Source organism: Akkermansia sp. KLE1798, from assembly GCF_001580195.1.
GTDB lineage: Bacteria > Verrucomicrobiota > Verrucomicrobiia > Verrucomicrobiales > Akkermansiaceae > Akkermansia > Akkermansia biwaensis.
In genome coordinates, this window is sequence record NZ_KQ971062.1 from 57,672 (window position 1) to 104,200 (window position 46,529).

The following is a 46,529-nucleotide window of genomic DNA, read 5'->3' on the forward strand; positions in this document are numbered from 1 at the left end:
CCGGCCTACAAAACCACCGTGGAACAGCTCAAGAAGCGCTACCAGGAGCTCCGGAAGGCCTACAAAGTCCCGGAAAACTGTCCCGGAGGAAAGGGTACGCCCATTCCCAAATTTGACGCCACCTGGTAACGGGGCGGTCCGTCAATCCTCCCTTTCCAAGCGCCGGAATTTTCCGGCGCTTTTTTAGTGCAAATACGTTATATTCTTGATTCATCATCGCCATTTTTCCTAGCATGGAAGAATGCCGTTCACTCTCCTGAATCCGGTTTTACGGATTTGCCTGTTCTTCCTGCTTTTTCCCGCCGTGGGGAATGCCGCTCTTTCCGCCCTTCCAAAAGAAAATCTCTCCCCCTCCTCCCCGGAAATCTGTCGGCGCACGGCCAGCCAAATGTCCAACATGGTGCTCCAATGCATTCGTCAAAAGAATCTGGATCAAGCCGTAAAGCAGTTACGTCAAAAAATGGAAGAGCTACCTCCCGCCACCAGGGAAACGGAGGAAGGAGCCCAATTACTGGGCCATTTGCAAAACCTGCTGGATTCCATCACTCAACCCAGGGGCGGTTTTTTATATTCCTTTCTTTATACACCCGTTTCAGGAAGCGTCGAATTCCCGTTTTTTTCCCGGAACGCCGACCAGGCAACCCTGCGGCTGGAACAGTTGAATTTGGTTCGGGCTATCCGTCAAAAAATACGGGGATGGGAGGAAACGCCTCCCACACAGGAGGAACTTCAGGCATTTTTTGACGTATTCGACGATTCGGGAAAATTTCTGCGCGCTATCGGTCTTCGTCCCCCCATCGCGGAAGACAGTCAGCCAGACGTTTCCTTTCTGCCCTTTTTGGAAACCCAAGGAGAGCCGTTGATGCGGAAACTCAATAAATCAGCGGATCACAGCGACCTTGCCACCACACTTTCCATACCCGTTGCCCATCCGGGGTCCTACATCATCAGGGCTTCCGTTCATCCTTCCAGCGAATCCCGCCTTCTGGTTCATCTCCACCGCATACGCATTCAAAGCATTATTCTGAAAACAGGAATTCTGTGGTATATTTCCGACAGCCGAACAGGGAATCCCATTCCCTCAGCCAATATCCATCTGGCCATTTGCAAACAGGGAACTTCCCCGCTTTTACTGGCAAAGACAACCAATGCAAAAGGCTATTGCTTCCAACAGCCCCTTCTGCCCGATCAAAACATGATCATGGGGTGGGTTGACGCCAAAGGGGAAGAAACATTCCCGATTCTGCCATTCCATGCCCAGTTTTCCGACTACAACCACGATCCTTTCTATTTTCTCTCCGAAGAAGTGAATCCCGAAGAAACTTTCCCTAAAAGCCATTGGTCAAAAACATTCTGCATCACCAGTCAACCAACCTACTTCCCCGAACAGACCGTACATGTCAAAGGCATCCATTGGAGAGCCGGAAATCAGGAATCCAGCGCGTCCACCACATCCGGCTTTTCCCTGCGCGTCCGCATTGTAGCCGGAACGCAGGAAAAACGCACTCTTCTGGAAAAAACCGTCACAACAGATGAAGCAGGGGAGTTCGATCTGGAATTTCGCCTCCCCCTCACTGTTCCGGCCGGGGCCTGCCATATCCTGGTATCCCCGGAGCCTCCTCCCAGAAAAACTCCTCCGGAATGGTTTGAGAATGAGGACGACAGGTTTTCATGGGAAATCGCCGCGAAATTCCAGATAGTGGAACCGCATCCTGTACCGCCTCCCATGGTGACCGTCCAGACGGACCCGGCAGAAATATTGTCTCCCCTTCATGGTCAGGTAAACGTTTCTTCCTTGAATTCCCGGATAAAAGTCGCCGTCCGGGAATTCACCATCTCCCAGGAATGGAAATGGAAACCGCTTCCCGCCATTTTGGAAAATCTGTTCAGCAACCCTTATGAATACGTCTCAAGTCCATTGATCAATGTTCCTGTCTTTCAGGATACCCTGCTGCCGGATGCAGAGGGACGTGCGGAGTTTACTTTCCACCCGAACCCGGACGCAGAGGGAAGACCTGACGGAGACCTTTGCTATCAAATAACCGCCTCCATGGAAACGGAGGGAAACTCCCTTCCGACTTCAACAACCAAATTCATTGTCAAGTCCTCCCGGCCTTTCCGCATTTTCTTCACGGGAGAACGGCTGTTTGCCGAATCCGGGCGTGTTTTCAAAGGAACTATCCTTGCCGCGGATGCTTACGGGAATAGAGTGCCCGGAGCGCAGGGGCGTTTGAGAATCATTCATCAGAAAATGCGTATGAAGGGGAGCTATCCTGTTCCCACAGACAAGAAAATGATTGAGGATTTCCCCGTTGCAACGGATGAACGGGGACAGGCGGGTTTCTCGTTCATTCCACCCCGCCCAGGCCAATATATCCTGCAGGCCGTACTGAAAGACAAAGAGGGGCGCATGGTTGAGAAAAATACTTATTTGTTATGCTCCGGACCTGGAAAACAGGAGCTTTTGGATTGTGAAGATATCAGGTTGACTCCCGACAAGGCATCCTACCGTCCGGGAGACACGGCACGCCTGCTGATTACAACACGGAAACCGGATACCCGGGTATGCCTTGTGCTAAGAGGAGGATGGAAAACAGAAAGCTATGAGATATTGCATGTGAAAGGACAGCAAAAAGTAGTCAAGGTTCCCATCACAACGCAGGACATGCCCAATCTGGGAATTCAGGCTTTCACTCTGGAAGGGGAATTTTCCGCCGAACATGCGGTTGAGCTATCGGTGCCCTACACCGGAAAAGAACTGGATGTGGCACTTTCCATGGAGTTCCCCGACAAGGCAAACAGCCAAAACGCTACAGCCCTTGTGACCGTACGCGACAAATACGGAATTCCCGTCAAAAACAGCCGGGTGACCCTGAGTGCCTATGACGATTCCCTGCATCTCCATTCCCCTCTTCACAATTGCATGTTCACGCAGTTCATCTGGCGGGAACCGAATATCATTTTAAAAGCATGCAGCAATGATTTTTTACTGCCATCCATGAACGACCATAAACATGCGGACCACAGTCTGTCAGATCCGGATCAACATCCTTACCTGATCAAACACGAATATCATTTTCTCACTCCGGATACACCCGCTATCCCGGGTCCCTACTTCGGGTATTCATGGGGCTCGGGCCATAACCTGGAGCAGTTCGACGCATATGCGGCGTCGTTTTCAAAAACCTTCCAGGCATGGCAGTATGCCGTTTCCAGCAAAACTTTTCTTCAAGCCACGCTGCCATTCCACGGCGCAGTCCGATCTCCCGGCTGTATCAAATGGTGCAGCACCCTTTATACGGATGAAAGGGGAACAGTACGGGTTCCCATCACATTCGATCCTCATTCAAATGCCTGGCGCATTTGTGCATGGGCACGCACGCAGGACTTGAAAACCGGACAGGCTTCCATCAAGGTCCAGCCGGGCAGACACTAAATGCAACGCATCATTTTTATGATAACAAGTTCCGCCAGAATAATACCGCAAACGGTCCATCCATTCCAATAAACACCCGGCATATGGAAACTTCTCGAGATATTTTTATCCCCCGGAAACACGGGAACGGAAAAAACAGCGGCAGAAAGAAGTTTCCCCTCTTGCGGCATTCTTGAAAATAAAACTGCCGCAGCCGCCAACAAGGGGCTGCGGCCATGAAAGGAGAAATACGGACAACCGTTTTCTCCATCCTGTTTTAATATCGGTAGAAGTCCGGCTTGTAGGGGCCTTCCACGGGAACGCCGATGTAGTCCGCCTGTTCCGGGCTGAGGACGGTGAGCTTGCAGCCGATCTTGCCCAGGTGCAGGCGGGCGACTTCCTCGTCCAGCACTTTGGGCAGCACTTCCACGCCCACGGAACGGGTTTCACGGGTGTTCCACAGTTCAAGCTGGGCCAGGACCTGGTTGGCGAAGCTGTTGGACATCACAAAGCTGGGATGGCCCGTGGCGCAGCCCAGGTTCACCAGGCGTCCTTCCGCCAGCAGGTACAGGCTGTTGCCGGACGGGAAGGTGTAGCGGTCCACCTGCGGCTTGATGTTCAGATGCCCGATGCCGGGGTAGGTCTGGAGCTTGTGCACCTGGATTTCATTGTCGAAGTGGCCTATGTTGCACACAATGGCTTGGTCCTTCATTTTCTCCATGTGTTCAATGCGGATGATGTTGCAGTTGCCCGTGGTGGTCACGTAAATGTCCGCCCAGCCCAGCGTGTCCTCCACCGTCAGCACGCGGTAGCCTTCCATGGCGGCCTGAAGGGCGCAGATGGGATCGACTTCCGTCACTACCACCTGGGCGCCCATGCCGCGCAGGGATTGCGCGCAGCCCTTCCCCACGTCTCCGTAGCCGCAGACCACGGCCACCTTGCCCGCAATCATTACGTCCGTGGCGCGCTTGATGCCGTCCACCAGGGATTCGCGGCAGCCGTACAGGTTGTCGAATTTGGATTTGGTTACGGAGTCGTTCACGTTGATGGCGGGAATCAGAAGCCTGCCGGCGGCCTGCATCTGGTACAGACGGTGCACGCCCGTGGTCGTTTCCTCGGAAACGCCCTTGAGCTCCGGCAGCCAGCGGTGGAAGATGCCCGGCGTTTCCGCGGAGATTTTTTTCAGCAGGTCCTTGATGACCTGTTCTTCCTCGGATTCGGACGGGGTGTTCACCCAGTCACAGCCGTTTTCCATTTCATAGCCGCGGTGGATGAGCAGCGTAGCGTCCCCGCCGTCGTCCACAATCAACTGCGGTCCCAGGCCTTCGGGGAAGTTCATGGCCTTCCAGGTACAGTCCCAGTATTCCTTGAGGGTCTCCCCTTTCCAGGCAAAAACGGGCGTGCCGGATTCGGCAATGGCGGCGGCGGCATGGTCCTGGGTGGAGAAGATGTTGCAGCTTGCCCACCGGACGGAAGCGCCCAGGGCCGTGAGCGTTTCAATGAGTACGGCGGTCTGCACGGTCATGTGCAGGGAGCCCATGATGCGCACTCCGTCCAGAGGCCGGGAAGCGGCGTATTTTTCACGCACGGCCATCAGGCCGGGCATTTCATGTTCGGCGATGTCCAGTTCCTTGCGGCCGAAGCCGGCAAGGCTGATGTCGCGCACTTTGTAGTGTTCCGTTTCTGAAAACATGTGGTCAGTTTGGTGATGGATTAATGGAGGAGGTTTCTCAGGGATGCGAGGCGCGCTTCGTCCAGCGTCTCCCAGGGAAGGTCCGGCTTGGTGAAGTGCCCGTAATGGGTCGTCTGACGGTAGATGGGCCGCAGCAGGTCCAGCTGGGTGACCATGTCCGCGGGTTTGAAAGAGAAAATGCCTTCCAGCGCGTCTTCAATAGCGTTTTCCGCCACTTTTCCGGTGCCGAAGGTGTCCACGCGGATGGATACCGGCGTGGGGTAGCCGATGGCGTAGGCCACCTGAAGCTCGCATTTGTCCGCCAGTCCGGCGGCCACGATGTGCTTGGCCACCCAGCGGCACATGTACGCGGCGGACCGGTCCACCTTGGACGGGTCCTTGCCGGAGAAGGCACCGCCGCCGTGACGCCCCATTCCCCCGTACGTGTCAACAATGATCTTGCGCCCCGTCAGCCCGGAATCCCCATGGGGGCCGCCTACCACGAATTTGCCAGTGGGGTTGATGAAGTATTCCGTTTTTTCATCCAGCAGTTCTTCAGGCAGGACGCTTTTGACCAGCTTTTTGCAGTAGTCGGAGATCGTTTCATGGCTTACGTCCTCCGTATGCTGGGTGGAAATGACCACGTTTTCAATATGGGCCGGACGCCCGTCCTTGTCATAAGCCACGGCCACCTGGGACTTGCAGTCCGGGCGCAGCCAGTCCACATGGCCCCGCTTGCGGCGTTTGGCCAGTTCAATAAGAATTCTGTGGGCGAACACGATCGGGGCCGGAAGAAGTTCCGGAGTTTCGTTTGTGGCGAAGCCGAACATGATGCCCTGGTCCCCCGCGCCCTGTTCCGCATGGCCCTTGCCCTCCGCCTCGCGAGCGTCCACGCCCTGTGCAATGTCCGGGGACTGTTCCGTGAGAAGGTTCGTGAAAAAGACAGTGTCCGCATGGAACACGTCGTCATCCTGCCCGTTGCAGTAGCCGATCTCCCGGATGGCCTGGCGGGCGATTTTTTCCGGATTGATGACCGCCTTGGTCGTCAGTTCCCCGGCAATGATGACCATGTTGCTTTTCACCAGGGTTTCGCACGCGACGCGGCTAGTTTTGTCTTGAGCCAGGCAGGCGTCTAAAATAGAGTCGGAAATGTAGTCGGCCACTTTGTCCGGGTGGCCTTCTCCTACGGATTCCGAGGTGAAGATGTGAGGGTTGTTTTTACTCATATCGATAAATCGTGATGCGTTGATATATTATTCTGCCATGAAGTCAATCCTAAAAACGCTAAAACTCCTGACAGACCCCACCCGTCTGCGCATCATCAACGTTCTGGATGAAGAATCCCTGAGCGTTGCGGAACTTCAGGAAATTCTCGGCATGGGGCAGAGCCGCATCTCCACCCAGCTGGCCCAGTTGCGGCAGGAAGGGCTGGTGGAAGACACGCGCTCCGGAAAGAACGTCTTTTACACGCTTTCCCTGGCCGACGACCTGCACAACGTAGCGCTGAAGGCCTGTGAGGAACTGCCGGAGGCGGAGGCGGACAAAAAGGCCCTCCAGGTCATTCTGGACAAACGCAGAAACCGCACGCAGGCCTATTTTGACGAAGTGGTGTGCCGTCTGGGGAAGAATTACGCCCCCGGCCGCTCATGGAAGGCGCTGGCCGGGGCGCTGCTCCGCATCCTGAATTACGACGTTGTCGCCGACCTAGGGGCGGGAGAGGGGTTCGTTTCCCAGCTTATTTCCCCCAGCGCCAAAAGGGTCATTGCAGTGGACAATTCCCCCAGCATGGTGGAACTGGGGCAGGAACTGGCCCGCAAGCACGGCCTGGACAATCTGGAATACCGCCTGGGAGACATTGAATCCCCCCCCATTGAGCACGGCACGGTGGACCTGGCCCTGCTCAGCCAGGCCCTGCACCATGCGCACAAGCCCGCCAAAGCGCTGGAAGCCGCCTGGAACATCCTTAAACCGGGCGGATGCCTGGTCGTTCTTGACCTGCTCCAGCACGGCCAGGAGGAGGCGCGGGAACTGTATGCGGACCGCTGGCTGGGCTTCACCCCGGCCGCTCTCGAGAGCATGCTGAAAGAAGCGGGATTCGGGAACATTCACACGGACATCGTGGACAGGGAGCCGGAACCGCCCCATTTCCAGACCCTGATGGCCGCCGCGTGGAAGAGGGAAAACGGAAACCGTCCGTAACCCGCCTTTTTCAGATAAAAAGACTCCGAATCAACGCTTATATTTTGATGAACATAAAAACTACCTTGATTATTTCCGGCTGTCTCCTTGCCGCGGCACTGAGCATCTATGGGATGGTTTCCTCCCGCGAACCTTCGCCGGAGGAATTGTACCGGCAATACATGGAGTTACCTCCATCCCAGCGGCTTGGCCAGAGAGACAAGCTTCTGCAAAAAGCGGCGCAGGGAGGGCATGGGCCGGCCATGCTCCAAATGACGAAGGATATCTTCATGGACAAAGAGAGCCTCTTCTCTAAAGATTACGAGTTCTGGCTGAAAAAAGCGGCCGACACGGGAGGAAACCCGGCAGTTCAAATGGACGTGTATCATCATGTTGATCTTCCGGAGGAGGAACTTTTCAGCTATTTGACTAAAGCCGCCGGGCAGTCTTACGGACCCGCTCTTTGGGAATTGGGCTGTATTTACTCATCATTCAACAATTACAACATTGTACCAGACGAGCAAAGAGCCCTTGCCCTCTTCCGGCAGGCGGCGGAGGCCAATGATTCCAATGCCCTTTATCTCCTCTATCTTCTGGACCGGTTGAACATCTTTCCCTTAACGGAAGCGGAGAAGAAAACGGACTTTTACCAACGCTACCGGAGGGCACTCGGCAGGCATGACAAGCCGCTTCCCTCCTTTACAGACATTCATGAACTGGATCCAATTGAATATGAATTTGTGTTCAGGTTCCTTCTGAAATCCATGATTGCCAATGAAAAAGTAAAATCGGCTTTAAAAAATATTGATGAGGAGGCGTTTCAGAATGTTTCCGAAGATCTTTCCTGAAGCTCCACAGGTTGACTAATGCCGGAGATGCTCAGTTCTCCGGCACGAGTTCGTCAGCAGAGCGTTCTTCCGGAAACGGACGCTTTCCGGACTGCAGGGATTCCCTCAATTCCTGGACGATGGCCGTTGTCCGCTCCACGGACAGGTCTTCCTTGCCTTCAATTTCCTCATCCACCAGGGCTTTCATTTCCTCGAGAAGGAGGTTTGGTTCCAGACGGTAGTTGAGCAATACGCGGAACAACTCTCTGCCGGCCTCCTGCACGGGAACGGCCGGGAAGTCCTTGACGCTTTTCAGGCTCTTTTCCTCAAAGGAGTTCAGAAGCCCTGCATAACGGCGGAAAGCGCGCTGGAATTCCTCCGGGCATGCAGATACGTCCACGGAGGAAAGATAACGCCGGAAGGCTATTTCCGCGGCCAGGTGGACGGATGGGTCTTCCGCGGATTCCGCCAGCCAGGCCTCCTTCTGCTTCAAGCACACGAGCAGGAGCACCTTTCTCATGGCTTCCCTCTGCCTGCCCGCGGGGCCGTTTTTCAATCTGACCAGATCCAGGTCCAGTTCCGAAGCGCCCGGGCTGGCCACATCCTGGGCCGGGCATACCTCCAACGCCGCCGCCATCACAACGAAGGACAGCCATTTCCCCATACATTCCCGGAGGTACGCCATTGCGGTCAGCAATTACACGAAAAACTCCGTAAAAGCAATCCAAATCCAGCCTGTACCGGGCATGCCTCATGCCGTGAGCGGAGATTGACGGGAAAAGCGGGATATGCGAAAGATCACCCTATGCTTTTCGCAGTAGTGATTTTCCTTTCCCTGGTGGTGCTTGGCGTCATTGCAGCGCTGCGCTTCACCAAGGGCGTCATTCCGCTGCGAACTTATGAATCCCGCGAATTGCCGGGATTTCCCGGTCCCGCGGGGCTGATCCGCCGTTTGGACGGCGCGGAAAAACGGCGGAGGAAACTGGCGGAAGCCCGCACACCCGGCGTGGATGAAAACGGACTGATCAGCCTGCCGCCCGCCTGGGAAGGCAAGGTGACCGCAGGACGGATGGCCTGTGTGGCCCATACCTGGGCGCTAAGCATTCTGGTCAAGGAAAACGCGGAAGCGGCAAAAGCCCGCAAAACGGCCATCGCACGCGCCACGATGATTCCCTTTTTCACCGGTCTAGTTCTGCTGGGCATGATAGCGGCGGGCCTTCTGAAATTCCAGATTGCCCTGGCCATAGGCCTGGCATGCTGGGCTTTCTTTACCTTCTCCGCCATTCCTACCCAGTTCCGGGAATGGAAAGCCGCGGAAATGGCCAAATCCGGGCTTAAGGAAGCCGGACTCTGGCCCCAGCTTCCCTCGGACGCCATGGCCATTGAACAGTGCCTGAAAGCACTGACCTGGTGCCATGTAGCCGGTTTCCGGCGCATCCTGCCCAGGTAGGCGGCAGGGGACGGCGGCATGCTGCATTTCGCCGGATAATCCGGCTTTTGGGAGAAAAAAATCTTGAATCGGCAGGGCGTGTAACCCACTCTTTCACCGTCGTCAAATTTTACTTCTTCTCCCTCTTTCCGCATGAATGAATCAGTCAACCCCATCGTTAAATATTTTTCCGAGTTCAAGATACTAAAAACCGTCTCCAAAGATTTCTGGCTCACGAACGTCGTCCAGTTTTTTGACGGCATGGCCTACTTCTCCATGATCACGGTGTTCGTTCTTTATCTGACGGATTATTGCAGTTTCAACGATGCCGACGCGGCCCTGTGGGTGGGGTTGTATACCCTGTTTATCTCCGCCTTCGTGTTTGCAGTGGGTTCCATCTGCGACATCATCGGCATCCGGCGCGCCTACCTGATCGGCTTCATCATCCTCATCACCGGACGCCTCATCATGGGGCTGGGCCCGGATATCTGCCCCACGGTGGATAGCGGACGCCTGGCCGTCATGACGGGCATCCTGATCATGTCGTTCGGCACGGCGTTCATGTCTCCCGTCATTCAGACTTCCATCCGGCGCTTTTCCCCGCTGAAGGCGCGCTCCACGGGTTTCAACATCTATTACCTGCTGATGAATATTTCCGCCGTCGTCGCGAACGTGTTCCTGATCGAATTTTTCCGGGAACACTTCGGGGCCGTGGACAGCGGTTTCTGGATCATCAATTTCGGTACGCTGATGGTGCTGCTGGGCTGCATCACCACCCGGTTCATTGATGAAAACAATTTCGCTGAGCCGAGCGAAAAGGAAGCGAACCTCAAAGCTCCGCAACGCCGCCCCCTCCAGCTTTTCAGGGAGGTCTGGAAGGAATCCGCCTTCCGCAAGCTGATCCTGTTCCTTGTCCTCACCATGGGCGTGCGCATCGTCTTCACGCTGCAATTCCTCGTCATGCCCAAGTATTATGTGCGCACGCTTTACGATGATTTCGCCATCGGCACCATCAATGCCATCAACCCGGCCATCATCGTTTCCGGGCTCATCCTTCTCATTCCCCTGCTGGGGCGCTTCTCCACCGTCAGCCTGATGATCGTGGGCATGTCCATCTCCGCATTTTCCCTTGTTTTCATGGCCATTCCCATCGAATGGTACTATGTGGTCCCCGGAATTGAAACACGCTCCCAGGCGTATCTGGTGGCCATCGTGGCCCAGATTCTGGTCTTTGCATTCGGCGAATTGCTGTTCTCCCCCCGTTTTTCCGAATATGTGGCACGCGTAGCTCCCAAGGACAAGGTGGCCTCCTACATGTCCCTGGCCGCCCTGCCCATGTTCATCGCCAAGCCCATCAACGGGATCATCGGCGGCCTGCTCGTAGCCTACCTCTGCTACGACGGCATCTGCGCCAAGATGGACACCGGGCACATCGGTTTCTGGTCCTCTCCGGAATTCATGTGGACCATTTACCTCGCACTGGCCGTCATCAGTCCCATTGCCATCATCATGACCCGCAAGACCATTACTTCCGACCATCCGGAAGAGGATGCGGACTCACCGCCCATTGAAGCCATTGAAACGGAAACAGACCCGGCCGTGACGGCGGAAGAACTTACGGAAGCCAACTCCTGACAAAACGAGACGATGAACCAACACACGCGCGACATCATTCTGGACTCCCTCGTCCTGGTAGCCTTCAGTTCCATCCTCGGCGGCCTCAGCCTGCTGATCTCCAAATCTTTCTCAGGGGAGGACAATCCGGCTCTGGACCTCATCACCGTCATGAAAAAGGCGGAGTCCAAGGAAGTGAATGCGTCCACGGAAAAGGAGGAACGGGAAGCCCGGGAAAAGGGCATGCAGGAATTTGAACAGAATCTGGAAAAAGGGGAAGAACTGGCTAAAAAACAAGGGAAAGCCTTTGTCAACATGACGGACCAGCACGGCAGAACCCCCGTCATGTGGGTGTGCTACGCCAATTACAATAATATTGAAACCACGCTCAAGCTGGAAGCCAAGCGGGCTCCCTATCTGGGAAGACTGTTGCAGGATCCCCGCCTGCAGATCGACCAGAAGGACAAGGACGGCTGGACCGCCCTGCACTGGGCCTCCTGGAGCGGGCTGGACCGCCTGTCCGAGATGTTGATTGGGAAAGAGGCGGACATCAATAACAAGGAGGATAACGGTTTCACGCCCCTGATGCTGGCGGCCATGCGCGGCAATATCCAGGTAGTCGCCCTCCTGCTGGACAAAGGAGCGGACATGAACGCCGTCAACAAATTCGGAAAAACCGCCCTTCAACTCGCGGAAGAGGGGGCCGCAGCCTACCAGGCCAGCTTTGACCTGACCAAAACGAAAGTCGACAAGACTCCGCTTGATATCTTTACGGAGGCCTATGAAAAGGTCGTCTCCGCCACATACCCCGAACACGTTCCCGAATTCATGGAAGCCATGAAAACCGCCGTCGGCCGCCAGGCTTTTACGGAAACCGACTACGCACTCCAAGTCATCACGCGCAGCCTGATTTCCAGGGAACTGCTCTCGGAGAAAACTGCCGACAAGTTCAAGAAGGAAATCATGGAAGCGGTCTCCGAGCACTCCCAGAAAATCGACGTGCGCGGCGTGGCTTTTGAGTACACCGTGGACCTGCTCCGCAAGGCGGCGGCGAAATAACCGATCTAGAAAATAAATTTCCTGCCCCACACCCGGCCGGCTTCACGGGGAAGCTTTTCCCCGGCTTTCAAAAAACACCCGGCCCACTCCCCTATATCATCCTCCACTCCCCGGGCGATGACAGCGATGCCTTCCCGAAAGTACAATTCCCACGCCATTTCAGGCCCAGGCAATGAAGTCAGGATGGGACAGAATGTATGGAAATGAGGCGGATGGGGAAGGAAAGTTGCTGCCAGAGTTTGTTTTAGTGAAAAAGTTCGCTTCCTGTTTTCCCCTAAAGAGACGGCATAACCGCTATTAACAGGGCTGGGAAAAATGAAAAGTCCGCTGCCGGAGAATTCCGGTCAAATGATGAGCTCCGTCTTAAAAACAGATATTTACGGCTCTTTTGAATGCTCCATGAGGGATTCAATCATCGCATATACTTTTTCTGCCTGTGGAATGTTTAGCAATCCGTTCATTTTGCCCGTTTCATCCGTCTCATAGGCATTGACCTCTCCTTTGCCGAATAATTTATCCAGACAGGCACTAACACGGGTTCTGCGTGAAATATAGACGCTTCCCAGTAATTCATGGTGCATCTGCAAGGAGATATACGGCTCATCTTTCCAGAGAAACTGTCGTAATTCGTTTTCCTCCGCCAGAAAAACACGTTTGGAAGTGATAAAATAATCAGTCCGGGAAAGCCTTTTTTTCCACCGGGCCGGAGAGAAGACCAACAAGCACCCCACCGGGAAAAAGACAAGAAGCATCAGGAGGAGCGCCCAGAAAATAAAAGAGAATCCAGACTGGGAAACGACCCTGAAAAGCATGGATGCCACCCATGCAGATGCGAGAATAAACGGCACGCCTATCATCAATTCCATACGGGTCTGCCTATTAAAAGCATAGGGAATGGGCGCCGTCATCATCAGAAGTTCCTCTCCGGCCCCCATCTCTTTCATTACCCTTCCGTAATGGACGTCAAACAGGATGGAATGACTTTCGTGTTCTTCGTTCCGTACATTCAGCGGCGCAGTGCACGAAGAAGCGCTTGAATCATCCTTCTCCTCAGTCACTTTCTCCTTACCCAGACCCGGTTCAAACCATTCCATCATGAAATGGCTGATGGAATACGGCTGAATGGGAAAGATAAAAACCAGAATAAAGAAGACGATGCATGATAAGTAGGAAGGCAAGAAAAGAGACGCATCCAGGCTCACCCCTCCCCACCGTTGCAAGGCATGCTGCGACAGGAGATTGACTAGCCACAGCGTGCCATAAATAACATGCGGCAGAATAAGAATAATGACGCTTGTCATTCTGACGAGCCTGTTCAACCCCCCTACATATTTTCCACGGTTTTGCTCCGGAACATTTTTATTCTTTATCTGCTGAAAAAGGGATAGAAAGACGCCCGGCCACGTGCACAACCAATACCAAACTTCATTAATGATGAAAAATACAAGAAGCTGAAAAAGCAGAGCCGAACTCCAGTTTTGCGAAAGGGTGTTTGCCTGTACAAACACACAGGCAAACACAGCGAACGATACAATATAAATAATGGCTGTACGAATCACTTTTTTATTCATAAATGATTTACATTAAATTACCGACGGAATATTTCATTAAGCAAAGGAGCCTCTTCCCTTTATTCATTGCATTTCTTCATCAATCCACCAGTTTTTTTGTCCATTCCAGGAAATCATCCATCCCGTCGGAAAATACTTTTAACACCACCACTTCTTTCGGTCCCGTATAAGAATAATTGCGTCCTGTAAACGGAACTGACTCCCCCTGGTCTTCACTGAGAAATATCTCCGTCAAATCATTCAACCCGACTCTCATATCCCATAAAAAACCTGTATTCATAGAAAATCCAGGAGATATATTGAGAAGAACCGCCAGTTCCTCCCTGGACAACTTGTGGTAATAAAGGCAGAAACTCTTCACCCGTTTTTCATAGAAATTCCTGAGTTGCTTCAATGATATTTTCTTTTCTTCGTAAGCGGAAACGAATCTTTTGAGCTCCTGCTGCAGTTGTGCAACCTCATTCCTTATTTTTATAGCCTTTTTAAAAGGGCCTTCTTGCCTATCCGTCATTTCAGTTTGTTTTCCCGTATTTTTTACCTCATCCGCTGTGCAAATGCTCCATGCCAGCAAAGGACACAGGCTGATGATGATTACTTTTGTTTTCATACTGTTTATTTTCTTGATTGATAAATTTCCAATAATCTCTTGTATGCTTCTTCCAGTAACGGTATCGCGGCTTTCGTCGCAGCGCTTTCCCCCCACTTCACTCCATCATTCGTTCCATATTTCTGTTCCAATTCCTCCAGAACTTTAGGAGGTAATGTTGTTAATCTAAAACCAGGAGCCCACTTCTCATTCAATGCATCCATGGCTGTATTCCTTTTCTCCTGGGTGTCATAAACTTTTTTCAATTCAGGCACTACTTTTTCTACCGTTTCGGGTAATTCCTTATTGATTGTTTCCTTAACACTTTCAAATTTTTTGTCCCTATTCACAGAGTAGTTGATATTTTCAGATTATGTCTTTAGCCTTTGTTGTTTTTTATACAATGCGTTGTTCAAGATCAATTTATTTTTCGGAATTTCTTCCATTTCAATAAGATGCCATTTCCTACGGCACGATCACACTTCCACCACGGCAGGAAGAAAAAGTATCAGCCTTCCCTCCCCCTGAACCCCGGTTCCAGCATCAGTCACTTTAATCTTGACGAGTTTAAGATGCCTTTTTACGATCCGCCCCATACCATGGTTGGAGCATTGCGCAACGGCATCATGCTGCTCACCCTTCTGCTGGTCATCATAGGCGGGATGGGCATGGTTTCCGTATGCCCGTGCCATGAGGAGATTTTCCTGTTCTCCTGCTCCTGCCATGAAAAGGCCGCCGACTGCGGCTGTGGCGGCCACGATTCCCATTCCACGGATTCCATTCCCGCCGCAGACCATCGGTGCGAACACGGTCAACTGGAGATTGACGGTCCAGTTGTTCCGGCCGTTTCTTCTCCGGTTTCCCTTCCCTGCATCGTCTGGCAAGTATTGCCGGATTTCCATCAACTGGTCCACGTTCTTCTTTTGACAAGCCAGACGGCGGAGCCCCCGGCTCCGGTTCCTCCCGACCCGCTGGCGGACGACGACACGGGACATGCGGGCTTTCAACGCCCCCTTCTGATTTAGAGAGGATTTTTCAAGGAACGCCTTTTGGCGGCGTTTCCGTTTTTCGCCTGTTTTTTGAATCCGGGCATTTCCTTTTTTCCGCGGAATCGTCTTCCGCATTGTCCAACCCAAATTGGACTCCCTTGTTTACCCATCTCTTTCACTACATGAAATCCATACCACTTTATTCCGGGCTGGGCCTGCTGGCTCTCCTGGCATCATGCAGCGTTTACAAGAACGCCCCCATTGACCTGAACGCGGAGGAAGCCGCGTGGAGACAGGAGTCCGGGAGCATCGGCCGCAATACTGCCGTCACCCAGGTCCAGGCGCGCCAGATAGGCCTGATCCTGAATCCGGACCTGAACAAGGCGCGCCTGAAGCTGGCTTCCAGCAAGGAGGCAGCCAAACAAGCGGGCTGGTGGAATGATCCCTCCTTTTCCTGGGACATTGAACAAGTCCTGCAGGAGAATACGCTCAACATGTCCGGCAGCCTGGGCTTCACGATTCCCGTCACCGGCCTTCCCGCCCTGGAGAAGAAGGTGGCGGAACAGTACAAGGAAGCGGATTTCTGGCTGCTGCGGCAGGCGGAACTGGATTTTCTCCGTTCCCTGGACCAGGCCTGGAGCAAGCTGGCCGTTACGCAACGCCGCAAGTCCGTGATTCAGGACCGTCTGGCCGTGCTGAAGAAGGAGAACGGCATGATCGAAAAGCTGATCGGCGCGGGAGAAGTTGAGTTTTCCTCACGCCAGGTGGCCTCCCAGCGCATGAACGACGCCATCCGTGAATTCCAGAATGTCACGGAGGCGGAACTGGAGCAGCAGATGGAACTGGTCAAGATGATGGGCATGCACCCTTCCAGCGTTCCAAGGCTCCGCTTCCTCACCGGACAGGGCTTCAGCCTTCCCGCCGCCGTAGCCGCCCCGTCCCCCACCGCGCTGATGGAGTCTCCCAAGGTAAAAGCCCAAATGGCCACTTATGCCACTACGGAAACCCTGCTAAAGACCGAAATCCGCAGGCAGTATCCGGAACTGGAACTGGGGCCGTCCTTCACCCGCGACGACGGGGAGAAGGAAGTAGGAGGGGAAATAGGTTTCAACATTCCCCTCTGGAACCGCAACCGCAAGGCCATTGCGGAGGCGCGCGGCGCCCGGAATACGGCCCGTCTGGAAACCGTCCAGCTTTGGAAAACGGAGTTGTTCAACGCCCGCCAGCTTGAGGCCACCCAGCAGATGGTGATCCGCCACTGCCGGACCGAGCTTCAGCGCATGGAGTCCTTTTCTTCTTCCGTCCAGACCATGGAGAAGCTGCACGGCATTGGGGAAACCTCTCTGCTGGAACTGGCGGAAAACCGCCACCAGCTTTACGAAAGCCGCCTGGCATTCCTGGATAGTCTGGACAAGCTGCTGGGTATTCAGGCACAGCTGCGCTACATCACCCACGCCAATCTTCAATCAAAATAGTTCATTCACCTCCATCAACCATTTTTACAAACATGAAACGTCTTTATTTTTCCATCATTCTGGGGATTGCCCCCGTTTTCGGCCTCAGCCCCGTTCTCGGCGCCCAGGAGGCTTCCGCAGAACACAACCACGCCGACGGCACTCCCTGCACGGCAGACCACGGCCATGACGAACACCAGCACAAGGAGGGGGAAACCTGCACGGACGACCACGGCCACAAGGAGCATATTCATCCGGACGGCTCCGTCTGCACCAGCGACCACGGCCATGAAGGCCACCAGCATGCGGAAGGGGAGGCCTGCACAGACGACCATGGCCACAAGGAGCATATTCATCCGGACGGCGCCGTCTGCACCGGCGACCACGACCATGAAGGCCACCAGCATGCGGAAGGGGAGGCTTGCACAGACGACCATGATCACGATCACGGCAAGCTCTCAGCAGGAGGTGCCGGCGTCCTGGCGGACATGATTCCCCTGCACGTAGATGAAAAAGCCCGCCATTCCCTGGACATGCGCTTTGAGAAGGTGACCGCCGTGCCCCACGGGGCGGAAAAGACCCTGCACGGCCAGATGGTCATTCCTCCGCACGCCGTGAATACCTACGCCCTTCCCGCGGCGGGCCGGGTCACGTTCCACGTGAAATCCGCCCAGCAGGTGCGCAAGGGCCAGCTCCTGTATACGCTGGCCTCTCCGGATATTGTGGAGATGGAGGGAGCAGCCGCCCAGGCCAAAGCGGAACTGAACCGCTGCATTGCAGACCTGGCCGCCCTCAAGGAACGCCGGGACACGCTGGAAAAGATAGGGACCAAGAACAGCGAGCTGAACACCACCATCCGGTTCAAGGAGACGGAGGAAGAGAGCCTGAAAGCCGCCCTGAAGGCCAGTGAAAACAAATTGAAACTGGCAACCGCTTCCGGAGAGCTGAAAGACAATCTGCTTTACGTGCACGCCGCCGCGGACGGCTCCGTGCAGTCCGTGGACATGACCCAGGGGGCCTGGGGGGAACAGGGCGCGCCCGCGCTCGTGATGACCAACAAGGGGGAGCTGGAATTCGCCACCACTATTTACGGGGCGGACCCCGTTCATTACGCCAAGGCCCAGCTTGCGCTGACCCGGGGAAAGAATACGGAGCTGCTGGACGGTTCTCTGAGGGTGGCGGATCAGGTGGACCCCGCCACACAGTCACGCGCCCTGTATTTTACGCCGGACCGCCTGCCGGAAGGCACGCATGCCGGACAGCTTGCACGGCTGGACCTGTATTCCCGCGATTCCGCCACGGACGGTTTCATTCCCGTACCGAACAGCGCCGTGGTGAAAGTGGGAGTGAATGACGTGGTGTTTATCAAGACGGGAGAGGACGCCTTTGTCATGAAGAAGGTGCAGATACTGCCCGCCCGCCAGGGAAAGACGCCCGTGAAGGGCCTGATTCCCGGCCAGACCATCGTCACGAAGGGAGGGTATGAGCTGAAGTATATTCTGCCCGCGGAAGGTTCAGGCAGCAAGAAAGCAGCCGGGCATTTCCATGCGGACGGACAGTTCCACGAAGGAGAGCACTGAATAATGGCCAAAGACGAAAGATTAAAGAGAGAATGAATCGGTGCCTGGTTTTCGAAATATTTTCCCCGATCCTTAATCATCAGCATTCAATCACCAAGAGTTTATGAATTTTCTCATCTCATTCTGCCTGAATAACAGAATTACCGTGATTCTGCTGACGCTCGCCCTGGCGGTGATCAGCATTTTCGTGGTGAAGAATATTCCGGTGGACGTGTTCCCGGAGTTGAAGGTGCCGCGCGTCACCATCCAGACGGAAGCCCCCGGCCTGACGGCGGAGGAAGTGGAGCAGTATATCACCATTCCCATTGAGTCCGCCATGAACGGCACGGCCGGAGTGAAGGGGGTGCGCTCTTCATCCGGCAGCGGCCTTTCCTTCGTGTGGGTGGATTTCGACTGGGACAAGGATATTTACCAGGCGCGCCAGATCGTGGCGGAACGTCTGGCCGCGGTTCGGGACACCCTGCCGGAGAATACATCCCCGGAACTGGCCCCCATCGTTTCCGTGACGGGGGAGATTATGCTGATTGCCCTGACGGGGGACAAGGATACTTCCACGCTGGATATGCGGCAGCTTGCGGAGTACAAGCTGCGCACGCGTCTGCTGGCTATTCCCGGCGTGGGCCAGGTGACGGTGCTGGGCGGCCGCCTGCCGGAATACCAGGTGGTTTACGATCCCAACAGGCTGAAGCTGGCCGGAGTTGATCTTTCCAACCTGAAAACGGCTATTGAAGAGTCCCAGTCTTCCGTGCCCGCCGGGTATCTGGAAGACGTGGCCGGGCAGGAGCTTCCCATTCAGCAGGATACCCGCACGGCCAATATCGAACAGCTCAACCGCGCCCTGGTTCCGGGGCATCCTTCCGGCATTCTACGACTTCAGGACGTGGCAGAGGTGAAGATCGACGGAGCTCCGCGGCGCGGCGACGCCGGTTTCATGGGAGAGGATGCCGTGGTGCTTTCCGTGCAGAAGGTGCCCGGAGCCAATACGCTGGCACTGACGCAAGCCGTGGATGCGGCCATGAAGGAGTTCAGCCAGAGCCAGCTTCCCAAGGGAATGAAGCTGCACACCAGCGCGTACCGCCAGGCGGATTTCATCGAGATGTCCCTGGAGAACGGCACGGAAACGCTGCTCATAGCGGGCGCCGTCGTCATGATCGTGATTTTCCTGACTCTGCTGAACCTGCGGACGGCGATTATTACGCTGATTTCCATGCCCCTGTCCGTCCTGTTCGGGATGATGATGTTTCCGGTTTTCGGGCTGGCGATCAATATCATGACGCTGGGCGGCCTGGCCGTGGCCGTGGGGGATGTGGTGGATAACGCCATCATTTTCGTGGAAATAGCGTGGCGGCATTTGAACCGGAACGCCGCCCTGCCGGAAGAACAGCGAAAGAGCAAGTATGAAGTGCTGATGGAGGCCAAGGGAGAGATCGTGGGGTCCATTTCCTTCTCCTCCGTGATCATCCTGCTGGTGTTTACCCCGGTTCTTTTCCTGTCCGGGCTGGAAGGCCAGTTTTTCCGCCCCCTGGGCATTTCCTACATGCTGGCCCTGCTTTCCTCCCTCATCGTAGCCGTCACCATCACGCCGGTACTGTGCTACATGTGGTTCAAGAAGAGCAAGAACGCCGCTACGCTGGAGAGCGGGGATTCCTTCAGCTCCCGCCTCATCAAGCGCATTTACACGCCCGTACTGGAGTTCTGCCTGCGTTTTTCCAAGACGGTCTGCGCCATCATGGCGGCCGTCACCCTGCTGGCCCTGTGGCTGGGCTCCACTTTCGGCACGAGCTTCCTGCCTCCGTTTAACGAAGATTGCTATACGGTGTTCGTCAGCACGGTGCCGGGAACGTCCCTGGACGAAACGGAGCGCATTTCCCGCAAGGTGATGAAGGATATAGAACACATCCCCGGCGTGCTGAGCGTTACCCAGCGCACGGGGCGTGCTGAGAACGACGAGCACGCGGAACCTGTCAGCGCCTCCGAGCTGCTTGTCCGGGTGGACCTGAACAAGGACCAGAAGGAATTGCGCGCCTCCATCAAGAAGTGCATTGACGATATTCCCGGCACCAGTTCCATGATCGGCTACCCGCTGGCCCACCGCATCAGTTCCGCCTTGTCCGGTTCCAATTCCGAAATCGCGATCAATATTTACGGAACGGAACTGCCCCAGCTACGGCTGGCGGCACAGAAGGCCAAGGAGATTCTGGCTTCCCTGCCGGAAGTGGCCGACGCACGCGCCAACCGGGAGATTATGGTGGATACCATTCGCGTGCAGTACGACCAGGAGGCCCTGGCCTCCCACGGCCTGACCATGGCCAATGCCGCGGAACAGGTTTCCACCGCCATGAACGGCCAGAAGCTGGGAGAGGTGATCAAGAATCAGGATCACTGGAATATCGTTCTCCGCATCGACCCCAAGCTGAAGACGTCCATGGAGGATGTCAAGAGTCTGGAACTTATTTCCCCGGACAAAAAGACCGTGCGCCTGGACGACGTGGCCCAAGTGTACCGGGAGGAGGTTTCCAACCTGATTCTGAGAGACAATACGATGCGGAAAGCCATGATTTCCTGCAATCCCTCCCCCAATTCCAACCTGGGAGACCTGGCGAAGGCATGCCGGGAGAAGCTGGACCCGGTCATGAACGCCATGGGCTGCACCGTTGATTATGACGGCACCATCAAGGCAAGGGAGTCGGCCTCCGAACGGCTTTACGTGCTGGGGGCCATCGTGATGGTGCTGATCGTGCTGCTCCTGTCCTCCGCCCTGGGAAGCGTGCGCCGCGCCATGCTGACGCTGGTGAATATTCCGCTGTGCCTGGTGGGCGGCATCGTGGCCGTTTTTCTGGCGTCTCCGGGTACCCTGTCCTCCCTGTTCGGCGCCACATATATTCCGCCCATTCTGTCCGTGGCTTCCATCGTCGGGTTCGTGACCGTCATCGGCTTTGCCATCCGCAGCGGCCTGATTCTGCTCAACAGGTACCGGGCTCTGGAACACAGGGGAATGGCCCCTGTGGAAGCCATCCGGGAAGGATCGCGTGAACGCGTGGTTCCCATTATCATGACGTCCCTGACCACGGTTCTGGGCCTGCTGCCGCTGATCTGGGCCATTGACAAGCCCGGCGGCGAATTGCTCGGCCCCCTGGCCATCGTGCAGTTTGGCGGCCTGGTTTCAGCCACCATCCTGAACCTGCTCATTATTCCGGCTACGGCCAAATTGTTTTCCCGCTGGATTTCGGCCCGAAGGAAAGAGCTGGAATCCAAGTCCTGACCAGACGGGATTCCAGACGGCGGAACCGGGGAATAGACGAGGACCCGGCTCCGCCCTTTACAATAACAGACGTAACAAGTCCTTGCATTTCCAGATCATAAGGAGCACACATGGTTTTATTATTCCCTCCATATGACCAAACGGAGATCCACCAGAGAGCATTTGCTCAATACGGGAGCCATGATCGCCAGCGAATCCGGATTACGCGGCCTTACCGTACGCGGCCTGTCCCTGCGTGCAGGAACCAATCCGGGAAGTTTCGTCTATCATTTCGGAAACCGCGACGCCTTTTTGAATGAATTGCTGGAACGCTGGTATGAGCCCCTGTTTACCGGCGTCAGGACGCATGCCAATATTCATTTGCCCTCCTTAAAAAAACTGGAGATTATTCTGGAGGATATTATGGATTTCCTCCTTCTCCACGGAGAGTTTATCGCCCAGCTGGTGCTGGACGCCCTGGCAGGGGAAAAGGAGGCCATCCGCTTTATTTCCGGGCTGCATACGCGGCATCCTTTCGTGCTGCTGGAGACCATTCAGGCGGCCCAGGAGGAAGGGTCCATCGTGAGCGGGAATCCCATGAACGTTCTTATTTATCTGGTTTGCTGCGGCGGCGCGCCTTTCATTCTTTCCGGCCAACTCCAGGTACACGATTCCCAGGCAGCCCGTCCCGTTCTGGAGTTACTGGGGTCCATTCTCAGTGATCCGGACAGCGCCAGACAGCGCATGCACTGGGCCCTGAACGGCATCCGCCAGGGAGAACGCACTTGAGCATCCACGCCAAACCTCTTCCTTCACGCCAGTAAGGCGGCATAAGAGGCAAGGCGCCTCTCGGAATGCCGCCATGATGGGCCGGCTCTGCTTTCCGGTCTCTGTTTTTCGATTTCCCTGAAAAATACGCGGCCCGTAAACAAGTACGTTTACGGGCCGCTTTCAATCATTCCGCAAAAAAGAGAGAGTTACCTCGGCCGGTGAGGCCGATGGTGGGGACGAGGGGGAGGGGGCGGCGGATGGTGATGATTCCAGTCATTGCGGTACCTGTCCTTGTCACGGTCGTGCTGGACGGCCGCACCAATGGCCGCCCCGGCAGCCAGGGCGCCCACGCCAATGGCGGCAGCGCCTCCGGGGGTTACTGCCGTATTCCCGTAGCTGTCCGTCGTGCATGACGGCAACAGGGAAAGGGACAGTCCCGCCAGCGGAAGAAGCCAGAAAGATTTCATGTACTTGTTCATGGTTCGGAAAATGGTTTAATGAATCATGGGCCATCAGGTCCACACCCGTAAAGCGCGGACAAGGTTCCCTTTTTGTCTAAATATGTCACGCACCCGTCAACAACGGACCGTCAGCCGGACATCAAAACGCAAAAAACCGCATGCACGGCATTACTGCGGCATGCGGTCCGGTGAAGCTGTATTCTTAAAGGGAAGGTTTTATTTTTTATCCCCAACCGGCTCAATCCTTACGGGACTCTGGACATCAAAAAGAGCCTTGCGGCGCACATAGCCATTCCGCTGCAAATCGAGAACAAACGCACTGGACGGGAATTTCTCGGCCAGTTCACGGTAGAAGGTTCCGGCCGCAACGCTGTCCTTTCCAGCCCTAGCGATATCGCCCAGACACATGGTGGCAAAAGCGGAAAACGTGGGATCACCGGAATCAACCACGGAACGGAACAGGCTTGCCGCCTGGTCCGCCTTGCCGCCGTTCATCAAACGGCAGGCCAGCGTAACGGATGCCTGGGCTTTCCATTCTTCCGTGGGAGCGGAATCAATGAACTCCTTCATTTTGGAGATGCCTTCCTCTTCCTTTCCGGCATTCCACAGGGCGACGGCCTGCAGATAGGAAGCCGTGACGGCGGCTCGCGAGTCATCAAAGTCAGCCATGACCTGCTGAAGGCCCTGTTCATTCAGGGAAATCTCTCCGGTGGCCGGAGATTCAGGCATGGCGGCCACCAGGGCGGCTCCGGCCTTTTTCTCCATGGATTCCTGCATGCCGTTGTAAATGATCCAGCCGGCGGCGCCAAGAATGCACAGCAACACGATCAAGGCAATCTTGCCGTAATGCTCATCCAGAAATTGCTCATGTTTGGCCGGTCCGACGGAAATTTCCGCAAAAGCGCTTCCATCCCCCATGGGCATATTGTCCATGGCCCGCTTAATATCCTTGATATCCATAGTACGTTGAAGAGGGTTCTACAGTGTTGCGCCGACCAAATCAATCAGCTTTTTACTTATCTTCGCCATGTTCCAGGAGCTGGAGGGAATCTCTCAGCCCCAGATTCCGGTAAATCTGGCGAGTGGCGCGGCTCTGGTTGAGCGTGTAAAAATGGATGCCGTCCACGCCGGCGTCCAGCAGTTCCGCGCATTGGCTGGAAGCATACTGGATGCCCACTTCCTGTATGGCTTCCGCATTGCCCCCGGCACGCTTCAGGGCCTTGAGCAGCCGGGCGGGGAAGCAGGTTCCTCCGGATAGTTCCGCCATGCGGTTCATGCCGGACAGGCTGGTGACGGGCATGATGCCAGCCAGAACAGGCACCTTGATTCCGGCCAGCAGACAACGTTCCCGGTAATCCAGGAAACAGTGGTTGTCAAAAAACAGCTGGGTGCAGATATAGTCCGCCCCGGCATCCACCTTGGCTTTAAGAAAGTCCATTTCCCGCAGACGGTTGGGGGTGGAGGGGTGGCCTTCAGGGAAACCCGCCACGCCAATGGCAAAACCGTCCGGGTCCGGATGGCGACCGGATTCATTGTATTCACGAATACATGCTACCAGATCCACCGCATATCTGAAGGCATCCGCCGAACGGTCATAATGTTCCACGCCGCGGGGGGGATCGCCGCGCAGCGCCAGCACCGCGCGCACTCCCGCCTGGGCGTACCGGTCCAAAATGTTCCATATTTCCTCCCGGCTGTGCCCTACGCAAGTGAGGTGGGGCACCGTGGGAATGCGGGATTCATTCTGGATGCGCAAAACGACTTCACGCGTCAGTTCCCTGGTGGAGCCGCCCGCGCCATACGTCACGCTGACAAAACTGGGCCGGTAGGGCTCCAGTTCACGAATGGTCTGGTACAAGGCGGCTGCCGCCTGTTCGTTTTTGGGCGGAAAGAATTCAAAGGACAGGGTGGGACCGGCGTCCGACTGCAATCTTTCTTTCAAGTGCACGTCTTTTCTTTTTTGCTTGGATGCATCCGGCGGGGCGGATCAGGGTTCCATGGGAACAACAAAAGGCTCGGGCGCCGAGGAGGCGGGCGCAGCAACGGGAGCGCCGTCGGCAGGGTTCGCATTGTTTTCGTCCAGCTCAGGCAGACCGGCATGCCAACTTGCAGGGGGAATAATCACCTCATCCCCTGGCTTGAGAGGTTCCTTATCGTTGCTGTCAAAGAGTTTGTTGCGTTTCACATAGGACTGGTAGGTCTTGCCGTCCGGATCAACGCCATCCACGATCAGAGCGGCGAAGATGCCCCCGCGGCGGCGGATGCCCAGTTCCTGGCCCACCGTCAATTCCGGCTTGCCGATCGCCTGGAACAACACGAGGTTGGCTTCACGGATGTATTCCGTCACCCTGCCCACCTGCTCGGCGTCCCTGATGTCGTTGAGCCACTGAAGCTGGGGATCCCCTTTTTCCAAATTCCGCCGTACCAGAAGGGCACGTTCTTGTTCCGCTACATCCTGGCGGCGGCGCAGGTCTTCATTTTCCTTTTTCATCCGTTCCAGTTCCGCCGTTGCATGGGCCAGTTCCTCAACCATCACGGGGTCCGCCACCACCGCCGGCTGCATGGACGCCGGAGCGGCCTGCGTGGGCATGGGCAGATAAGGAGACGGAGCATTCGCGGCAGGCGCCGAAGAAGAGACGGCAAGCTGCTGCTGTTGCTGGAGGACGTCCATTCTTCCGGAAAGATTCACGTATATCAGTCCCAGCACAGCCAGGGCCACTACCAGAAGCACCAGAATAACGATACGGAAATTGCTCATAGGTCAGGAGGGAGGAGTTAAATTAATAGGAATAGTTAAGATAGAACTGGAATTGGCCGCCGCGGTCAATAGCATTGTTTTTCTGAACCGGAATTGCGTAGTCCACGGCCAGCGGACCGATGGGCAGGTTCAGGCGAAGGCCGATGCCGTAGTCGGAAACGATTTTGGAGGTGCCGAAGTCAAAGGCGTCTCCATTTACAAAACCGATGTCGTAGAAGACGGCGATGCGGACTTCTTCAATGACCGGAATGGAGTATTCAAACTGGCAGAAGAAGGAGGAACGGCCGCCCATGGTTTCGTCACCGCTGAGGGCGGGGTCGTAAGGAGCCACGTCGCGGAAGCGGAAGCCGCGCATGTTGTACGGGCCGCCCAGGTAGAGGCGTTCGAAGATAGGTACGTCATGGTCTCCGTAGGAGTCCACGGTGGCGACACCGGCATTGATGCTGAAAATGGTGTCTCCACGCAGGTTCCAGTAATAGGCGCCGTTGATGCCGAAGTTGTAGGTATGCACATCGCCGCCCAGACCGGAATAACCGGCCAGCACCTCAAATTTGCCGCCCTTGCGCGGGAATATCTGGGCGTCGCGGGTGTCAATGGTGTAGGAGAGTTCCACATGGCTGCGCAGGTAGTCCCCGTCCTGGAGCCAGAAGAAGATGGGGGCGTTCCCCTTGGCGTCAATCCGGTACTGTTCCAGGCGGTATTCCAGCTTCACGTAGTCCAGCTCTCCGATCGGTTTGCGCAGGGAAACGGCGAATCCGTAGTTTTGCTGGTCGTAGTAGTCGGAGTAGTAGGAGGAGTTGCTGTAGAAGATTTCCGTGCCGAAGGCGAGCTTGCGGTGCAGGAACCAGGGGTCCACCCAGGAGATGCTGGCATCCTGCGTTTCAAAACCGACGCGCGTGTTGATGGCGAAGCGCTGGCCGCCGCCCACGAATGAAGACCAGTCGTACATGTCGAAGTTGGACTGGGTAATCCCCGCAAACAGGTACACGCTTTCAATGGAGGAGAACGCCACGCCGATGTTCAGGGAACCGGTGCGTTTTTCCGCCACTTCAATATTGACGTCCCGGTAGCCGGGGCGGGTGGAGCCCACCTGGGCTACGTCCACCAGGTCAAAGTAGTTCAAATTCTGGAGGCGCTTCTGAGCGGTATCCAGGTCCACGGAGTTCATCGGGTCATTGGACTGGAGGGGAAGTTCCTGGCGAATGACGTAGTCCTTCGTGCGGTTGTTGCCAATGACGCGGATGTTGCCCACGCGGTAGGGGTTGCCTTCCGACACATGGTAAACGATGTTGATCTGCCCGTAGCCGGTCTTGGGGTCAATGCCCACTTCCTGGATATCCGGACGAACCGTGGCATCCGCATAACCGCGGGAACCGTAATAGCGGCGGATCATGGTCACGTCGTCGGCCACCTTCTGGGCGGAGTAGGTATCTCCGTTGTACATGCTCAGGCCGGGCACGAGTTCCTGGGAAGTGAATACCCTGGTGGGTCCGAACGCCACCTGGTTGACCTTGTAGCGGCGGCCTTCGGAGATCGTGATCTTCATGGTGAGCTTCTGCTCGTTGCCCTTGCCGGAATCAAAGTATTCCACCTTTTCCAGCTTGACGCGCAGATAACCCTTGTTGCGGTAATAAGTCACCAATTCAGCCAGGTCGTCCTCCAGTTGTTCGCGGTCAATGCGGCCGGATTTGGTGATCCAGGTCAGCCAGCCCTTTTCCTTGGTCTTCATCACCTGGCGCAGGTCCTTGGAACTGACATGCTCGTTGCCGACGAAATCAATGTTGATGATGTTGGCTTTTTTGCCTTCATTGATGTTGAAGATCACGTCCACAAAGCCGGGCCGTTCCGTTTTCTGGTAAAAATAGGAGACCTGCACGTCCGGATACCGGGATTCCTGATAGTAGGTGCGCAGTTTGGTGATGGCGCTGCTGAGTGCCTTGTCACTGAGGGCTTCCCCGCCCTTTAACCCGCATTCTTCGGAAAGGTCCCGGCTGTCGAAGGCGGTATTGCCCTGAAAACCGACGCCGCCCAACAGATTCTGGGCCGCCATTTCAAATACCACGCTGACACCGTCTCCGGAGGGATCCACGGCAACCGTCGTATTGCCCCCTACCAGACCGCTTTCCAGCAGGCGCTCCAGGTCCTTGTTCACCACATCCGGGGAGTATTTGGTGCCCGGCTGCGTAGCCAGCAGGTTTTTCAGGCGGTCTTCCGAGACGGTTTTGCCGCTGCTTCTGTAACGCACGGAAACACTTTTGACGGGCTTGCCTTCATACGCCTGGTCGCCGGGCAGAATACCTGTTTCCGGCCCCAGTTCGCGGGCCACCTGCTCCGGGGTCATCACGGAGCCGTAACCGCCCCTGTTGAGAGTAGTTTTGTCCTGGGACAAGGCGGACGAGCACGCCAGAAGAAGAGGAGAAACAATCAGGAAAACGGGACGAATCATGAGAGCGGAACTTAATACTTGGGATATAAAGGACTTTTCCCCGTACATAGTCAAGACGACATTCCGCGTAGAACGCAGTTGCCGCGCATTTTACTTGTTGCGCTTTCATACGCCGAAATGGCAATTGTGTCATTCCTGTGCAATAGCTTGCACTTAAGATAGCCTCTCATTACATTTACCGCCGCCCGTGTCCTGACGCCGCCCTGATGCCGGAAGCCGGGATAAACCACTTTCATTCTAACACTGACCGTATTATTTATGGAAATCAACGTTGATATTCAACCGGACTGCACAGCCACGCTGAAAGCTTCCATTCCCGCAGAAACCACGGCCGCGCGCCGCGCCTCCATTGTGGATTCCTACGCCGGCAAGGCCAAGCTGCCCGGCTTCCGCCCCGGCAAGACTCCCAAGTCCATTATTGAAAAGCGCTTCAAGAAGGAGATTGAGGAAGAGCTGCTCGACACCCTGTTTGAAACGGCCTGCTCCACGGCTCTGGAACAGAACCCCAAGCTGAAAGTTCTCAATTTCGGCAAGCCGGAACAGTCCATCGACGAACAGGGCAATTACACCGCCACCAGCACGATGACCGTGGTGCCCGAATTTGAATTGCCGGAGTACAAGGGAATTGAAGTGAAGGTTCCCTCCTCCGAAGTAACGGAAGCGGACGTGGAGGAATCCCTCAATTCCCTGGCCGAACAGATTGCGGAATTTGTTCCCGTGGACCGTGCCGCCAAGATGGACGACGTAGCGATTATCGATTTCAAGACCACTCTGGAAGACAAGCCCGTAGCGGAAGCCGTCGGCAAGCCGGTGGGCTTCCTGGAAGGCCGCGAAAACCAGTGGATGAAGGTGGAAGACGACCAGTTCCTGCCCGGCTTCGCCTCCGCCCTGGAAGGGTTGAAGGCCGGTGACAGCAAGGATATCACCGTGACCATTCCGGATACTTTCCCGATTGCTGAATTGCGCGGCAAGGATCTTGTTTTCCACACCACCGTGAAGGAAGTGCGCGAGAAGGAGCTCCCGGCCATTGACGACGAATTCGCCGCCAAGGTGCTGCCCGGCAAGACGCTGGAAGAACTCAAGGCCGCCGTGAAGGAAAACATTGCCCAGCGCAAGACCCTCCAGATCGACGAAGCCAAAGCCGACCAGATCACGGAAAAGCTGGCCGACATGCTTGATTTCAACCTGCCGGAAGCCGTCGTGGAACGGGAAGTGTACGGCATCCTCCAGCAGAAGCTCCAGCAGGCCATGTACAGCGGCAATCCCCCCGCCGACATGGACAAGTTTGTGGAAGACGCCCGCGAGGAAGCCAGAAACGAAGCCCGGCGCAACCTGAAGGTCTTCTTCATGCTCCAGGAAGTGGCGCAGGTGGAAAAGATCTCCGTCACGGAAATGGAACTCTACAATGAAGTGGCACGTCAGGCCCGCCAGCAGAAAAAGGCGCTCAAGGCTTATATCCGGGAAATCCAGCGGGAAGGCCGCGTGCACGGCATCAGAATGAGCCTGCTGACAGCCAAGGTTCTGGACTTCCTGACGAAAGAAGCCAAAGTAACCGTAGACGAGCAATAACCCTCCTCTGCACAAGAAACCTTACCAGGGGGAGTTGGAGCGAATGCCCGACTCCCCCGTTTTGTATCCGCCAGAAGGGGAATTACAGTGAATATAAAACATCGAACCTGCAACAATCATATGTTTCAACCCCACTCTTCCAACCCGGAAACCGTGAAGTCCTATTACGTTCCCATGGTGGTGGAACAGGACGGCCGCGGAGAACGCGCCTTTGACATTTATTCCCGCCTTCTCAAGGACCGCGTCATTTTCATCGGCTCCGCCATTGACGACGACGTGGCGAATTCCGTGATCGCCCAGCTTCTGTTCCTCCAGATGGCCGATCCCAAGAAGGATATCCACGTGTATATCAATTCCCCGGGCGGCTCCGTCACCGCGGGCCTAGCCATTTACGACACGATGCAGTTCGTTTCCTGCGACGTGAATACGTATTGCCTGGGCATCGCCGCTTCCATGGGTTCCGTCCTGCTGGCGGCCGGCACGCCCGGCAAACGCTTCTGCCTGCCGAATTCCCATGTGATGATCCACCAGGTTTCCGGCGGCGCCCAGGGAACCGCTTCTGACGTGGAACGCACCATCGGATTCATGTTCAACTTGAAAAAACGCCTCAACGGCATCCTGGCCAAGCACACCGGCAAGACGGAAAAGCAAATTGAGAAAGACGCCGACCGCGATAATTACATGACCGCGGAAGAAGCCGCAGCCTATGGGCTAGTGGACAAGGTACTGACCCATCACGAGGACGGACAGGAAAACAAGAAGAAAGGCAAGGCCTGAATCCTGCCGGCTGCCCCTACTCTCTCAATATCAGATTATGTCCGGTACCAACCCTAATATTCCAGCCTGTTCCTGCTGCGGCAAGCCGGGGAACAAGGTGGACAAGCTCATTCAAATCGCGGAAGATTTCTACATCTGCAACAATTGCGTTGAGATTTGCGTCAACATGATTGTGAAGGACAACGGCCTTCCGCTCGCCACCCGTTTCATCCGCGGCATCCTGAACATGGAGCCTTCCGCCTACGCCATGTGCCAGGCGGAAGCCCGGAAGGCCGCAGCAACGGAAATGCTGCGCGAGGCAGGCGCCCCGGCAACCTCCTATGAAGGCCCCCTGCCCACCCCGGAGGAAATGTGCGCCACGCTCAACCAGTACGTCATCGGCCAGGATCATGCCAAGAAGGTGCTTTCCGTAGCCGTGTACAACCACTACATGCGCCTGCGCCAGAATTCCATAACGCTGGAGGACAAGTCCCTGGACGATGTGGAAATCGAGAAGTCCAACATCCTGCTCGCCGGCCCCACCGGTTCCGGCAAGACGCTGCTGGCAAAGACTCTGGCGAAGATGCTGAACGTCCCTTTCTGCATTGTGGACGCCACCACGCTGACGGAAGCCGGCTATGTGGGCGAAGACGTGGAAAATATCATCCTGCGCCTGCTCCAGGCAGCCAATTTTGACGTAGCCAAGGCGGAACAGGGCATTATTTACGTGGACGAAATCGACAAGATCGGCCGCAAGACCCAGAACGTTTCCGTCACACGGGACGTTTCCGGGGAAGGCGTGCAGCAGGCCCTGCTGAAGATTATTGAAGGGACCATCTGCAACGTGCCCCCCACCGGTGGGCGCAAGCACCCCCAGCAGGAGTATATCCGCGTCAACACGGAAAAAATCCTCTTCATCGTGGGAGGGGCTTTCGTCGGCCTGGAGGATATCATCCGCAAGCGTCTCGGCGCCAGCCAGATGGGATTCGGAGCCATCACGGAACAGCGCGGCAGCAAGGAATACTCGGAAGAGGAGATTCTCGCCCAGGCCATGCCGGAAGACCTTTTCTCCTTCGGCATGATTCCGGAACTGGTGGGCCGCCTGCCCATTTTCTGCCCGCTTTCCAAGCTGGACGAAGACCAGCTGGTCCGCCTGCTGACGGAACCGAAAAACGCCCTGGTCAAGCAGTATTCCAAGCTGCTCGCCATGTACGGAGCCAAACTGGACGTACATCCGGACGCCTTGAAAGCCATGGCTGCTGAGGCGATGGAGCGCGGCACCGGAGCCCGGGCCCTGCGCGCCATCTTCGAGAACCTCATGCTGGACATCATGTACAAGGTTCCCAGCATGAAAAACGCGGATTCCGTAACCATTACCAGGAAAACAGTCACTGACAAGGAACCGGCCCAGATACGGCAGGCGTCCTGATCCCGCTTCCCACACCCCAGCCATGCCGGATACTCTCACCGTCCTGGGAATAGAATCCTCCTGCGATGAAACGGCGGTCGCCGTGCTGCGTTCTTCCGGGGAGGAAGAAGCGCCGGATATCCTCTCCTCCGTCATTTCCTCCCAAATCGCCATTCACCGCCAGCATGGCGGAGTGGTTCCGGAACTGGCCTCCCGCAACCATTCCGCGGACCTTCCCGGCGTCATCCGCTCCGCGTGCCGGGAAGCCGGCGTCACCCCGGCGGACATTGACGTATTCGGAGCCACCGCGGGCCCCGGCCTGGTTGCCGCCCTGCTGGTAGGCAACAGCACGGCCAAGGCCCTGGCGCTGGCAACAGGCAAGCCTTTCGTCTCCGTCAATCATCTGGAAGGACATCTTCTCTCCCCCTTTGTCAAACGGCCGGAAGGCCCCGTACCGCATTTGGGGATGGTCGTTTCCGGCGGCCACACCCTTTTTGTGGACGTCCGGGGCGTGGGGGACTACCGCCTGCTCGGCCGTTCCCTGGACGATGCCGCCGGAGAAGCGTTCGACAAGGTAGGCAAAATGCTCGGACTGCCCTATCCCGGCGGCCCGGAAATAGACCGCATGGCCGCCCGGGGAAATCCGGACGCCTTTTCCTTCCCGCGCGCGCTGATGAAGGAAGCCACGGCCAACGTTTCCTTTTCCGGCCTGAAAACGGCCGTTCTCTACACGCTGCCCAAGCTGACGGAAAGCGGCAATCCCCACGACCTGGCGGAACAAACTCTCTGCGACCTTTGCGCCTCTTTCCAGAGGGCGGTTACGGATGTGCTGATCCGCAAGGCCCTGTATTCCCTGCGCCTTTCCGGCCACCGCACCCTTTCCGTTTCCGGAGGCGTCTCCTGCAACAGGGAGCTGCGCACGCGCCTGCAGGAAATCTGCGCACGCGAAGGCGTGGAACTTATGCTTCCGGATTTCGACCTGACGACGGACAATGCCGCCATGATTGCCTATGTAGCCTGCCTCAAGGCGCGCCGGGGACTCTTCCATTCTCTGGATGAAGACGTTGACCCCAACCTGAAACTGACGGAAGACTTGAACAGATCCAAGTATTCAACGCATTCCTGATCAGCATATTGGAAACTCATGCCATATTATTGTGGCATACAGGCGAAAAAATGTTCACGTTTTCATTGACATCCGGCATTTAAAAGCGTAATCTAGCGACCGCTTTTCGTCAGGCAACACGGGAGGATGCTATCTATCCGCTAGAACCGCAGGTTTGGGCGGAGTTACAACTCTCTTAGAGCGGCGAAAGGCGGAAGAAGTCTATGCTTCTGTAGCTCAGGGGTAGAGCGCATCCTTGGTAAGGATGAGGTCGCGGGTTCAATTCCCGCCAGAAGCTCCATCTTCAAGCTAGACCCATAGCAGCCCAAACCTAAACATATCATTATGGCTAAAGAGCAATTCCAGCGCAACAAGCCCCACGTGAACGTGGGCACCATCGGTCACGTTGACCACGGCAAAACCTCCCTTACCGCCGCCATTACTTCAGTGCTCGCTAAGAAGGGTTTCGCCGAAGCACGCGGCTATGACCAGATCGACGCCGCTCCCGAAGAACGCGAACGCGGCATCACCATCTCCACGGCACACGTTGAATACGAAACGGACAAGCGTCACTACGCTCACGTTGACTGCCCCGGACACGCCGACTATGTGAAAAACATGATCACCGGCGCTGCCCAGATGGACGGCGCCATCCTCGTGGTTGCCGCTTCCGACGGCCCGATGCCGCAGACCCGTGAACACATCCTTCTTGCCCGTCAGGTAGGCGTTCCCGCCATCGTCGTTTACATGAACAAGTGCGACCTGGTGGACGACCCCGAACTGATCGAACTCGTGGAAATGGAAGTCCGCGAACTTCTGAACGAATACGAATTCCCGGGCGACGACACCCCCATCATCAAGGGTTCCGCCGTTAAGGCTCTGGAAGGCGACGCCGCTGCCGAACAGTCCATCATGGACCTCATGGAAGCCGTTGACGCTTACATTCCCCAGCCGGAACGCCCCGTTGACCAGCCCTTCCTGATGCCCGTGGAAGACGTGTTCTCCATCTCCGGCCGCGGTACCGTGGCCACCGGCCGTATCGAACGCGGCATCGTGAAGAAGATGGAAGAAGTGGAAATCATCGGCATTCGCGACACCCAGAAGACTTCCGTTACGGACATCGAAATGTTCCGCAAGTTGCTTGACGAAGGCCAGGCCGGCGACAACGTGGGTCTGCTGCTCCGCGGCGTGAAGAAGGAAGACATCGAACGCGGCCAGGTGATCATCAAGCCCGGCACCGTGAAGCCCCATAAGAACTTCAAGGCTGAAGTTTACGTCCTGACCAAGGAAGAAGGCGGCCGTCACACTCCGTTCTTCAACAACTATCGCCCGCAGTTCTACTTCCGCACGACGGACGTGACCGGTTGCTGCACCCTTCCCGAAGGCGTGGAAATGGTGATGCCTGGTGACAACGTCAACCTGGAAGTTCAGCTCATCACCCCGATCGCCATGGAAAAAGCCATGCGCTTCGCTATCCGCGAAGGCGGCCGCACCGTAGGTGCCGGTCGTATCAGCGAAATCCTTGACTAAGTCCCTTCTGGACTAGTAGAGGAATCTACACATCCGGTTTGAATGAGGGGGCCTCCCCGCGGGGTCCCCTCATTCTCCCACGAAAGAAGAAAACCAACAGGTCAGTAGTTCAATCGGTAGAGCGTCGGTCTCCAAAACCGAAAGTTGGGGGTTCGAGTCCCTCCTGACCTGCCACTTCTTTCCAAATACATCACCCCACCTTGAAGCATGTTTCGCAAGATTTCTCAATTCATCGCCGAAGTTAAGGGCGAGCTTAAGAAGACCACCTGGCCCTGGGAAAGCGATCCCAAGGTGAAAGGGTTCAAAAAATTCCGCGAACTCTGGGGTTCCACTCTTGTCGTTCTGATTGCCATGGTTTTCCTTGGCGCGTTTGTCGCATCGTTCGACATCTTCCTCCACAGCGTGGTCAACTACCTCATCAAGTTGGCAGTCTAGTTTTATCCCCCACTTTCTTTTTCCGATCATGCCCAGTACCCCAGAGCCTCACGAACAATGGTACGTGCTTCATGTCCTCTCCGGACAGGAAAACAGCGTTCGTGACCGCATCATCCGCAAGGCCAAGGACGCCGAACTTTCCGACTTCATCTACCGGGTGGAAGTCCCCACCGAACTTATCTCCGAAGTCCGCAACGGCAAAAAGACGGAACGCCACAGCAAGCTGTTCCCCGGGTACGTTTACGCCAACATGTATCTGCTGGAAGCCGACGGCTCCCTGAACAAGGACCTCTGGTACTTCATTCAGCAGATTGACGGCGTCATCAGCATTGCCGGTTCCCGCAACGCCCCCCTCCCCATGCGCAAGCGCGAAGTGGAGGACCTGCTGCCCCTGCTGGACGCGGAAGCCGTCGCAGCCCGTCCCAAGGTGGAATTCGCCGTCGGTGACCCGGTGCGCGTCTGCGAAGGCCCGTTCCAGAGTCAGGAAGGCACCATCGAGGAAATCGATCCGGAAAAAGGTAAACTGCGTGTCAGCGTTTCCATCTTCGGCCGCGCCACTCCGGTGGACTTGGAATACTGGCAGGTTGAAAAGGCCTGAAACTTTTCCCGCACCATTCCCGCCGTTCATTTTCTCCGCTAACAAAGCAAAACCATGGCAAAAGAAATAACCAAAATCATCAAGCTCCAGATCAACGCCGGAGCCGCTAACCCCTCCCCGCCCGTGGGTCCGGCACTTGGTCAGGCCGGTGTAAACATCATGGCATTCTGCAAGGAGTTCAACGCCGCCACGCAAAAGCAGGCCGGCGACCTCCTGCCGACCGTCATCACGGTTTACAAGGACAAGTCATTCTCTTTCATCACCAAGCAGCCCCCGGGCAGCGTGCTTCTCAAGAAAGCCGCCGGCATTGCCTCCGGATCCGGCGAACCGAACAAGAAAAAGGTTGCCACCCTTTCCAAGGCCAAGCTGATGGAAGTTGTCAACACCAAACTCCCTGACCTCAACACGAAAGATCCCGAAAGCGCCGCCCGCATCCTTGCCGGACAGGCACGCCAGATGGGCATCGAAGTTGAAGGTATGTAACACTCACCGCAGGAGGATTAACCAATCCGAACGCACTGCCAAATACACACATGTCTACCAAACGCAGCAAGCGATATCAAGAAGCAGCCAAGCTTGTTACTCCTAACAAGAACTACAGCATCTCCGAAGCCGTGGAAACCATGAAGTCCTTCCCGGCACCGAAGTTTGACCCGACTGTCACAGTTTCCTTCCACCTGACCGTGGACCCCCGCAAATCCGACCAGATGGTCCGCGGAAGCGTTTCCCTGCCCAACGGCACGGGCAAGAACGTCCGCGTCCTCGTCTTCGCCCAGGGCGACGCCGCCAAGGCCGCCCAGGAAGCCGGAGCCGAATACGTGGGTTTTGAAGACCTCATCAAGAAGGTCCAGGACGGTTTCGTTGACTTTGACACGGCCATTGCCACCCCCGACGCCATGACGGAGGTCCGCAAGGTTGCCCGTGTACTGGGTCCGCGCGGCTTGATGCCCAACCCGAAAACCGGTACGGTTACGGACGACACGGCCAAAGCCGTGAAGGAAGTGAAGGCAGGCCGCGTCGACTACAAGGTTGACAAGAATGCCAACATCTCCGCCGCTGTAGGCAAGCTGTCCTTCTCCAACGAAAGCATCTGCGAAAACATCGCCGCTCTGGTTGATTCCGTCATCAAGGCACGCCCGGCTTCCGCCAAGGGCGCCTATGTGGAATCCGTCACCGTTTCATGCGCCATGTGCCCCGGTCTCCCGGTTGACACCGCTTCCATCGCCAAACTGTAACCCGAACCGATTTAGCACATCATGAATCCTGACAAGCGTATCATCATTGACGACCTGACCGCCCGCGTCAACGCCTCTCCGTTCCTGATCGTTGTGGACTACACCGCGATCACCGTACCCGAGTTCACCAATCTGCGTTCCGCACTGGCCGCCTCCGGCGCCCAGTGCCACGTGGCCAAGAACAATTTCATGCGCACGGCCCTGACGGATGCCGGCCTGCCGGACATTGGCGAACACCTCGTCGGCCAGACCGCCTTCATCACCGGAGCATCCGACGTGGCTGGCGCCGCCAAAGCCATCAATACCTTCAACAAGGCTTCCAAGAAGGCCGAATACAAGGTAGCCATTCTGGACGGGGCTGTCCTCACTGCCGACCAGATCCGCGCCATCGGCGACCTGCCTCCCCGCGACCAGCTGCTGGCCAAGCTCCTTGGCACCATCAATGCCGCCGGTTCCGCTCTTGCCCGAGTCATTCAGGCATATGTGGACAAGGAAAACGGCGGCAGCGAAGAACCCGCTGCTTAATACTAACCCCTTGACCGGACGGCCCGGTTGCACTTTAGCCAAAATGCGTGAAAACCGGGCCCGACCTCTCCTAGAGGTTCCTTGTCGGAACTCCGGCCGGAGAACTGAAATGCCAAGTGGCTCTTGGCGCGACTAGAACCAAAAAAGAAAACAATACAATGGCTGATATTAATAAAATCGCTGAAGAACTCGGCACCCTGACCATTCTGGAAGCCGCCGACCTCGTCAAGCTCCTGGAAGAAAAGTGGGGCGTTTCCGCCGCTGCTCCCGTAGCCGCCGCCGGCGCTGCCGCCGCTCCTGCCGAAGCTGAAGAAGAAAAGACCGAATTCGACGTTGTGCTGACGGACGCCGGCGCCAACAAGATCGCCGTGATCAAGGCCGTCCGCGAAGTGAAGGCCGGCCTCGGCCTGGTGGACGCCAAGAAACTGGTTGAAGGCACTCCCGCCACCATCCTGGAAGGCGTTTCCAAGGACGAAGCCAACGCCGCCAAGGCCAAGCTGGAAGAAGCCGGCGCCAAGATCGACGTCAAGTAAGCTTTTTACTTCCCGCGCAACAGGAGAAATCCCGTTTTTTCTCCTGTTGCGCTTCCTCGTCTTCACATCCCGCGTGACCGACTAGAGGCTTTTTGCACATCAAATCGCTTCCAGTCGGTTCCGTCTCCCCAAGGAAGGAACCGTTCTGCCCCGCATCCGGGCAGCAAGGATGCACATTCATAACATCTCCGCCACAGCAGCCCATGTCAAAGCGACTCTACTTCGGGAATATCAAGGAAGTCATCGAACCTCCCAACCTTATTGAGATTCAACTGCAATCATACTTCGATTTTCTACAACAGGACACGCCGGCCGCGGCCAGGAAAAACATCGGCTTGCAGGGTGTTCTGAAGGAAATCTTTCCTATCAAGAGCTATGACGAAAACATTGAGCTCGATTTTCTTTCTTATGAAATAGAACAGCCCAAGATGAGCGACTACGAGGCTATCCGCGCCGGGGAAACCTACAGCGCCGCCCTCCAGGTCACCTTCAAGCTCAAATCCGACAACGAATCCAAGGAAGAAACTGTTTACATGGGTGAAATGCCCATGATGACCAACCGCGGCACCTTTGTGATCAATGGCGCCGAGCGCGTCATTGTGTCCCAGCTTCACCGTTCTCCGGGCATCTGCTTTGAAAGCGCCCAGCACCTGAACGGCAAGCTCCTGCATTCCTTCCGCATCATTCCGGACCGCGGTTCCTGGCTGGAAGTCCAGTTTGACACCAACGATCTGCTCTACGTCTATCTTGACCGCCGCCGCCGCCGCCGCAAGTTCCTTGCGACTACGTTCATGCGCTATCTGGGCTTCAAAACCGACCGCGACATCGTCAGCCAGTTCTACGATATCCGCACTCTTCCCCTGAGCGAGGACATGACGGAAGAAGACCTGCACAACCTCGTCGCCGTCGATACGATCAAGGACAAGGACCTGGTTCTTGCCAAAGCCTTCGAACAGCTCAACATGGGCGTCGTGCGCCAGTTGCTCCAGTTCGGCATCAAGGAAATCGACGTCATCAACCAGAACGAGGACGACGTGCTGATCAAGACCCTGAAGAAGGATCCCGCCCACGACGAGGAATCCGCCCTCAAGGAAATTTACAAGCGCCTGCGTCCCGGTGACCCCGCTACGGCCGCACAGGCCCGCACGCTTCTGAAGAGACTCTTCGACGATCCCAAGAAGTACGACCTCACCCGCGTGGGCCGTTACAAGATCAATCAGAAACTGGGTCTGGACACCAGCCTGGACCAGCGCCTGATGACTGCGGAAGATTTCCTGGCCGCTCTCAAGTACCTCCTGCGCCTCAAGAAGGGTGAAGGGATGGTGGACGACATCGACCACCTGGGCAGCCGCCGCGTGCGTGCCGTGGGCGAACTCATGGCCAACCAGTGCCGCGTGGGCCTCGCCCGCACGGAACGCCTGGTGAAGGAACGCATGACCCTCATCGACCAGAACATTGAAGGCGTCACGCCCAGCAAACTGATCAACCCGAAGGCGCTCAGCGCCGTCGTGCGCGACTTCTTCGGCCGTTCCCAGCTGTCCCAGTTCATGGACCAGATCAACCCCCTCGCGGAACTGACGCACAAGCGCCGCCTTTCCGCCCTGGGGCCCGGAGGCCTGAACCGCGACCGCGCCGGCTTTGAAGTGCGAGACGTGCATCCTTCCCACTATGGCCGCATCTGCCCGATCGAAACGCCGGAAGGCCCCAACATCGGTCTGATCAACTCCATGTGCACCTACGCCCGCATCAATGAATTCGGTTTCATTGAAACGCCCTACCGCAAGGTGGAAAACGGACGGGTCACCAATACCATCGAATACGTCACCGCCGACCAGGAGGAAGGCTACCTCATCGCCCAGGCCAACAACCCGCTGGACGAACAGGGCAACTTCACCACTTCCCGCGTGACCGCCCGTGAAAAGGGCGAGTTCATCGAAGTGGACCCGGCCGACGTGCATTACATGGACGTGTCTCCCAAGCAGCTCGTCTCCATCGCCGCAGGCCTCATTCCCTTCCTGGAACACGACGACGCCAACCGCGCCCTGATGGGCTCCAACATGCAGCGCCAGGGCGTGCCTCTGATGGTGGCGGAATCCCCGTACGTGGGCACCGGCATCGAAGGCAAGTGCGCCCGGGACTCCCGTTCCGTCGTGCTGGCGGAAGCGGACGGCATCGTTGCCTCCGCCTCTGCGGAAGTCATCATTACCACGAAGGACGGCGAATTGCCCGTACGCCCGGAAGTGTACCTGTCCGATCCGGACAGCGTCCGCACCGACCGCGACAATGGCATTTACGTCTATCCCCTGCGCAAGTTCATGCGTTCCAACGCCGGCACCTGCATCAACCAGAGGCCGATCGTGCGCCGCGGGGACAAGATCAAGGCCGGCGACGTGCTGGCGGACGGCCCGAACACGGACCAGGGCGAACTGGCTCTCGGCCGCAACGTACTGGTGGCATATATGCCGTGGAACGGGTACAACTTCGAAGACGCCATCGTCATCTCCGAAAAGACGGTCAAAGAAGACACCTTCACCTCCATCCACATTTCCGAGTTTGAAGTGCAGGCCCGCGACACCAAGCTGGGCCCGGAAGAAATTACCCGCGACATTCCGAACGCCGGTGACGAAGCCCTGAAGAACCTGGACCATGACGGCGTCATCCGCATCGGTGCGGAAGTGAAGCCCGGCGACATTCTCGTCGGCAAGATCACTCCCAAGTCTGAAACGGAACTGGCTCCGGAAGAACGCCTGCTGCGTGCCATCTTCGGTGAAAAGGCGGCGGAAGTGAAGGATACTTCCCTCCGCGTTCCCTCCGGCTGCACCGGCATCGTGATGGATGTACGCATTTCTTCCACGGGTTCCGGCCATCACCGCGGCGACCTCGTGGTGGACAGCGCGGAGAAGAAGAAGCAGTTCAAGAAGATCAACGACGAGCACAAGAAGAAGAAAGAACAGCTTATTGACCAGCTGACCAAGAAGCTTTCCGACATTCTTCTGGGTGAAAAGATCCCGCTTGACGTCGTCAACGAACAGACCGGCGAAATCATCATTCCGGCCAACCGCAAGATCACCAAGACCCTGCTGCGCAAGCTGGCGCTGGTTCACGACCACATCGAAATCGAGCCCAGCCCGATCCGCAACAAAATTCTGGAAATCATCACCTCCTTCGAAGGCCGCTTCACCGAGCTGGACGACGAACGCGAACACAGACTGGACCAGATGGAATCCGGGGACGAATCCGAACCCGGCGGCCTGAAGGAAGTCAAGGTGTACATCGCCGCCAAGCGCAAGCTCGGCGTGGGTGACAAGATGGCCGGCCGCCACGGCAACAAGGGCGTGGTAGCCAAGATCGTTCCCGAACAGGACATGCCCTTCCTCGCGGACGGCACTCCGGTGGACATCGTGCTGAACCCCCTGGGCGTACCTTCCCGAATGAACGTGGGACAGGTGCTTGAAGCCCACCTCGGCATCGCGGCCCGGGCCCTCGGCTTCAAGGTGGCCACTCCGGTGTTCGACGGCATCAGTGAAGACACCATCTGGAACTACATGTCCGAAGCCAAGAAAGTGGACGGCTTCACCTGGATCGGCGACGGCAAGGACGGCACCGTGGGAGGCAAGAGCATCCTGTACGACGGCCTTACCGGCGAACCCTTCCACAACCCCGTTGTGGTAGGCCAGACCTACATGCTCAAGCTGAACCACCTGGTGGCGGACAAGATCCACGCCCGCGCCGTGGGTCCGTACAGCCTGGTCACGCAGCAGCCTCTGGGCGGCAAGGCCCAGTACGGCGGCCAGCGTTTCGGGGAAATGGAAGTGTGGGCGCTGGAAGCCTATGGCGCCGCCTACACCCTCCAGGAACTCCTCACCGTGAAGTCCGACGACGTGCAGGGCCGCACCCGCATTTACGAATCCATCGTGAAGGGGGACAACACCCTGGAAGCCGGCACTCCGGAATCCTTCAACGTTCTGATGAAGGAAATGCAGTCCCTGGGCCTGAACGTACGCCCCGGCAGCAAGGATGAACAACCTTCCCTGCAGCTCGGCGGTACGGACCTCGCCCCGGTGGACGGCATGACGGAAGGCTTTGACAGCGACGACATGGCCGGACTGGCGGATGTCGATTTCTCCGACCTTAAATTCTAATATCCATCGCATTCCCCTTCCGCCCCGCACGGTGCGGGAGGGGGCATCAACCCTTCTTAAGATTTTTAACATATGTCTGATACCCCTACCATTCGGGAAATGCACGGTCTGAGCGACAAGCCCAAGACCTTTGACCAGGTAGCCATCACCGTAGCTGATCCGGATACCATCCGCAGCTGGTCCCATGGCGAAGTAGTCAACCCGGAAACCATCAATTACCGCACGTTCAAGCCGGAAAAAGGCGGCTTGTTCTGCGAACGCATTTTCGGCCCCACCCGCGACATGGAATGTGCCTGCGGCAAGTACAAGCGCATCAAGCACAAGGGCATCACCTGCGACCGCTGCGGCGTGGAAGTGACCAACGCCCGCGTGCGCCGCGAACGCATGGGCCACATTGAACTGGCCGTTCCGGTGTCCCACATCTGGTTTTACAAGTGCATGCCCAGCCGCATCGGCCTCATGCTCGACCTGACGGCGCGCCATCTGGAACGCGTGATTTACTACGAAGATTACATCGTAGTGGACCCCGGCAACACTCCCCTGGAAAAGGGCGCCATTCTGACGGAAGAGGAATTCCGCAATGCGGAAGACGAATACGGCTATGACAGCTTTGAAGCCGGCATGGGCGCGGAAGCCATCCAGAAGATGCTTGCCTCCATTGACCTGCCCTCCCTCGTGGCCGACCTCCAGGAACAGCTGGACAACACCAACTCCAAGCAGAACAAGCGCAAGATCGCCAAGCGCCTGAAGCTGGCCCAGGGCTTCCTTCAGTCCAACACGCGCCCGGAATGGATGATCCTGAACGTGCTGCCCGTCATCCCGCCGGACCTGCGCCCGCTGGTTCCGCTGGAAGGCGGCCGCTTCGCCACGTCCGACCTGAACGACCTGTACCGCCGCGTCATCAACCGCAACAACCGCTTGAAGACCCTGCTGAGCCTGAAGACTCCGGAAGTCATCATCCGCAATGAAAAGCGCATGCTCCAGGAAGCCGTGGACGCCCTGTTCGACAACGGCCGCCACGGCCGCGCCGTTACGGGAGCCGGCAACCGCCCCCTCAAGTCCCTTTCCGACATGCTGAAAGGCAAGGGCGGCCGTTTCCGCCAAAACCTGCTAGGCAAGCGCGTGGACTACTCCGGCCGTTCCGTGATCGTGATCGGTCCGGAATTGAAGCTCAACCAGTGCGGCCTTCCCAAAAAGATGGCCCTCATCCTGTTTGAACCTTTCATTATCCACCGCCTCAAGGAGCTGGGCTACGTGCACACCGTGCGCTCCGCCAAGAAGCTGATTGACCGCAAGACGCCGGAAGTGTGGGACATCCTGGAAGAAGTTACCAAGGGCCACCCCGTCATGCTCAACCGTGCGCCCACGCTGCACCGCCTTTCCATCCAGGCATTTGAACCGGTCCTGATTGAAGGTTCCGCCATCCGCCTGCACCCGCTCGTCTGTAACGCGTACAACGCGGACTTCGACGGCGACCAGATGGCCGTGCACGTGCCGCTTTCCGTGGAAGCCCAGATGGAAGCGCGCCAACTCATGCTGGCGCCCAACAACATCTTCTCCCCGGCATCCGGCAAGCCCATCGCCACGCCTACGCAGGACATCATTCTTGGCGCGTACTTCCTGACGCACACCCGTGCCGCGGAAGTACAGAATTACCAGGACAACCACCAGCACCTGCCCCTCTTCGAATCCATCGATGAAGTGGAATACGCCATTGCCGCCCGCAAGATCGGCTACCATGACTGGATTCGCCTCCACAACCCGGACTACGGCAAGAAGCCGTCCGAAGTGGTGTACGGAGACGTAACCAAGAAGGTGATCGTGACGACGGCCGGACGCGTGCGCTTCAATGAAATCTGGCCCCGCGAACTCGGCTATATCAACCGCAACGTGGGTAAGAAGCAGATGGGCGACATCATCTGGCGCTGCTACCAGACCGTGGGCAAGGAACGCACCGTGCAGACCCTGGACGCCCTGAAGAACCTGGGCTTCAAGGAAGCTACCCGTTCCGGCTGCTCCATCGGCATTGTGGACATGGTCGTTCCGTCCCAGAAGAAGACGGAAATCGAAAAGGCCTACGCAGAGCTGGACAAGGTCACCAAGCAGTACAAGAACGGTATCATCACGGACGGCGAACGCTACCAGAAGGTGGTGGATATCTGGACCCAGACCACGGACGTGATCCAGGCGGCCCTGTACCGCAAGCTGGAACACAACGAAGGTTCCAAGATGGCCAGCCCGCTTTTCATGATGGTGGATTCCGGCGCCCGAGGCAACAAGGCGCAGATCAAGCAGCTCTCCGGCATGCGCGGTTTGATGGCCAAGCCCAGCGGCGAAATTATCGAACGCCCCATCACGGCCAACTTCCGTGAAGGCCTCTCCGTGCTGGAATATTTCATTTCCACCCACGGCGCCCGCAAGGGCCTGGCGGACACCGCCTTGAAGACGGCGGACTCCGGTTACATGACCCGCAAGCTTGTGGACGTGGCCCAGGACGTCATCGTTTACGCGGACGACTGCGGTACGAATAACGGCATCACCGTTCACGCCATCTATGACGGCGATGAAGAGGTGGCCTCCCTTTCGTCCCGCATTTACGGCCGCGTTTCCTGCGAGCGCATCGTCGATCCCGTCAGCGGCGAGATCATCGTGGACATCAACGACCTCATCAACGAGAAGCAGGCGGAACAACTGGAAAAGATCGGCATTGAACAGCTGAAGATCCGTTCCGTGCTGACCTGCGAACTCAAGAAGGGCTGCTGCGCCAAGTGCTACGGCCTGAACCTGGCTACCGGCCAGGAAGTGAAGATCGGTGAAGCGGTCGGTATCATCGCCGCCCAGTCCATCGGCGAGCCCGGCACCCAGCTGACCATGCGTACGTTCCACGTGGGCGGCACGGCCACTACGGCGTTCAAGCAGCCTATCGTGAAGGCGAAGAACGACGGCCGCGTGATCTACACGGAAGACCTCCGCACGGTGGAAAACGTGGACGGCAACTTCGTGGTTCTGAACAAGAACTGCTCCGTCCGCATTGAAAACGAACAGGGCCGCGAGCTGGAATCCTACCAGCCCGTCATCGGCACCATCCTGTACGTTCCCAACGGCGGCTCCATCAAGAAGGATGAAACCCTCGCCACATGGGACCCGTACAACGTGCCCGTGATCGCTGAAAAGGGCGGGATGGTCGAATTCAAGGATATGATCGTGGGGATCACCGTTTCCAAGGAAACGGACCGTGAAACCGGTACGTCCACCCTCGTCGTGATGGAACACAAGCAGGAACTCCACCCGCAGGTGGTCATCCGCGATGCCAAGACCCGCGAGGTTCTGGCCCACCACGCCATTCCCGCCGGGGCCAACCTGACCGTGAAGGACGGAGAGACCATTTCCGCCGGCACCATGGTGGCCAAGACGCCCCGCAAGGTGGCCAAGACGAAGGACATCACCGGCGGTCTTCCCCGCGTGGCGGAACTGTTTGAAGCCCGCAAGCCCAAGGACGCCTGCACCATCGCACGCGTGGAAGGCATTGTGCGCCTCAGCAGCAAGAACACCTCCCGCGGCAAGAAGGTCATCACCATTGAAACGCCCATGGGCGAACTGGTGGATCATCTGGTGCCGATGAACAAGCACGTGATCGTTCACGAAGACGACCACGTCCACATGGGCGACCAGCTTACGGAAGGCCCCGTTTCTCCGGAAGAAATTCTGGATGTCTGCGGCAAGGAACGCCTCCAGGAGCACCTTGTCAACGAAGTGCAGGAAGTGTACCGCCTCCAGGGTGTGGAGATCAACGACAAGCACGTGGAAATCATCGTGCGGCAGATGCTGCGCAAGGTTGTCATCACGGAACCCGGCAACACCGAGTTCCTGTGGGGCGACCAGGTGGACAAGACCACCTTTGACCGCATCAACGAACAGACGATCGCCCAGGGTGGCCAGCCGGCCGCCGCCAAGCCCGTTCTGCTCGGCATCACGAAGGCCTCCCTGGAAACGGAATCCTTCATCTCCGCCGCGTCCTTCCAGGACACCACGCGCGTTCTGACCGAAGCTTCCACCCTCGGCAAGACCGACACGCTGGAAGGCTTCAAGGAAAACGTCATCATGGGCCACCTCATTCCCGCCGGTACCGGGTTCTCCCGCTACAGCAAGATTGAAGTGGACCCCGCGGAAGGAGCTGAAGAAATCGTGCTCGCCGGTGAAGATGATGAAATGGACTCCATCGAAGAAGTCCTGAACGATACCATCAACTTCGACAACGAACGCTAATCCGTTCCCAAACCATATTCCAGGGCCGCTTTCCGCAAGGAGAGCGGCCCTTTTTCTGTATTAAAATATCTTACACTCAAGGCATTCCTCCCCAGGACGGATTGCAAATCCGGTGTCAAGAGAATATTTTGAAACTTTGACCTTTGCTGTAAAAAGGCATGTTTGAAAAACTCGGGAGCCTTGTTCCAAACCACGGTATTTTCACGGCAACTATAAGACGTTGAATTGATTGAAACCTTTTCCTGTTTCATGTGAATCCGGGCGGATTTGCAATCCGGCATGTTGACGACAATGAAGAAAATATTATGCACCATCTGCCTGGGCATGGCCTCTCTGGCAGCCTCCGTTTCCGCGGCTACCATTGAGCTGATGCCGG

At 56.6% G+C, this 46,529-nt stretch carries 38 protein-coding genes and 2 tRNA genes (1 of these 40 only partly in view); 27 read left to right on the top strand and 13 right to left on the bottom strand.

All coding sequences use genetic code 11. The annotated features are described in order from the left end of the window. A protein-coding gene (locus HMPREF3039_RS00335) for a sulfatase family protein (RefSeq protein ID WP_067570669.1) crosses the window boundary here: on the top strand, positions 1-129 show its end. The gene continues 1,533 nt to the left of window position 1, outside the view; 129 of the gene's 1,662 nt are visible here — the last part of the coding sequence; its start codon lies off the left edge, out of view; the stop codon is at positions 127-129. A 1,213-nt stretch (positions 130-1,342) separates the two neighbouring features. On the opposite strand, the gene HMPREF3039_RS13965 is transcribed toward HMPREF3039_RS00335, so the two are convergent. Next, positions 1,343-1,597 carry a hypothetical protein gene (locus HMPREF3039_RS13965; protein ID WP_167506681.1) on the bottom strand — a complete coding sequence of 85 codons (255 nt, stop codon included), beginning with the start codon at positions 1,595-1,597 and terminating at the stop codon, positions 1,343-1,345. A gap of 129 nt (positions 1,598-1,726) precedes the next feature. Between HMPREF3039_RS13965 and HMPREF3039_RS13970 the strand changes: the two genes are divergently transcribed. Next, positions 1,727-3,436 (top strand): alpha-2-macroglobulin family protein, encoded by a 1,710-nt coding sequence (locus HMPREF3039_RS13970; protein WP_167506682.1) that lies wholly within the window; start codon positions 1,727-1,729, stop codon positions 3,434-3,436. Between the two features lie 256 nt (positions 3,437-3,692). On the opposite strand, the gene ahcY is transcribed toward HMPREF3039_RS13970, so the two are convergent. Beyond that, positions 3,693-5,108 carry an adenosylhomocysteinase gene (ahcY, locus tag HMPREF3039_RS00345; RefSeq protein WP_067570671.1) on the bottom strand — a complete coding sequence of 472 codons (1,416 nt, stop codon included), beginning with the start codon at positions 5,106-5,108 and terminating at the stop codon, positions 3,693-3,695. A 20-nt stretch (positions 5,109-5,128) separates the two neighbouring features. Then, on the bottom strand, positions 5,129-6,313 hold the full coding sequence (gene metK, locus HMPREF3039_RS00350) for a methionine adenosyltransferase (RefSeq protein ID WP_067570672.1): 1,185 nt from the start codon (positions 6,311-6,313) through the stop codon (positions 5,129-5,131). A 37-nt stretch (positions 6,314-6,350) separates the two neighbouring features. Here metK and HMPREF3039_RS00355 point away from each other — a divergent pair, with 37 nt between their 5' ends. Next, positions 6,351-7,286, top strand: coding sequence for an ArsR/SmtB family transcription factor (locus HMPREF3039_RS00355; protein ID WP_067570673.1), 936 nt, complete (start codon positions 6,351-6,353; stop codon positions 7,284-7,286). Positions 7,287-7,333: 47 nt separating this feature from the next. Further along, positions 7,334-8,113, top strand: a complete 780-nt coding sequence (locus tag HMPREF3039_RS00360) for an SEL1-like repeat protein (RefSeq protein ID WP_067570674.1) — start codon at positions 7,334-7,336, stop codon at positions 8,111-8,113. 31 nt (positions 8,114-8,144) lie between these two features. Here the strand turns inward: HMPREF3039_RS00360 and HMPREF3039_RS00365 are convergent, their stop codons facing one another. Continuing rightward, positions 8,145-8,756, bottom strand: coding sequence for a hypothetical protein (locus HMPREF3039_RS00365; protein WP_067981712.1), 612 nt, complete (start codon positions 8,754-8,756; stop codon positions 8,145-8,147). Between the two features lie 141 nt (positions 8,757-8,897). Between HMPREF3039_RS00365 and HMPREF3039_RS00370 the strand changes: the two genes are divergently transcribed. The 3 genes from HMPREF3039_RS00370 to HMPREF3039_RS00380 all read left to right on the top strand — a co-directional run bounded on the left by HMPREF3039_RS00370 (position 8,898) and on the right by HMPREF3039_RS00380 (position 12,194). After that, complete coding sequence (locus tag HMPREF3039_RS00370; protein ID WP_067981715.1) at positions 8,898-9,542, top strand: hypothetical protein; 645 nt, start codon at positions 8,898-8,900, stop codon at positions 9,540-9,542. A 132-nt stretch (positions 9,543-9,674) separates the two neighbouring features. Next, positions 9,675-11,156, top strand: a complete 1,482-nt coding sequence (locus HMPREF3039_RS00375; RefSeq protein ID WP_067570677.1) for an MFS transporter — start codon at positions 9,675-9,677, stop codon at positions 11,154-11,156. A 12-nt stretch (positions 11,157-11,168) separates the two neighbouring features. Continuing rightward, positions 11,169-12,194 carry an ankyrin repeat domain-containing protein gene (locus HMPREF3039_RS00380; protein WP_067570678.1) on the top strand — a complete coding sequence of 342 codons (1,026 nt, stop codon included), beginning with the start codon at positions 11,169-11,171 and terminating at the stop codon, positions 12,192-12,194. Between the two features lie 377 nt (positions 12,195-12,571). Here the strand turns inward: HMPREF3039_RS00380 and HMPREF3039_RS00385 are convergent, their stop codons facing one another. The 3 genes from HMPREF3039_RS00385 to HMPREF3039_RS00395 all read right to left on the bottom strand — a co-directional run bounded on the left by HMPREF3039_RS00385 (position 12,572) and on the right by HMPREF3039_RS00395 (position 14,701). Further along, a complete protein-coding gene (locus tag HMPREF3039_RS00385; protein WP_067570679.1) occupies positions 12,572-13,765 on the bottom strand; it encodes a hypothetical protein in 1,194 nt (397 codons plus the stop codon). Positions 13,766-13,844: 79 nt separating this feature from the next. Further along, entirely contained in the window at positions 13,845-14,372 is a 528-nt protein-coding gene (locus tag HMPREF3039_RS00390) for a hypothetical protein (protein ID WP_067570681.1), read from the bottom strand. A gap of 5 nt (positions 14,373-14,377) precedes the next feature. Continuing rightward, the gene (locus tag HMPREF3039_RS00395) at positions 14,378-14,701 is read right to left on the bottom strand and encodes a hypothetical protein (protein WP_067570683.1); all 324 of its coding nucleotides are present in this window, start codon (positions 14,699-14,701) and stop codon (positions 14,378-14,380) included. A gap of 222 nt (positions 14,702-14,923) precedes the next feature. Between HMPREF3039_RS00395 and HMPREF3039_RS00400 the strand changes: the two genes are divergently transcribed. The 5 genes from HMPREF3039_RS00400 to HMPREF3039_RS00420 all read left to right on the top strand — a co-directional run bounded on the left by HMPREF3039_RS00400 (position 14,924) and on the right by HMPREF3039_RS00420 (position 22,404). Continuing rightward, entirely contained in the window at positions 14,924-15,376 is a 453-nt protein-coding gene (locus HMPREF3039_RS00400) for a hypothetical protein (RefSeq protein ID WP_067570685.1), read from the top strand. A gap of 146 nt (positions 15,377-15,522) precedes the next feature. Beyond that, the gene (locus HMPREF3039_RS00405) at positions 15,523-16,815 is read left to right on the top strand and encodes a TolC family protein (protein ID WP_067570687.1); all 1,293 of its coding nucleotides are present in this window, start codon (positions 15,523-15,525) and stop codon (positions 16,813-16,815) included. A 32-nt stretch (positions 16,816-16,847) separates the two neighbouring features. Next, positions 16,848-18,374, top strand: coding sequence for a hypothetical protein (locus HMPREF3039_RS00410; RefSeq protein WP_067570689.1), 1,527 nt, complete (start codon positions 16,848-16,850; stop codon positions 18,372-18,374). A 103-nt stretch (positions 18,375-18,477) separates the two neighbouring features. Next, complete coding sequence (locus HMPREF3039_RS00415; protein ID WP_067570691.1) at positions 18,478-21,636, top strand: efflux RND transporter permease subunit; 3,159 nt, start codon at positions 18,478-18,480, stop codon at positions 21,634-21,636. Between the two features lie 132 nt (positions 21,637-21,768). Beyond that, positions 21,769-22,404: a TetR/AcrR family transcriptional regulator gene (locus HMPREF3039_RS00420; protein ID WP_067570693.1), complete on the top strand. Its 636-nt coding sequence runs from the start codon at positions 21,769-21,771 to the stop codon at positions 22,402-22,404. Positions 22,405-22,592: 188 nt separating this feature from the next. Here HMPREF3039_RS00420 and HMPREF3039_RS00425 read toward each other — a convergent pair whose 3' ends face one another. The 5 genes from HMPREF3039_RS00425 to bamA all read right to left on the bottom strand — a co-directional run bounded on the left by HMPREF3039_RS00425 (position 22,593) and on the right by bamA (position 28,051). Then, positions 22,593-22,853, bottom strand: coding sequence for a hypothetical protein (locus HMPREF3039_RS00425; RefSeq protein ID WP_197483312.1), 261 nt, complete (start codon positions 22,851-22,853; stop codon positions 22,593-22,595). 210 nt (positions 22,854-23,063) lie between these two features. Then, entirely contained in the window at positions 23,064-23,780 is a 717-nt protein-coding gene (locus tag HMPREF3039_RS00430; protein WP_167506683.1) for a tetratricopeptide repeat protein, read from the bottom strand. A 79-nt stretch (positions 23,781-23,859) separates the two neighbouring features. Beyond that, positions 23,860-24,795: a methylenetetrahydrofolate reductase [NAD(P)H] gene (gene metF / locus HMPREF3039_RS00435; RefSeq protein ID WP_067570702.1), complete on the bottom strand. Its 936-nt coding sequence runs from the start codon at positions 24,793-24,795 to the stop codon at positions 23,860-23,862. A 39-nt stretch (positions 24,796-24,834) separates the two neighbouring features. Beyond that, positions 24,835-25,605 carry a hypothetical protein gene (locus tag HMPREF3039_RS00440; RefSeq protein WP_067951826.1) on the bottom strand — a complete coding sequence of 257 codons (771 nt, stop codon included), beginning with the start codon at positions 25,603-25,605 and terminating at the stop codon, positions 24,835-24,837. A gap of 22 nt (positions 25,606-25,627) precedes the next feature. Continuing rightward, on the bottom strand, positions 25,628-28,051 hold the full coding sequence (gene bamA / locus HMPREF3039_RS00445; protein ID WP_067570705.1) for an outer membrane protein assembly factor BamA: 2,424 nt from the start codon (positions 28,049-28,051) through the stop codon (positions 25,628-25,630). Positions 28,052-28,309: 258 nt separating this feature from the next. Between bamA and tig the strand changes: the two genes are divergently transcribed. From tig to rpoC, 15 genes are all read left to right on the top strand, one after another. Then, complete coding sequence (gene tig, locus HMPREF3039_RS00450) at positions 28,310-29,620, top strand: trigger factor (RefSeq protein WP_067570707.1); 1,311 nt, start codon at positions 28,310-28,312, stop codon at positions 29,618-29,620. Positions 29,621-29,740: 120 nt separating this feature from the next. Beyond that, the gene (locus HMPREF3039_RS00455) at positions 29,741-30,397 is read left to right on the top strand and encodes an ATP-dependent Clp protease proteolytic subunit (RefSeq protein WP_067570709.1); all 657 of its coding nucleotides are present in this window, start codon (positions 29,741-29,743) and stop codon (positions 30,395-30,397) included. A 37-nt stretch (positions 30,398-30,434) separates the two neighbouring features. Then, positions 30,435-31,805, top strand: a complete 1,371-nt coding sequence (clpX, locus tag HMPREF3039_RS00460; RefSeq protein ID WP_067570710.1) for an ATP-dependent Clp protease ATP-binding subunit ClpX — start codon at positions 30,435-30,437, stop codon at positions 31,803-31,805. 22 nt (positions 31,806-31,827) lie between these two features. Further along, the gene (gene tsaD / locus HMPREF3039_RS00465) at positions 31,828-32,910 is read left to right on the top strand and encodes a tRNA (adenosine(37)-N6)-threonylcarbamoyltransferase complex transferase subunit TsaD (RefSeq protein ID WP_067570711.1); all 1,083 of its coding nucleotides are present in this window, start codon (positions 31,828-31,830) and stop codon (positions 32,908-32,910) included. A 205-nt stretch (positions 32,911-33,115) separates the two neighbouring features. Further along, positions 33,116-33,190, top strand: a tRNA-Thr gene (locus HMPREF3039_RS00470). Between the two features lie 44 nt (positions 33,191-33,234). After that, entirely contained in the window at positions 33,235-34,419 is a 1,185-nt protein-coding gene (tuf, locus tag HMPREF3039_RS00475) for an elongation factor Tu (protein ID WP_067570716.1), read from the top strand. Positions 34,420-34,517: 98 nt separating this feature from the next. Further along, a tRNA-Trp gene (locus tag HMPREF3039_RS00480) sits at positions 34,518-34,593 on the top strand. Positions 34,594-34,626: 33 nt separating this feature from the next. Next, entirely contained in the window at positions 34,627-34,854 is a 228-nt protein-coding gene (locus HMPREF3039_RS00485; RefSeq protein WP_067570718.1) for a preprotein translocase subunit SecE, read from the top strand. A 28-nt stretch (positions 34,855-34,882) separates the two neighbouring features. After that, positions 34,883-35,452, top strand: coding sequence for a transcription termination/antitermination protein NusG (nusG, locus tag HMPREF3039_RS00490; protein WP_067570720.1), 570 nt, complete (start codon positions 34,883-34,885; stop codon positions 35,450-35,452). Positions 35,453-35,506: 54 nt separating this feature from the next. Continuing rightward, positions 35,507-35,935, top strand: coding sequence for a 50S ribosomal protein L11 (gene rplK, locus HMPREF3039_RS00495; protein WP_067570722.1), 429 nt, complete (start codon positions 35,507-35,509; stop codon positions 35,933-35,935). Between the two features lie 50 nt (positions 35,936-35,985). Next, positions 35,986-36,687 carry a 50S ribosomal protein L1 gene (rplA, locus tag HMPREF3039_RS00500; RefSeq protein WP_067570723.1) on the top strand — a complete coding sequence of 234 codons (702 nt, stop codon included), beginning with the start codon at positions 35,986-35,988 and terminating at the stop codon, positions 36,685-36,687. Between the two features lie 21 nt (positions 36,688-36,708). Continuing rightward, positions 36,709-37,212: a 50S ribosomal protein L10 gene (gene rplJ / locus HMPREF3039_RS00505; RefSeq protein ID WP_067570725.1), complete on the top strand. Its 504-nt coding sequence runs from the start codon at positions 36,709-36,711 to the stop codon at positions 37,210-37,212. A 158-nt stretch (positions 37,213-37,370) separates the two neighbouring features. Continuing rightward, on the top strand, positions 37,371-37,745 hold the full coding sequence (rplL, locus tag HMPREF3039_RS00510; RefSeq protein WP_067570727.1) for a 50S ribosomal protein L7/L12: 375 nt from the start codon (positions 37,371-37,373) through the stop codon (positions 37,743-37,745). Positions 37,746-37,948: 203 nt separating this feature from the next. Continuing rightward, positions 37,949-41,887: a DNA-directed RNA polymerase subunit beta gene (gene rpoB / locus HMPREF3039_RS00515; protein ID WP_067570729.1), complete on the top strand. Its 3,939-nt coding sequence runs from the start codon at positions 37,949-37,951 to the stop codon at positions 41,885-41,887. 72 nt (positions 41,888-41,959) lie between these two features. After that, entirely contained in the window at positions 41,960-46,153 is a 4,194-nt protein-coding gene (gene rpoC, locus HMPREF3039_RS00520) for a DNA-directed RNA polymerase subunit beta' (protein WP_067570731.1), read from the top strand. Here the strand turns inward: rpoC and HMPREF3039_RS00525 are convergent. After that, positions 46,150-46,529, bottom strand: a 380-nt coding sequence (locus HMPREF3039_RS00525) for a hypothetical protein (protein ID WP_231863806.1), incomplete at its 5' end; no start/stop codon positions are given. The two genes, rpoC and HMPREF3039_RS00525, sit on opposite strands and share 4 nt — an antisense overlap.

Bases quoted from the DNA above. Each gene is read 5' to 3' on its own strand.
- rpoB (WP_067570729.1), top strand. From the start codon at position 37,949: ATGTCAAAGCGACTCTACTTCGGGAATATCAAGGAAGTCATCGAACCT.
- HMPREF3039_RS00420 (WP_067570693.1), top strand. From the start codon at position 21,769: ATGACCAAACGGAGATCCACCAGAGAGCATTTGCTCAATACGGGAGCC.
- HMPREF3039_RS00440 (WP_067951826.1), bottom strand. From the start codon at position 25,605: ATGAGCAATTTCCGTATCGTTATTCTGGTGCTTCTGGTAGTGGCCCTG.
- rplJ (WP_067570725.1), top strand. From the start codon at position 36,709: ATGAATCCTGACAAGCGTATCATCATTGACGACCTGACCGCCCGCGTC.
- HMPREF3039_RS00385 (WP_067570679.1), bottom strand. From the start codon at position 13,765: ATGAATAAAAAAGTGATTCGTACAGCCATTATTTATATTGTATCGTTC.
- HMPREF3039_RS00365 (WP_067981712.1), bottom strand. From the start codon at position 8,756: ATGGGGAAATGGCTGTCCTTCGTTGTGATGGCGGCGGCGTTGGAGGTA.
- HMPREF3039_RS00370 (WP_067981715.1), top strand. From the start codon at position 8,898: ATGCTTTTCGCAGTAGTGATTTTCCTTTCCCTGGTGGTGCTTGGCGTC.
- HMPREF3039_RS00375 (WP_067570677.1), top strand. From the start codon at position 9,675: ATGAATGAATCAGTCAACCCCATCGTTAAATATTTTTCCGAGTTCAAG.
- HMPREF3039_RS00405 (WP_067570687.1), top strand. From the start codon at position 15,523: ATGAAATCCATACCACTTTATTCCGGGCTGGGCCTGCTGGCTCTCCTG.
- rpoC (WP_067570731.1), top strand. From the start codon at position 41,960: ATGTCTGATACCCCTACCATTCGGGAAATGCACGGTCTGAGCGACAAG.
- HMPREF3039_RS00455 (WP_067570709.1), top strand. From the start codon at position 29,741: ATGTTTCAACCCCACTCTTCCAACCCGGAAACCGTGAAGTCCTATTAC.
- HMPREF3039_RS00430 (WP_167506683.1), bottom strand. From the start codon at position 23,780: ATGGACAATATGCCCATGGGGGATGGAAGCGCTTTTGCGGAAATTTCC.
- metK (WP_067570672.1), bottom strand. From the start codon at position 6,313: ATGAGTAAAAACAACCCTCACATCTTCACCTCGGAATCCGTAGGAGAA.
- rplA (WP_067570723.1), top strand. From the start codon at position 35,986: ATGTCTACCAAACGCAGCAAGCGATATCAAGAAGCAGCCAAGCTTGTT.
- HMPREF3039_RS00355 (WP_067570673.1), top strand. From the start codon at position 6,351: ATGAAGTCAATCCTAAAAACGCTAAAACTCCTGACAGACCCCACCCGT.
- HMPREF3039_RS00380 (WP_067570678.1), top strand. From the start codon at position 11,169: ATGAACCAACACACGCGCGACATCATTCTGGACTCCCTCGTCCTGGTA.
- bamA (WP_067570705.1), bottom strand. From the start codon at position 28,051: ATGATTCGTCCCGTTTTCCTGATTGTTTCTCCTCTTCTTCTGGCGTGC.
- tig (WP_067570707.1), top strand. From the start codon at position 28,310: ATGGAAATCAACGTTGATATTCAACCGGACTGCACAGCCACGCTGAAA.
- rplL (WP_067570727.1), top strand. From the start codon at position 37,371: ATGGCTGATATTAATAAAATCGCTGAAGAACTCGGCACCCTGACCATT.
- nusG (WP_067570720.1), top strand. From the start codon at position 34,883: ATGCCCAGTACCCCAGAGCCTCACGAACAATGGTACGTGCTTCATGTC.
- HMPREF3039_RS00415 (WP_067570691.1), top strand. From the start codon at position 18,478: ATGAATTTTCTCATCTCATTCTGCCTGAATAACAGAATTACCGTGATT.
- HMPREF3039_RS13970 (WP_167506682.1), top strand. From the start codon at position 1,727: ATGGTGACCGTCCAGACGGACCCGGCAGAAATATTGTCTCCCCTTCAT.
- HMPREF3039_RS00400 (WP_067570685.1), top strand. From the start codon at position 14,924: ATGCCTTTTTACGATCCGCCCCATACCATGGTTGGAGCATTGCGCAAC.
- ahcY (WP_067570671.1), bottom strand. From the start codon at position 5,108: ATGTTTTCAGAAACGGAACACTACAAAGTGCGCGACATCAGCCTTGCC.
- HMPREF3039_RS13965 (WP_167506681.1), bottom strand. From the start codon at position 1,597: ATGGCAGGCCCCGGCCGGAACAGTGAGGGGGAGGCGAAATTCCAGATC.
- rplK (WP_067570722.1), top strand. From the start codon at position 35,507: ATGGCAAAAGAAATAACCAAAATCATCAAGCTCCAGATCAACGCCGGA.
- HMPREF3039_RS00390 (WP_067570681.1), bottom strand. From the start codon at position 14,372: ATGAAAACAAAAGTAATCATCATCAGCCTGTGTCCTTTGCTGGCATGG.
- HMPREF3039_RS00410 (WP_067570689.1), top strand. From the start codon at position 16,848: ATGAAACGTCTTTATTTTTCCATCATTCTGGGGATTGCCCCCGTTTTC.
- clpX (WP_067570710.1), top strand. From the start codon at position 30,435: ATGTCCGGTACCAACCCTAATATTCCAGCCTGTTCCTGCTGCGGCAAG.
- HMPREF3039_RS00425 (WP_197483312.1), bottom strand. From the start codon at position 22,853: ATGAAATCTTTCTGGCTTCTTCCGCTGGCGGGACTGTCCCTTTCCCTG.
- tuf (WP_067570716.1), top strand. From the start codon at position 33,235: ATGGCTAAAGAGCAATTCCAGCGCAACAAGCCCCACGTGAACGTGGGC.
- HMPREF3039_RS00360 (WP_067570674.1), top strand. From the start codon at position 7,334: ATGAACATAAAAACTACCTTGATTATTTCCGGCTGTCTCCTTGCCGCG.
- tsaD (WP_067570711.1), top strand. From the start codon at position 31,828: ATGCCGGATACTCTCACCGTCCTGGGAATAGAATCCTCCTGCGATGAA.
- HMPREF3039_RS00485 (WP_067570718.1), top strand. From the start codon at position 34,627: ATGTTTCGCAAGATTTCTCAATTCATCGCCGAAGTTAAGGGCGAGCTT.